The organism is Sphingomonas sanguinis (genome assembly GCF_019297835.1).
In the GTDB taxonomy this organism is placed as follows: domain Bacteria; phylum Pseudomonadota; class Alphaproteobacteria; order Sphingomonadales; family Sphingomonadaceae; genus Sphingomonas; species Sphingomonas sanguinis_D.
This window is the reverse complement of the sequence record NZ_CP079203.1, coordinates 3,861,444-3,919,114: the sequence shown is the minus strand read 5'-3', so window position 1 is coordinate 3,919,114 and position 57,671 is coordinate 3,861,444. Positions and strand designations below refer to the sequence as shown.

Annotated in this window: 49 protein-coding genes and 1 tRNA gene (2 of these 50 cut by a window edge); 33 read left to right on the top strand and 17 right to left on the bottom strand. The window is 66.6% G+C overall.

Annotation, left to right across the window (positions count from 1 at the left end):
- The 3 genes from KV697_RS18165 to KV697_RS18155 all read left to right on the top strand — a co-directional run.
- Positions 1-228: the final stretch of a phosphocholine-specific phospholipase C gene (locus tag KV697_RS18165; RefSeq protein ID WP_219019375.1), read on the top strand. It extends 1,821 nt beyond the left edge of the window; 228 of the gene's 2,049 nt are visible here — the last part of the coding sequence; its start codon lies beyond the left edge, outside the window; it ends in the stop codon at positions 226-228.
- A gap of 154 nt (positions 229-382) precedes the next feature.
- Positions 383-2,740, top strand: coding sequence for a glycoside hydrolase family 31 protein (locus KV697_RS18160; protein ID WP_219019374.1), 2,358 nt, complete (start codon positions 383-385; stop codon positions 2,738-2,740).
- A gap of 109 nt (positions 2,741-2,849) precedes the next feature.
- Positions 2,850-3,428 (top strand): hypothetical protein, encoded by a 579-nt coding sequence (locus KV697_RS18155; RefSeq protein ID WP_257575431.1) that lies wholly within the window; start codon positions 2,850-2,852, stop codon positions 3,426-3,428.
- A gap of 245 nt (positions 3,429-3,673) precedes the next feature.
- Here the strand turns inward: KV697_RS18155 and KV697_RS18150 are convergent, their stop codons facing one another.
- Complete coding sequence (locus KV697_RS18150; RefSeq protein ID WP_219021493.1) at positions 3,674-7,129, bottom strand: TonB-dependent receptor; 3,456 nt, start codon at positions 7,127-7,129, stop codon at positions 3,674-3,676.
- 254 nt (positions 7,130-7,383) lie between these two features.
- Between KV697_RS18150 and KV697_RS18145 the strand changes: the two genes are divergently transcribed.
- From KV697_RS18145 to KV697_RS18125, 5 genes are all read left to right on the top strand, one after another.
- Positions 7,384-8,901 (top strand): tryptophan halogenase family protein, encoded by a 1,518-nt coding sequence (locus KV697_RS18145; protein ID WP_219019373.1) that lies wholly within the window; start codon positions 7,384-7,386, stop codon positions 8,899-8,901.
- The gene (locus KV697_RS18140) at positions 8,898-10,367 is read left to right on the top strand and encodes a tryptophan 7-halogenase (protein WP_219019372.1); all 1,470 of its coding nucleotides are present in this window, start codon (positions 8,898-8,900) and stop codon (positions 10,365-10,367) included. The genes KV697_RS18145 and KV697_RS18140 overlap by 4 nt, the downstream gene beginning before the upstream one ends.
- Positions 10,364-11,977 (top strand): tryptophan halogenase family protein, encoded by a 1,614-nt coding sequence (locus KV697_RS18135; RefSeq protein ID WP_219019371.1) that lies wholly within the window; start codon positions 10,364-10,366, stop codon positions 11,975-11,977. The genes KV697_RS18140 and KV697_RS18135 overlap by 4 nt, the downstream gene beginning before the upstream one ends.
- Positions 11,978-11,982: 5 nt before the next feature.
- Entirely contained in the window at positions 11,983-13,776 is a 1,794-nt protein-coding gene (locus KV697_RS18130; protein ID WP_257575430.1) for a glycoside hydrolase family 9 protein, read from the top strand.
- Between the two features lie 61 nt (positions 13,777-13,837).
- Positions 13,838-15,283, top strand: coding sequence for a GH1 family beta-glucosidase (locus tag KV697_RS18125; protein WP_219019369.1), 1,446 nt, complete (start codon positions 13,838-13,840; stop codon positions 15,281-15,283).
- Positions 15,284-15,616: 333 nt separating this feature from the next.
- Here the strand turns inward: KV697_RS18125 and KV697_RS18120 are convergent, their stop codons facing one another.
- Together KV697_RS18120 and KV697_RS18115 are read right to left on the bottom strand one after the other, a co-directional pair.
- On the bottom strand, positions 15,617-18,526 hold the full coding sequence (locus KV697_RS18120) for a TonB-dependent receptor (protein ID WP_219019368.1): 2,910 nt from the start codon (positions 18,524-18,526) through the stop codon (positions 15,617-15,619).
- A 346-nt stretch (positions 18,527-18,872) separates the two neighbouring features.
- Positions 18,873-19,922, bottom strand: coding sequence for an arabinan endo-1,5-alpha-L-arabinosidase (locus KV697_RS18115; RefSeq protein ID WP_219019367.1), 1,050 nt, complete (start codon positions 19,920-19,922; stop codon positions 18,873-18,875).
- A 512-nt stretch (positions 19,923-20,434) separates the two neighbouring features.
- Between KV697_RS18115 and KV697_RS18110 the strand changes: the two genes are divergently transcribed.
- Positions 20,435-23,344, top strand: a complete 2,910-nt coding sequence (locus KV697_RS18110; RefSeq protein WP_257575429.1) for a TonB-dependent receptor plug domain-containing protein — start codon at positions 20,435-20,437, stop codon at positions 23,342-23,344.
- A gap of 207 nt (positions 23,345-23,551) precedes the next feature.
- On the opposite strand, the gene KV697_RS18105 is transcribed toward KV697_RS18110, so the two are convergent.
- A tRNA-Leu gene (locus KV697_RS18105) sits at positions 23,552-23,636 on the bottom strand.
- A 352-nt stretch (positions 23,637-23,988) separates the two neighbouring features.
- Complete coding sequence (locus tag KV697_RS18100) at positions 23,989-25,503, bottom strand: YifB family Mg chelatase-like AAA ATPase (protein ID WP_219019366.1); 1,515 nt, start codon at positions 25,501-25,503, stop codon at positions 23,989-23,991.
- Between the two features lie 197 nt (positions 25,504-25,700).
- Here KV697_RS18100 and rpmH point away from each other — a divergent pair, with 197 nt between their 5' ends.
- The 6 genes from rpmH to KV697_RS18070 all read left to right on the top strand — a co-directional run bounded on the left by rpmH (position 25,701) and on the right by KV697_RS18070 (position 29,645).
- Positions 25,701-25,835, top strand: coding sequence for a 50S ribosomal protein L34 (gene rpmH / locus KV697_RS18095; protein WP_042490346.1), 135 nt, complete (start codon positions 25,701-25,703; stop codon positions 25,833-25,835).
- Between the two features lie 59 nt (positions 25,836-25,894).
- A complete protein-coding gene (rnpA, locus tag KV697_RS18090) occupies positions 25,895-26,281 on the top strand; it encodes a ribonuclease P protein component (protein WP_374011416.1) in 387 nt (128 codons plus the stop codon).
- A 2-nt stretch (positions 26,282-26,283) separates the two neighbouring features.
- A complete protein-coding gene (gene yidD / locus KV697_RS18085; protein WP_042490341.1) occupies positions 26,284-26,496 on the top strand; it encodes a membrane protein insertion efficiency factor YidD in 213 nt (70 codons plus the stop codon).
- 18 nt (positions 26,497-26,514) lie between these two features.
- Positions 26,515-28,212, top strand: coding sequence for a membrane protein insertase YidC (gene yidC, locus KV697_RS18080; RefSeq protein ID WP_219019365.1), 1,698 nt, complete (start codon positions 26,515-26,517; stop codon positions 28,210-28,212).
- Positions 28,213-28,217: 5 nt separating this feature from the next.
- Complete coding sequence (gene yihA, locus KV697_RS18075) at positions 28,218-28,883, top strand: ribosome biogenesis GTP-binding protein YihA/YsxC (RefSeq protein ID WP_257575888.1); 666 nt, start codon at positions 28,218-28,220, stop codon at positions 28,881-28,883.
- A 99-nt stretch (positions 28,884-28,982) separates the two neighbouring features.
- Positions 28,983-29,645 (top strand): glutathione S-transferase, encoded by a 663-nt coding sequence (locus KV697_RS18070; RefSeq protein ID WP_219019364.1) that lies wholly within the window; start codon positions 28,983-28,985, stop codon positions 29,643-29,645.
- A gap of 115 nt (positions 29,646-29,760) precedes the next feature.
- Here the strand turns inward: KV697_RS18070 and KV697_RS18065 are convergent, their stop codons facing one another.
- Positions 29,761-29,931, bottom strand: a complete 171-nt coding sequence (locus KV697_RS18065) for a hypothetical protein (RefSeq protein ID WP_219019363.1) — start codon at positions 29,929-29,931, stop codon at positions 29,761-29,763.
- A 111-nt stretch (positions 29,932-30,042) separates the two neighbouring features.
- Here KV697_RS18065 and dapE point away from each other — a divergent pair, with 111 nt between their 5' ends.
- Positions 30,043-31,158: a succinyl-diaminopimelate desuccinylase gene (gene dapE / locus KV697_RS18060; protein WP_219019362.1), complete on the top strand. Its 1,116-nt coding sequence runs from the start codon at positions 30,043-30,045 to the stop codon at positions 31,156-31,158.
- Here the strand turns inward: dapE and KV697_RS18055 are convergent.
- From KV697_RS18055 to KV697_RS18045, 3 genes are read right to left on the bottom strand one after another with little or no spacing between them, the layout of a single operon-like run.
- A complete protein-coding gene (locus KV697_RS18055) occupies positions 31,136-31,663 on the bottom strand; it encodes a Smr/MutS family protein (RefSeq protein WP_056429900.1) in 528 nt (175 codons plus the stop codon). The two genes, dapE and KV697_RS18055, sit on opposite strands and share 23 nt — an antisense overlap.
- Before the next feature lie 25 nt (positions 31,664-31,688).
- Positions 31,689-33,047: a murein transglycosylase A gene (locus KV697_RS18050; protein ID WP_257575428.1), complete on the bottom strand. Its 1,359-nt coding sequence runs from the start codon at positions 33,045-33,047 to the stop codon at positions 31,689-31,691.
- A gap of 26 nt (positions 33,048-33,073) precedes the next feature.
- Positions 33,074-33,697, bottom strand: a complete 624-nt coding sequence (locus tag KV697_RS18045) for a Tim44/TimA family putative adaptor protein (RefSeq protein ID WP_257575886.1) — start codon at positions 33,695-33,697, stop codon at positions 33,074-33,076.
- Between the two features lie 488 nt (positions 33,698-34,185).
- On the opposite strand from KV697_RS18045, the gene secB reads away from it, so the two are divergent.
- From secB to KV697_RS18025, 4 genes are read left to right on the top strand one after another with little or no spacing between them, the layout of a single operon-like run.
- Positions 34,186-34,692, top strand: coding sequence for a protein-export chaperone SecB (secB, locus tag KV697_RS18040; protein ID WP_219019360.1), 507 nt, complete (start codon positions 34,186-34,188; stop codon positions 34,690-34,692).
- 13 nt (positions 34,693-34,705) lie between these two features.
- The gene (gene murJ / locus KV697_RS18035) at positions 34,706-36,283 is read left to right on the top strand and encodes a murein biosynthesis integral membrane protein MurJ (RefSeq protein ID WP_219019359.1); all 1,578 of its coding nucleotides are present in this window, start codon (positions 34,706-34,708) and stop codon (positions 36,281-36,283) included.
- Positions 36,284-36,291: 8 nt separating this feature from the next.
- Entirely contained in the window at positions 36,292-37,299 is a 1,008-nt protein-coding gene (gene trpS, locus KV697_RS18030) for a tryptophan--tRNA ligase (RefSeq protein WP_219019358.1), read from the top strand.
- The gene (locus KV697_RS18025; RefSeq protein ID WP_219019357.1) at positions 37,299-37,877 is read left to right on the top strand and encodes a hypothetical protein; all 579 of its coding nucleotides are present in this window, start codon (positions 37,299-37,301) and stop codon (positions 37,875-37,877) included. The genes trpS and KV697_RS18025 overlap by 1 nt, the downstream gene beginning before the upstream one ends.
- An 87-nt stretch (positions 37,878-37,964) precedes the next feature.
- Here the strand turns inward: KV697_RS18025 and dnaA are convergent, their stop codons facing one another.
- The 3 genes from dnaA to mutM all read right to left on the bottom strand — a co-directional run bounded on the left by dnaA (position 37,965) and on the right by mutM (position 41,150).
- Entirely contained in the window at positions 37,965-39,506 is a 1,542-nt protein-coding gene (gene dnaA, locus KV697_RS18020) for a chromosomal replication initiator protein DnaA (RefSeq protein WP_219019356.1), read from the bottom strand.
- 477 nt (positions 39,507-39,983) lie between these two features.
- Positions 39,984-40,247, bottom strand: coding sequence for a 30S ribosomal protein S20 (gene rpsT, locus KV697_RS18015; protein WP_219019355.1), 264 nt, complete (start codon positions 40,245-40,247; stop codon positions 39,984-39,986).
- A gap of 87 nt (positions 40,248-40,334) precedes the next feature.
- Positions 40,335-41,150: a bifunctional DNA-formamidopyrimidine glycosylase/DNA-(apurinic or apyrimidinic site) lyase gene (mutM, locus tag KV697_RS18010; RefSeq protein WP_219019354.1), complete on the bottom strand. Its 816-nt coding sequence runs from the start codon at positions 41,148-41,150 to the stop codon at positions 40,335-40,337.
- A 79-nt stretch (positions 41,151-41,229) separates the two neighbouring features.
- Here mutM and KV697_RS18005 point away from each other — a divergent pair, with 79 nt between their 5' ends.
- The 8 genes from KV697_RS18005 to KV697_RS17970 are packed head-to-tail and all read left to right on the top strand — an operon-like array spanning position 41,230 to position 47,834.
- On the top strand, positions 41,230-41,961 hold the full coding sequence (locus tag KV697_RS18005) for a class I SAM-dependent methyltransferase (RefSeq protein ID WP_219019353.1): 732 nt from the start codon (positions 41,230-41,232) through the stop codon (positions 41,959-41,961).
- Positions 41,962-41,989: 28 nt separating this feature from the next.
- Complete coding sequence (gene ubiB, locus KV697_RS18000; protein ID WP_219019352.1) at positions 41,990-43,525, top strand: 2-polyprenylphenol 6-hydroxylase; 1,536 nt, start codon at positions 41,990-41,992, stop codon at positions 43,523-43,525.
- A gap of 15 nt (positions 43,526-43,540) precedes the next feature.
- A complete protein-coding gene (locus KV697_RS17995) occupies positions 43,541-44,647 on the top strand; it encodes a hypothetical protein (RefSeq protein WP_219019351.1) in 1,107 nt (368 codons plus the stop codon).
- The gene (gene coaBC, locus KV697_RS17990; RefSeq protein ID WP_219019350.1) at positions 44,644-45,831 is read left to right on the top strand and encodes a bifunctional phosphopantothenoylcysteine decarboxylase/phosphopantothenate--cysteine ligase CoaBC; all 1,188 of its coding nucleotides are present in this window, start codon (positions 44,644-44,646) and stop codon (positions 45,829-45,831) included. Before KV697_RS17995 ends, coaBC begins: the two co-directional genes overlap by 4 nt.
- On the top strand, positions 45,828-46,277 hold the full coding sequence (gene dut / locus KV697_RS17985) for a dUTP diphosphatase (RefSeq protein WP_219019349.1): 450 nt from the start codon (positions 45,828-45,830) through the stop codon (positions 46,275-46,277). Before coaBC ends, dut begins: the two co-directional genes overlap by 4 nt.
- Positions 46,274-46,717 carry a hypothetical protein gene (locus tag KV697_RS17980; protein WP_219019348.1) on the top strand — a complete coding sequence of 148 codons (444 nt, stop codon included), beginning with the start codon at positions 46,274-46,276 and terminating at the stop codon, positions 46,715-46,717. The genes dut and KV697_RS17980 overlap by 4 nt, the downstream gene beginning before the upstream one ends.
- Positions 46,714-47,481 carry a HesA/MoeB/ThiF family protein gene (locus KV697_RS17975; protein WP_219019347.1) on the top strand — a complete coding sequence of 256 codons (768 nt, stop codon included), beginning with the start codon at positions 46,714-46,716 and terminating at the stop codon, positions 47,479-47,481. The genes KV697_RS17980 and KV697_RS17975 overlap by 4 nt, the downstream gene beginning before the upstream one ends.
- A complete protein-coding gene (locus KV697_RS17970; RefSeq protein ID WP_219019346.1) occupies positions 47,478-47,834 on the top strand; it encodes a hypothetical protein in 357 nt (118 codons plus the stop codon). Before KV697_RS17975 ends, KV697_RS17970 begins: the two co-directional genes overlap by 4 nt.
- Positions 47,835-48,033: 199 nt before the next feature.
- Here KV697_RS17970 and galU read toward each other — a convergent pair whose 3' ends face one another.
- The gene (galU, locus tag KV697_RS17965; RefSeq protein ID WP_219019345.1) at positions 48,034-48,894 is read right to left on the bottom strand and encodes a UTP--glucose-1-phosphate uridylyltransferase GalU; all 861 of its coding nucleotides are present in this window, start codon (positions 48,892-48,894) and stop codon (positions 48,034-48,036) included.
- A gap of 112 nt (positions 48,895-49,006) precedes the next feature.
- Here galU and wecB point away from each other — a divergent pair, with 112 nt between their 5' ends.
- The 4 genes from wecB to KV697_RS17945 all read left to right on the top strand — a co-directional run bounded on the left by wecB (position 49,007) and on the right by KV697_RS17945 (position 52,647).
- Positions 49,007-50,137: a non-hydrolyzing UDP-N-acetylglucosamine 2-epimerase gene (wecB, locus tag KV697_RS17960; RefSeq protein WP_219019344.1), complete on the top strand. Its 1,131-nt coding sequence runs from the start codon at positions 49,007-49,009 to the stop codon at positions 50,135-50,137.
- Positions 50,121-51,383: a UDP-N-acetyl-D-mannosamine dehydrogenase gene (gene wecC / locus KV697_RS17955; RefSeq protein WP_219019343.1), complete on the top strand. Its 1,263-nt coding sequence runs from the start codon at positions 50,121-50,123 to the stop codon at positions 51,381-51,383. The genes wecB and wecC overlap by 17 nt, the downstream gene beginning before the upstream one ends.
- Positions 51,384-51,508: 125 nt before the next feature.
- Entirely contained in the window at positions 51,509-52,213 is a 705-nt protein-coding gene (locus KV697_RS17950; RefSeq protein WP_257575427.1) for a metallophosphoesterase family protein, read from the top strand.
- 194 nt (positions 52,214-52,407) lie between these two features.
- Positions 52,408-52,647, top strand: coding sequence for a hypothetical protein (locus tag KV697_RS17945; protein WP_219019341.1), 240 nt, complete (start codon positions 52,408-52,410; stop codon positions 52,645-52,647).
- Positions 52,648-53,287: 640 nt separating this feature from the next.
- Here KV697_RS17945 and KV697_RS17940 read toward each other — a convergent pair.
- Both KV697_RS17940 and rpsU read right to left on the bottom strand, forming a co-directional pair.
- On the bottom strand, positions 53,288-53,860 hold the full coding sequence (locus KV697_RS17940) for an FKBP-type peptidyl-prolyl cis-trans isomerase (protein ID WP_219019340.1): 573 nt from the start codon (positions 53,858-53,860) through the stop codon (positions 53,288-53,290).
- Positions 53,861-54,007: 147 nt separating this feature from the next.
- Positions 54,008-54,214 carry a 30S ribosomal protein S21 gene (rpsU, locus tag KV697_RS17935; RefSeq protein ID WP_007404630.1) on the bottom strand — a complete coding sequence of 69 codons (207 nt, stop codon included), beginning with the start codon at positions 54,212-54,214 and terminating at the stop codon, positions 54,008-54,010.
- 387 nt (positions 54,215-54,601) lie between these two features.
- Here rpsU and cysS point away from each other — a divergent pair, with 387 nt between their 5' ends.
- Positions 54,602-56,047, top strand: a complete 1,446-nt coding sequence (cysS, locus tag KV697_RS17930) for a cysteine--tRNA ligase (protein ID WP_219021488.1) — start codon at positions 54,602-54,604, stop codon at positions 56,045-56,047.
- Positions 56,048-56,200: 153 nt separating this feature from the next.
- Here cysS and KV697_RS17925 read toward each other — a convergent pair whose 3' ends face one another.
- Positions 56,201-56,515 carry a hypothetical protein gene (locus KV697_RS17925; protein ID WP_219019339.1) on the bottom strand — a complete coding sequence of 105 codons (315 nt, stop codon included), beginning with the start codon at positions 56,513-56,515 and terminating at the stop codon, positions 56,201-56,203.
- 123 nt (positions 56,516-56,638) lie between these two features.
- On the bottom strand, positions 56,639-57,671 hold the 3' portion of the coding sequence (locus KV697_RS17920) for a methyl-accepting chemotaxis protein (RefSeq protein WP_219019338.1). The gene runs 692 nt beyond the window's last position; 1,033 of the gene's 1,725 nt are visible here — the last part of the coding sequence; its start codon lies off the right edge, out of view; the stop codon is at positions 56,639-56,641.

Below are 57,671 nucleotides of genomic sequence, written 5' to 3'. Positions count from 1 at the left end.
GTCCCGCCCGGCCTGATCGACCTGTCGGTCATCCGCCTCGAACCCGGCAAGACCGCGCCGCCACCCATGGCGCTGAAGCCCGGCCGCCACCGCTGGTCGCTCGACAAGGACCTCGGTTGGTATGACGTGACGCTGACCCGCGCGGGCGATCCACACTACCGCCTGCGGCTGGCGGGGCGGCATGACCGGCCCGGCCGCGCGACTGTGAGCGATCCGTTCCGCGCCTGACCTGAAACAAGACAGCATTGGATCAAGTTGCGCCGAGCCCCTCCCCTTCAGGGGAGGGGTACGAAATCGGGCTCCATTTCCTCTTCCCCACCCGTCAGCGCAGCGATAGGGTAGCGATCACACAAATAATTTTCGTTATTGGGGGGGATGTTTCATGCGGGGCAAAGCGCGCGCCACGGTGTCCGGTCGTCACTGGCGGTGGGCCTGCGCCGCATCCGCCCTGCTTGCGGGCGTCGCCCCTCTCGCCCTGTCGGCCGATCCGATCGCGACCGTCGAGCGTAACGGCGCGCTCGTCTCGGTCGAGCCCTATGCCCCCGGCATCGTCCGCGTCACCATCGCCACCGACCGCGCCGAGGCGGAGGCCAAGCCCGGCTATGGCCTGATCGCGAAGAGTGACGCGACGGGCTGGTCGCACCGCGCCGATACCAGCGGCGACGTCTTCGCCTCACCCGGCATGACCGTGACGATCGCCGCACAACCCTGGCCCAAGCCGCCCAGCCAGATGGAGCGTTATTTCGCCCCTTCACTGCCCCCCGTCTCGATCAGCTTCGCGGGGGCGGACGGCAAGCCCCTGACCCGCATGAACGGCTGGGAAAAAGCGCCACATACCGTCTCGGACGAAAAGACCTTCCGCGTCGGGGCCAGCTTCGCCGACACGCCCGATACCCATTATTACGGGCTGGGCCAATACCAGGACGGCGTGCTCGACCTGCGGGGCCGGACCATCGATTGCCGCCACGATTATGACCGCCCCGGCGGCGAGTCGGTCTGCGTGCCGTTCATGGTGACGGACAAGGGCTATGCGATCCTATGGGACAATCCGTCCGCCACGACCGTCTCGCCGGGGCTGCTGAACGCCACGAAGTTCGCCTCCAATGTCGGCGAGCGGGTGTCCTTCTTCGTAATCGCAGGGCGCACCACCGACGAGCTGTATGCCGGTTACGCCCGCCTGACCGGTGCGACGCCGCTGCCGCCCAAGGCCGCCTTCGGCCTGATCCAGAGCAAGGCGCGCTATGAGACGCAAGGCCAGCTGACCGAGATCGCCGATGGCTATCGCAAGCGCGGCCTGCCGCTCGACATCATGGTGCTCGACTGGTTCTACTGGACGCGGATGGGCCAGTTGGACATCGACCGCACCGCCTTTCCCGATCCGGCGGGCATGAACGCGCATCTCAAGTCGATGGGGATGCAGAGCATCATCAGCATCTGGCCGCGTTTCGAGCGCGAGAGCCGCTACTTCGACACGCTCGCCGCCAAGGGCTGGCTGATGAAGGACAAGGACGGTAATCCGGTCGACGGCCTGCCGATCCGCTCCGACCGCGCGGGCGCGCTGATCGACAGCACCGATCCCGACGCACGCGCCTGGTTCTGGGGCAAGATCCGCGACAACATCTTTTCGCAAGGCTTCGACTATGCCTGGCTGGACGAGACCGAGCCCGATCTGGTGCCGGAGGGGCATTTCTATGCCATCGGCTCCGGCGATCGCTATCGCAACGTCTATCCGCTGCTTCACACCTCCAGCGTCGCCGAAGGATCGGCGCGCGACCGGCCGGACAAGCGCAACATGATCCTATGCCGCGCCGCTTATCTGGGCACGCAGGCCAATGGCTGCCTGTTCTGGTCGTCGGACGTGCAGTCCAACTGGGAAGCGCTGCGTCGGCAGGTGCCCGCAGGCTTGGGCATGACGGCCAGCGGCATCGCATACTGGTCGAGCGATACGGGCGGCTGGCAATGGCCCAACGGGCCGGAGGCGCGAGCGCAGGTGCTGGTCGACCCGGCGGGCGCGACCGCCATGGCGCCGTCCTACCGCGATTACCCGGAGCTGTTCGTCCGCTGGTTCCAGTATAACGCCTTCACCCCGACGCTGCGTATCCATGGCCAGCGGCCGGGCACCGCGCTGTGGGACTATGGCACCGCCGCCGAGCCAATCCTGGCGAACATCCTGCGCCTGCGTTACGCGCTGATGCCCTATCTCTATGCGCTGGGACGACAGACCAGCCAGACCGGTGCGCCCTTCATGCGCGCGCTGTTCATGGACTTCCCCAATGATCCGGCGGTCAAGGATCTGGGCGACGAATATATGTTCGGCCCCGCCTTCCTGGTCGCGCCGGTCACCGAACAGGGGCAGACTGCGCGCCGCGTGTACCTGCCCGCTGGTACCGACTGGTATGACTGGTGGACCGACAAGCGCTACACCGGCGGCCAATGGATCGAGGCCGCCGCACCGATCGACCATATCCCGCTGTTCGTGCGCGCCGGATCGATCGTGCCGATGGGCACGGCTGTGCCCAGCACCGCGACCGCGCAAAACCTGGAGAGCATCCGCGTCTATCCGGGCCGCGATGCCAGCTTCACGCTCTACGACGATGACGGCACCTCCAACGCCTGGCGCAAGACGGGCGGGCGCAGCGCGACGCTGCGCTGGGACGACACCGCGCGCCGCCTGACCGCCAGCGGCCGCCTGCCGACCGGCCAGTCGGTCGAACCGCTGGTCAAGATCGTCGGCCAGTAAGATCGGGCCCGGCTTCCCAGGGGAAGCCGGGCTTTTCTTAACCCACCGAATACAATCGTTTTTTGCGAACGGACCGGACACACCGGCCGAAAAGAGGAGGAGAAGGATCATGATCGGAATTGTGGCCCTGCTGATCGCGGCCCTGCCAGCGGGAGCGGCCGACCAGGCGGCGCCCAGCGCGGCGGCCCAGCCCAGCATCTTCGACAAGGCGGTCAACGCCCCCGGCATCGGCTGGGCCCCCTATGGCCCCAACCAGACCGCCAAGCAGGTCCCCGCTCCCGACGTGCCCGGCGGCAACGCCGTGCAGATCAAGGTCAGCAAGGCGGGCGCCAATCCGTGGGACAGCGGGGCGGCCTATCCGACGATCAAGCCGATCGCGGCCGGTGACACGATGCTGGTCATGGTCTTCCTGCGCGCGCCGGGTGCCACCGACGCGGCACCGGTGACGATCCCCGTCGGCGCAGGCGGTTCTGAGCCGCCCTATACCCCGATCGCCACCGAGCCCGTGCAGGTCGGCCCAAGCTGGAAGCGCTATTATGTCTCGGGCGTCGCCACCCAGGCCTATGCGGCGGGCAAGGCGAACATCACCGTGCAGCTCGCGGGCGCCAAGCAGGTGATCGAGGTCGGCCCCGCGTTCCTGATCGATCTGGGGCCGGGGTTCGACCGGTCGAAGCTGCCGCGTAACTGATCGGGTAGTCGGGGCTGTGATTGCCCCGACCACTTGCAATCCCACACTCCGTTCGCACTGAGCGAAGTCGAAGTGCGCGTCCCAGGCCCGCCTCTTGGCGGAGGTTCTCCCTTGGCCTTCGACTTCGCTCAGGCTGAACGGGTGAAGGGTTTTTCAAATAAAGAACCGCCCGCCTCCCTCACGGAAGCGGGCGGTTTTTTGTCGGCCACCGGCCGAGCCCCGAAGGACCCGGCCGGTAAACCCGATCAGAACGTGCCGCGAAGCGCGAACGAGAAGCGGCGGTCGTTGACGATGTACGAGCGCGGCGCGGTCGCGGTCGAGCCGCTGATATAGGCCTGCTCGGTCTTGATGACCTGATTGGCCAGGTTCACGCCCTGTACGCCGATCTTCAGGTACTTGTTCAGGTTGATGAACGCCGACGCGTCCAGCTGCCCGCCTGCATCCTGATAGATGGAGGTGTACGGGAAGATCACGTCCGCCGGGGTCAGCAGATACTTGGAACGCCAGTTATACGCCGCACGCAGCGAGACCGGACCCTTTTCGTAGAACAGGGCCGCGTTGACCGTGTGCCGCGACAGACCCTCAAGCGGAATGTTGCCCGGCTTGATGTTCGACGTATTGGCCGGAGCGCCACCGTTCAGGAACGAGTTGGGCAGGCCCGAGCTGTCGATATAGGTATAGCTGCCGCTGGCGCCGAAGCCGCTGAGCAGACCCGGCAGGAAGTCGAAGGTCTGCTGATACGCAGCCTCGAAGCCCTTGATCTTGCCGGTGCCCTCGTAGTTGGCCGGGCCACGGACCAGCACCGACTGGGTGATGCCGTTGCTGGTGATCGAGCGGTTGGTCAGCGACTGGTAGAAGAAGTTCTGCACCGACTTGTAGAAGACGTCGAACGACAGCTGGCCGACACGGGCGAAATACCATTCGACGGTCGCATCGAACTGCCACGCGGTCGCGGGCTTCAGATACGGATTGCCCGCCGTCGCCGTGATCTGACCGCTGTTGGTGTCGAAACCAAGCTGGAGGAAGTTGCGGATGTTCGCAAAGTCCGGCCGGGTCATGACCTTCGACGCCGCCAGACGCAGCACCACGTCGCGCCCGATGCCGAACTTCAGGTTCGCGCTGGGCAGGAAGTAATGATACTGGCTGCGCGCCGTGTCCGGCGTGGTGATGCCAGTCGAGAACTGCTGGATCGCATTGTATCCGGCCTGGCCGAGCTGACAGATGCCTGCCGGAACGGCGACGAGCGGAACGCCGTTCTGCAGAACGGGCTGGCCGTTCTGAGTCACGGGCTGCGGTGCGCAGCGGGTGGCGAACGCATCGGTCGTGCCCGTCTGCTGCTGCGTCGGCGCACCGATCGAACCGGCCGAGACCACGTCGGTCAGGACATAACGCACGCCGACATTGCCGCTCATCCGCACATTGCCGAACAGATTGCCCGGCGTCGCGAAGTTCAGCTGCGCATAGGCGTTCTTGTCCTGCTGCTTCACCAGCTGGATTTCGGACGGCAGGTACGGCGTACCCGCGACGACGCCCGCGCGCTGCGCCAGCGGCGACCAGGTCGTCGCGGTCGACCCGTTGGCGGTCTTCCACAGATTGCCGATCGACTGGAAATAGGCCGCCGACTGCTGATAATTCCCGGTCATGTCACCGGTATAGTAGTAAGCAGAGGGCGAACCGTTGGTCGCGCCACGGAAGAAGTTCGGGAAGGTGTAGAGCTCGGTCTGGCCGGGGGCCTGCGCGAACGACACCGGGTTCGTGCCCGACCAGACTTCCGACAGCGCACCCCAGTTATAGGTGGTGTAGCGCACTTCCGACGAACGGTCGGCATAACGCGCGCCGAACTTCACATGCGTGAAGAAGCTGCCATCGTCGAACTTATAGTCGGCATCCGCCTTGAACGCATATTCGCGGCCCACGCTCTCTTCGAGATGGTCCATCGCCGCGCGCCAGAACTGGACGTTGCGGTTGGCGAAATACTGGGCGTCCGTCTGCTGGTTCAGCGTCGGGTTGGGCGTTGCCCAGCTCGCCTGAAGCGTCGACGGCTTGTGCGGGATCACGACCGGCAGGTTGCCGGTCAGGTCCAGCTCCGAGTCGGCGAAGGTCGAGCCGAACACGCGCAGGTCGGTGCTGGTCTTCTTCGCACGGGTATAGTCGCCGTCCAGATTGATCGACAGATGGTCGTCCAGCTGGGTCTTCAGGTTCAGGCCGAAGTCGGTGACGGTGTTCTCGTCACGCGTCATGCCGCGCGCCAGCGACTGCTGCGTGCCGCCGGTGGGAACCCAGCAGGTCGCCTGACCACTGCACGAAGCACGATAGCCGTTGCCCGGCGCGGTGATGTAACCCGACTGGAACAGGCCGCCCGCGTCATAGACGTAGTTCTTCGTCGAGCCGGTGGGGCACTGCGCGATCGTCGAGTTGGCAGGTCCAGCATTGTTCTGGAGACAGCCGACCGGATAGGTGCTGTATTCCGACAGATCGGGCGCGGTCTCGAAGGTGCGCTCCGAGGTGTTGTTGACCGTGTGGGTGCGCAGGAACTGCGCGGTCAGGACGGTCCGCTCGTCGGTGCTCTGCCACTGACCTGCCAGCGCGACGCCGTCACGCTTGCGGTCGAATTCCTGCGTCGCGAACTGGCCACCGATCGGGGCGTAGCGCAGCGATGCCGGATCGAGATAACCATCCGCGCCGGGGGTGCTCGCCGCACCGCACGCGAAGCCGGTCGCGCCGCCGACGGGCAGCGTCGTCTGGTCGACCGTGCCGGGCAGCGGGTTGCGGCAGTTCTGCGCGGTGGTCGAGTTGGCCGCCAGCGCCAGCGTGTTGTCGCGGGTCTGGATGTTGGTGATGCGGATGCTGTCCGCGCGGCTGCGGACGCGCGAATAGGAGACGTTGCCGAGCAGGCCGAAGCGGCCGATGCCCGTGTCCCAGGTGTTGCTGACCAGCAGCGAGCCGGTCGGCGACCACTTCTTCTTGAAATCGCCGTAATTGCCCTCGGCAGTGAAGCCCAGGTGGAAGCCCTTGTTGTCGAAGGGCTTGCGGGTGTTCAGGTTGACCGTACCGGCCAGGCCGCCCTCGATCAGCTCGGCGGTGGCGTTCTTGTACACCTCGACCGAGCCGAGCAGTTCGGCGGGGACGTCGGAGAAGTTGATCGCCTGGCCGCCGATACCGGCCGAGAAGGTGTCGCGACCGTTGAACTCGGACCGAACGAAGGTCAGGCCGCGCACCGCGACGCCCGAGCCTTCGACCGAGAAGTGGTCGGGGTCGTTGGCGGCAGCAAAGCGGCTGATCGACACGCCCGGGACGCGCTGAAGCGCTTCGGTGACCGAACGGTCGGGCAGCGCGCCGATGTCGGACGCGGTGATCGCGTCGACGACGGTGTCGGAGTTGCGCTTGATCGTCTGCGCATTCGCCAGACTCTGGCGGATGCCGGTGACGACGATGTCCTTGCCGGCATCGGCTTCATCGCCTGCAGGCGGCTGCGCACCGGCGGCCTGCACGCTGGCGCTGGTGCGCGGCGTGGTCGAGCCGGCCGTGCCCTGGCCCGCGACCGCGCCGGTCGGCGAGCTGGCGCTCTGGTCGGGATCGGTGGTCGTCTGCGCGAGGGCAGGCGTGGTCAGCGCGGCGATGCACAGGGCACCGGCGGACGCGCCGAGCAGGAGCCGATTAAAACGATTGGCATTGGCAGTGAGCGGCGCAGCGCTGCGCATGATGGTCATCCCCCCCTTGGCGCGCGCCCCATTGGCGTCGCGTGGTTCGGTCGCGATCGTGCCTTTCGACACGTTTCACAGACTCGTGATTGCGCTACCAGCAACATTTCGACAAGATGTTTAACTTAAAGAACGTCCGATCCGGGACAAGGTGCGACATTCCTGCCACGCTCCCCCTGTCGGTGGATTGCGGCAGGACCCGACGCACGGCATGAAATGAGAAATTGGCCCGGGAATCACCGGGTCGGGGGTGGATGACGAAAGTGACAAACGACGTGGTGCGGGTCGTCATTGTGGGCGGCGGTACGGCGGGCTGGATGGCCGGCGCGGCCCTGACTCGTCTTCTTTCGGGACAATGCACGGTCCGCCTGATCGAGTCCGAGGCGATCGGTGTCGTCGGCGTCGGCGAGGCGACTCTGCCCCATATCCGCTCCTTCAACGAACGCCTGGGAATCCCCGAGGCGGAGTTCATGGCGCGCACCCGGGCCACCTTCAAACTGGGCATCGAGTTTCGCGATTGGGGCCGGATCGGCGACAGCTATATCCACCCGTTCGGCACGTTCGGACGCGGCGCGGGGGCGATCGATTTCCACCATTACTGGTCGCGGCTGGCGCGCGAGGGACAGGATCTGCCGCCGCTGGACCAGCTATCCTATGCCTGTACCCTGGCGCGCGAGGCGCGGTTCGAGCATCCCGATCAGGGCCGGGGCGGCCTGAGTTCCACTTTCGGCTATGCCTATCAATTCGATGCGCTGCTGTTCGCCCCCTATCTGCGAAGCCTGGCGGAGGAAGCGGGTGCGGTGCGCACCGAGGGCATGGTCGTCGATGTCGAGCGTGACGGCGAGAGCGGGCTGATCCGTTCGGTCACGCTGGCCGATGGCGAACGGGTCGAGGGCGACCTGTTCATCGACTGCTCGGGTTTCCGCTCGCTGCTGCTGGGCCAGACGCTGGACGAACCGTTCGAGGACTGGTCGAAATGGCTGCCGACCGACCGCGCCGTCGCCATGCCGTGCCGGACCGAGACCGCCGTCACCCCCTATACCAGCGCGATCGCCATGCCCGCCGGATGGCGCTGGCGCATCCCGCTCCAGCATCGCACCGGCAATGGCTATGTCTATGCCAGCGACTTCATCAGCGACGGCGATGCCGCCCGCGCGCTGGAAGAGGCCGTGGAGGGCGAGAAGCTGGCCGAGCCGCGCCTGCTGCGCTTCAAGGCGGGGCGGCGGCGGCGAAGCTGGGTCGGCAATTGCGTCGCCATCGGGCTGGCTAGCGGTTTCCTGGAGCCGCTCGAATCGACCAGCATCTATCTGGTGCAACAGGCGATCACCGCGCTGATCGAGCTGTTCCCCGGCCGCCGGATGGAAGCGTCCGACCGCGACGAATTCAACCGGGTCATCGATCTGGAATATGACCGGATCCGGGACTTCCTGATCCTGCATTACCACGCCACGTCGCGCGACGATTCGCCCTTCTGGAACTATGTCCGCACCATGGCGATTCCCGACAGCTTGGGCGAAAAGCTGGAGCTATGGCGCCGTCGCGGCCGGGTGGTGAAGTATCGCGAGGGCGTGTTCCTGGATGCCAGCTGGATCGCGGTGTATCTGGGCCAGGGCATCGTCCCCGAAGGCTGGGACCCGCGTGCCGATGTGGCGGGGACCGGCGATCTGGTTCAGGCCGTTCAATCGCTTCGCAGCGAGATCGCTGCCGAAGTCGCCATGCGGCCCGACCACCGCGCCTTTCTGGAACGCTATTGCCCGATGGTGGCGGCATGAGCGCCCCCATTCGCCATGTGCTGGCCGTGGGCAGCGGCCTGACCGGCTGGAGCGCCGCCGCCGCGCTGAAGCGCCGCGCACCGTTCCTGGACGTCACGCTGCTCGCCACCCCGCCCGCCCATGACGCACTCGCCGATCGGATCGCCTGCACCCTGCCCTCGCTGCCCGGTTTCCATGCCGATCTGGGCATCGGCGAGGATGACGGGGTGACGCGGACCGGCGCGGGCTATCGGCTGGGCACGCGCTTCTCCGGCTGGGCGGAGGGGCTGCCCGACTATGTCCATGCCTATGACGGCTACGGTCATGCGATCGGCCCGGCGGCGTTTCACCTCCATTGGGTTCGCGCCGCGCGCGACGGCCGCGCGGCGCCGTTCGACGCCTATTGCCCGGCGGCACAGTTGGCGCGGGCGGGTGGCTTCGTGCCCCCGTCGCCGGGCACACCCTTTGCCGGGCATGACTATGGCCTGACGCTCGACCTCCCCCGCCAGGTCGCGATGATGCGGGCCTTCGCCCTGCATGTCGGGGTCCGCGAGGTCACGGATTCGATCGCTCAGGTCCAGGTCGATGCGACCGGCCATGTGACCGCTATCGCAGTGCAGCATGGCGCACCTTTGACCGCGCATCTCTATATCGATGCGACCGGCCCCGCCGCGCTGCTGCGGGGCAGCATCGACGATGCGTGGCAGGACTGGCGCGACTGGTTGCCCTGCGACCGGGTGCTGCTGGGCACGCAGATGGCGGGCGAGGGTGCGCCGGTGCTGACGCCCGTCACCGCCCATGCGGCGGGCTGGCTCTGGTCGAGCGGCGAGCAGGTCGGCATGGCCTATGGCAGCGCCCATCTGTCCGATGCCGAGGCCGCTGCGATGCTGGCCCGCGACGGCGCCGTGGTCGACGCCCCCATCGTCATCCGCCCCGGCACCCGGCCCCAGCCATGGCGCGGCAACTGTATCGCGATCGGTGACGCGGCGACGCAGGTCGAACCACTGGAATGGTGCAACCTGCATCTGGCGCTGAGCGCGATCGACCGGCTGATCACCATGCTGCCCGACAGCGCCATGGCCGAGGTCGAGGCCGCCGACTTCAATCGCCAGACCCTGACCGAGGCAGAGCGGGTGCGCGATTTCCTGGCCGCGCATTACCGCACCGCCCGCCGCCCCGAACCGATGTGGCAGGCGGTGGCGAAGGCCGAACTCCCTGCGTCGCTGGCCCATACGCTCGGCCAGTTCGGCGAGCGGGGTCGCCTGCCCTTTTACGAGGAAGAGACCTTCACCCGCGACAGCTGGGCCGCAATCCTGCTCGGGCAAGGATATCTTCCCCGTCGCATCGACCCGCTGGTCCACGGCGTCCCTGCGCCGCAAGTGAATACCGCCATGGCGCGGATGACCGACGCGATCGCCGCCGCCCTTCCCCATGTTCCGGCCCATGCGCAGTGGCGCGCGGCCCAGATGAGGCGCCTTGCCCGATGACTCCCCATTCCGACCATTTGATCCGCCGGGTCGTCATCGTCGGCGGCGGCACCGCCGGATGGATGGCCGCCGCCGCCTTCGCCCGGCTGCTCAACAATGGCTATACCCATGTCACGCTGGTCGAGTCCGAGGAGATCGGCACGGTCGGTGTCGGCGAGGCGACGATCCCGCCGATCATCACCTTCAACCAGATGCTCGGGCTGGACGAGAACGACTTCCTCGCCAAGACCGGCGGCACCTTCAAGCTGGGCATCGAGTTCGTCGACTGGGGCGACAAGGGCGAACGATACGTCCACCCGTTCGGCCGCCATGCCCAGGATTTGCAGGGCGTGCATTTCCACCAGCTCTATTTGCGCGAACGCAGCCGCCGCGCGCTGCCCGACATTGCCGAATGGTCGATGAGCGCGGTCGCGGCGAAGGCCGGCAAGTTCGGTCGCGCCAAGCCCGATGCGCGCTCGCCGATCCGCGAGCTGTTCTACGCCTTCCATTTCGACGCCTCGCTCTATGCGCGCTATCTGCGCGGCTATGCCGAGCGCGGCGGGGTGACGCGGGTCGAGGGGCGGATCGACGCGGTCAACCTGCGGCCCGAGGATGGCTATGTCGAGGCGATAACGCTGGCCGATGGACGGCGGATCGAGGGCGATCTGTTCATCGACTGCTCGGGCTTTCGCGGGCTGCTGATCGAGGAGGCGCTGGAAACCGGCTATGAAAGCTATGCGCAGTGGCTGCCCTGCGACCGCGCGGTCGCCGCCCCGTGCGCATTGCCCAACCCGGTCGAGCCCGATCCCTTCACCCGCGCCACCGCGCGTGACGCCGGGTGGCAATGGCGCATTCCGCTGCAACACCGGATGGGCAACGGCCTGGTCTATTGCAGCGATTATCTGGATGCCGAGGCGGCCGAGGCGCAATTGCTCGGCAGCCTGGAGGGCGAGTTGCTGGGCGATCCCCGCCATCTGCGCTTCACCGCCGGGCGGCGGCGGCAGAGCTGGAACCGCAATGTCGTGGCGCTGGGCCTGTCGAGCGGTTTTCTGGAGCCGCTGGAATCGACCAGCATCCATCTGGTCCAGGCCGCGATCCAGCGTCTGACCGCGCTGTTCCCCGACAAACGCTTCGACCCCGCCGAGCGCGACGAGTTCAACCGCCAGATGCATGACCTGTATGAGGATGTGCGCGACTTCATCATCCTGCATTACAAGGCGACGCGGCGCGACGACACGCCCTTCTGGAACCGGGTGCGCACCATGGAGGTGCCCGATAGTCTCGCGCGCAAGATTGCGCTGTGGTCGGGGAAGGGGCGGCTGTTCCGCGAAGGCTATGACCTGTTCAGCAACCCCAGCTGGGTCGCAGTCTGCCTGGGCCAGGGGCTGGTGCCCGAAAGCTGGGAACCCGCCGCCGATGCGCTGGACGAGGATCTGGTCGCGCAGGCGCTGGCACAGATGCACGCCGGTTATGCCGACACCGCCGCGCGGATGCCCAGCCATGGCGATTTCCTGCGCATGACCGCCCCCTCCCCGCTCGCCCCCGCCATGACGGCGGCGCGCGGCGGACAGGACGGGTTCGACTTCGCGCGGACAAGCGGCACGGTGCAGGCCAAGGGCCCGCTGCTGTGACGCGCGTGATCCTTCCGCTGCTGGCGCTGGCGGCGACCGGCGCGGGAGAAGCGCCGGGGCCGCATCTCAACCAGATCGGCTTCCGCCCCGACACCGCCAAGCGCGCGATCGTCGCGAAGGACGGCGCGCCCTTGCCTTGGGAGCTGCTCGACGAAAAGGGCCGCACGGTCGCGCGCGGGCAGGCGACGGTCTTCGGCCCCGACGCCGCCTCGGGCGATACGGTGCAGCAGATCGACTTCGGCACGTTCCGCACGCCTGGCACCTATCGCCTGAAGGTCGATGGCCGCACCAGCCACCCCTTCACCATCGCGGCCGATGTCTATCGTCCGCTGTCGCACGCCTCGCTCAATTTCTTCTACCAACAGCGTGCCGGGGTGGCGATCGACGCGCGCTTCGCGGGCGGTCCGCAATGGGCGCGGGCGGCGGGGCACGCGAAAGAGGTCGTGACCTGCTTCAAGGGGCTCGATCAGGCGGGCACCGACTGGCCGGGCTGTCCCTATACGCTGGACGTGACCGGCGGCTGGTATGATGCGGGCGATCAGGGCAAATATGTCGTCAATGGCGGCATCGCGCTGTGGATGCTGCAAAATCTCTATGAGGTGGATGCGGCCTCGCCCCCCTTCTCCGATGGCAGCGCCGCACTGCCCGAGGCGGGGAACGGCATCAACGACCTGCTCGACGAGACGCGTTTCGAAATGCGCTTCCTGTTGGCGATGCAGGTGCCCGACGGCAAGACCATGGAACTGCCGCTCGGGCGGCAGGGTCGCGGGCCGTTGCGGCTGACGCCGGTCGATGCGTCGGGCATGGCGCACCACAAGATCGCCGATCGCCACTGGACCAAGCTGCCCACCGCCCCCGCAGACGATCAGGAGGAGCGCCTGCTCTTCCCGCCCAGCACGGCCGCGACGCTGAACCTCGCCGCGACCGCCGCGCAATGTTCGCGCATCTGGCGGGGGATCGACGACGAATTCGCCCGGCGCTGCCTGGTCGCGGCGGGCAAGGCGTACCGGGCGGCGCTGCGCAACCCCGACGTCTATGCCGCACAAGCGTTCGACGGCAGCGGCGGTTATGGCGATGGCGAGCTGTCCGACGAACTCTATTGGGCGACCGCCGAGCTTTATGCCGCGACCGGCATGCCCGAACTGGCCGAATCGCTACGCAAGATGCCGCTCCATGCCGCCCCGCTGACCGGCGAGCCGAGCTGGGGCAGCACCGCCGCGCTGGGCACGATCACGCTGGCGACCGCGACCGGCGTCAGCCCCGCCGAACGCGCGGCGGCGCGGGCCAAGCTGATCGCGCTGGCCGACCGGTTCCTCGCCGAGGAAACCCGGTCGGGCTATCACATCCCCTATGCCTCGACCGCCTATCACTGGGGATCGAACAGCGGGATATTGGGGCGCGGGCAGATACTCGCGCTGGCGGCGCGCTTCACCGGCGAGGCGCGCTACCGCGACGGGGCGGTCGATGCGATGGACTATGTGCTGGGCCGCAATCCGCTCGACCAGAGCTATGTCAGCGGTTTCGGATGGAAGCCGATGCAGAACCCGCATCATCGTTTCTGGGCGCATCAGTTCGACACCAGGCTGCCCGGCCCGCCGCCGGGCGTGCTGAGCGGCGGGGCGAACAGCACCGTCTTTCCCGAACCGGCCTCCGCACCGTTGAAGGGTAAGTGCATGGGCACACGCTGCTGGATCGACGACGCGCGCGCCTATGCGCACAACGAGGTCGCGATCAACTGGAATGCGCCGCTCGTCTGGCTGGCCACCGATCTGACCCGACCCCTGCCCACCCGCCCCTGACGGCGGCGACAGCATCCATTCACCCGAACATCGTTACAAAAGTTACAGAAGAGGACAGAATATGGACCGTCGTAATTTCATGAAGACCGGCATGGCGATGGGCGGTGCCGCTCTCGCCACCGGCGGCGGCACGCTGGCCGCCACCCGCGCGGCAGCCGCCACGGCGTCGGACCTGAGCTTTCCCAAGGATTTCCTCTGGGGTTGCGCCACCGCCTCCTATCAGATCGAAGGCGCGGTGAAGGAAGACGGGCGCGGCCTGACCAACTGGGACGTGTTCTCGCACACGCCGGGCAAGGTCGCGAACAACGACACCGGCGACGTCGCCTGCGACAGCTATCACCGCTATAACGAGGACATCGCGCTTCTGAAGAATCTCGGCGTGAAGGCCTATCGCATGTCGATCGCCTGGTCGCGCATCTTCCCCGAGGGTCGCGGCAAGTTCAACCAGAAGGGCCTGGACTATTATAACCGCGTGATCGACGCGCTGCTGGCCGCGGGCATCCAGCCAAATGTCACCATGTTCCACTGGGACCTGCCGCAGGCGCTGCCCGGCGGCTGGCAGAATCGCGACACGGCCAAGGCGTTCGCCGACTATGCGGGCTTCATGGCGGGCAAGCTGTCCGACCGCGTCCACCGCTTCATGACGGTCAACGAGCTGCGCTGCTTCACCGACCTCGGCCACATGGTCGGCATCCATGCGCCGGGCCTGAAGCTGCCCCAGGGCCAGGTGAACCAGGTCCGCCACCATGGCTGCCTGGCGCACGGCCTGGGCGTGCAGGCGATCCGCGCCAATGCCAAGGCGGGTACCGAAGTCGGCATTGCCGACAACGCCAGCATCTTCGTCCCCGTCATCGAGACGCCCGAGCATATCGATGCGACGAAGAAGGCGATGCGCGAAGAGAACGCCATGTTCCTGACCGCCGTGATGGAGGGCAAATATACCGACGCCTATCTGAAGAGCGCCGGGGCCGATGCGCCCAAGGTGCAGGCGGGCGACATGGCGGCGATCGCCAGCCCGCTCGATTTCGTGGCGCTGAACATCTACACGCCGACCTTCGTGAAGGCGAACCCGGAGGATCCGCGCGGCTATACCCCGCTGCCGCATCTGCCCAATTCGCCGCGCATGGCCTCGCCCTGGCTCTATGTCGGGCCCGAGGCCGCCTATTGGGGCGTCCGTGCGGTCAGCGAAATGTGGAACCCGAAGGCGATCTACATCTCGGAGAACGGCACCTCGGCCGACGACAAGCTGAACGACAAGGGGCTGGTCGATGACGGCGACCGGATCATGTATCTGCGCAACTATCTGGGCCAGTTCCGCCGTGCCGCCGTCGAGGGTTACCCGCTCAAGGGCTATTTCCTCTGGAGCCTGATGGACAATTTCGAATGGGCAGATGGCTATGGCCTGCGCTTCGGCCTGCACCATGTCGATTACGCCACCCAGAAGCGTACGCCCAAGCTGAGCGCGCAGTGGTATAAGGAACTGATCCGCCGCAACGCGCTGGTCTGATCCCGACAGCCTGATGAATGACGAACCCCGCCGGTCGCAGGGTCGGCGGGGTTTTTCGTGCGCATTCCAAGGCCGATCAGCATTCGCCCATATTATTCTTCCCTCGCCCCTCACAGAGGGGAGAGGGTTGCGCAGACTTGGTCTTTGCGTGAGCAAAGGCTTAGTCGGAGCTGGGTGAGGGGTGGCAAGCTCCGCTAACCCTCTCCCCTGTCCCGGGGAGAGGGAAAAGGGGCGTGTCGCGAATGTCGAAAAGGGCAGAGACGGCGTGCTGCCGTCCCTGCCCTGCAAGGCTCTTTCGGATATTGGGGGTGGGCCAAAACCCACCCCGAACGATCAGAAGCGGAAGCGCACTCCCATACCGTAGTACCGCCCTTCGTCACGCACGTCGCGCGGATAGGACAGGCCGTTGCCATAGCTGCGATAATTGTTGAACGGCTTGGCCAGCAGGTTAGCCGCGTCGAAGGCGATCGTGATTTCCTTGGTGATGTTATAGTTGAAGCCGAAGTCGAGCCGCTGGAGACGGGTCGTGCCCTCGCCATTGTAGAAGCCGTCGCCGTTGATGAAGTTGCCGTTCAGGAACGCATCGCGGTTGTTGAACGACAGGCGGGTCGACACATCGCCCTTCTCATAGAAAAGTGCGATATTGTACGTCCACCTCGACAGGTTCGTGATCGGCACGAACGGCGGTTCGGTCGTGCCGCCGGACGCGGCGAACAGATTGGCCGGGTAACGCTGCTTGCCTTCCAGATAAGTCACGTTCGCCTGCACGCCGAAGCCGCTCCACAGGCCCGGCAGGAAGTCGAAGAAGGTCTGGCCGCCGACTTCCACGCCCTTGATCCGGCCCTTGCCCGCATTTTCGGGACGGTTGATCTCGATCAGGCCGTAGAAGGGATCGATGGTTCGGTTGACGTAATTGCTGATGAAGCCGTCGAGATCGCGATAGAACACGGCGGCGGTCAGCGAGGCGGTCGGCGAGAAATAATATTCGACCGTCGCGTCATAGTTGGTCGAGGTCAGCGGGCGCAGGTCCGGGTTGCCGCCGCTGCCATAGGCATTGGGCCGCGTGTTCAGGCCCGCCGGGAAGCGCGGATCGAGCGGCTGGTTGGGGATGACCGCTTGGGTGTTCTGCTCGATGTTCAGCGCCGGGTTCAGCTGGCCGAACTCGGGCTTGGTCCGCGTCTTGGTGAAGCCGAAGCGGATCTGCAGCTTGTCGTCGGGCCGGATGCGCAGCGAGGCGTTGGGCAGGATGTCGACATAGTTGGCGCGGGTGGTGCGAACCTCGCTGCGACGAACGCCGTCGAACAGCACCGTCGAGATACCGCGATACTCGCCCACCGTGTTGACCACGCGGGTACCGAGCATACCGTCGAACCGGACCGAGCCGATGTTGAACTCATACTTGGCCTGCCCGTAAAAGGCATAGGTCTGTTCGGTCGCATAGAAGGCGGCCAACGGGTCAAGCTGGACATTGGGGGTCGAGAAGCGGTTCAGCGCGTCGCGATAACCCTGATCGGCCGGATTGGCCGCGACCAGCCGCTGGAGCGCGTTGAACGCATAGTCGCGAAGCTGCGGCGCATTGCCCGCAATGCCGTCACGCGACGGCATCAGCCAGCTGGTGAAGCCCTGATTGCCGCGGAACGCATTCTGCGTCAGCCCCAGCTGGCCCGCCGGTACGTCGGCCAGCGGGATCGCGAGCGGCTCGGTATAGGCATAGCGGTTGCCACGCTTCAGCGACGCGTCGCGATCGGTCCAGCGGAAACCCATTTGCAGCTTGGGGAACAGCGACAGGTCGGTTTCCAGGTCCAGATCGGTGCGCCATTGCCACCCCTTGCCCTGCACGCGGTAGGTCGCTTCGTAATAGCCGCGCCAGATATAATTGGCGGGATTGGTATTGTCGAAGCCGGGCAGATCGAACGACACGCCGTTATCGACGAAGAAATTGACGTTGGCGACCGGCACCTTGGAAAAGGCCGTGTCGAAGCTCCATTCGTCCGAGCCATATTCCGAGTTGGTATAGGCCAGATCGGTCGACAGATGCGCGCGACCCACATCCCATTTGGCGCCGCCCGCCGCCTGATAGGTGTTGGTGTAGCCCTTCGCCGTGCTGCGATAGGCCTCGGGACGATAGCCGCCGGTCTTGGTCAGGCTCTGCACCTGAAGCGGCTGGCCGGGGCGTAGCACGACGTCGCTGAGCGTCGGGTTGTTGTCGAGCAGCGGAACGCGGAACCAGTCGTTCGCGATATCGCCGCGATAGCCCTGATAGAGGAAGTCGTAATAGAGTTCGAGATTGTGCGCTGGGCGCCACTGGACGCTGGCATTGACCGCCGGGCGCCAGCGCTTGCCGCTGTCGTTATAGACGCCGACCGCGGTCGGGATCTGGAAATTGCGACCAACCGAGGTCGGCAGCACCGTCGTCCCCTCCGTCGGCGAATTGGTGTTGCCCTCGCCCCAACGGACGGCGTTGCGATACTGCGCCTGGGTATAGGAGGCGTTGATGAGCCAGCCGATCTCGCCGATCGTGGTGTCGGCGCGCTGGCTGATGAGCAGGTTGCCTTGCGGGTCGAACTTCTTCGACTGGTCGTTATAGGTGCCGCGGATGCCGCCCGCGACGGTGAAGCCCTTCTCGAAGTCGAACGGACGACGCGAACGCACGTTGATGAGGCCCGCAAGGCCGGGCTCCAGCAGGTCCGCGGTCCCGGACTTGTAGACTTCCAGGCCCGCCAGCGCGCCCGCCGGGAAATCCTGGAGCGCGACGCGGCGTCCCTCGGCGGTGAAGATGTCGCGACCGTTGAAGGTCGTCGCCACGTCGGGCAGGCCGCGGACCAGCACCTGGTTCACTTCGTCGCTATAGCGGCTGACCTGGACGCCGGTGACGCGGGCGAGCGATTCCGCCGCCGTATTGTCGGGCAACTTGCCGATGTCCTGCGCAACGATCGCGTCGAGGATCGCATCCGAATTGCGCTTGATCGCCTGCGCCGAACCCAGGCTGGCGCGGTAGCCGGTGACGACGATGTCGCGCGGATCGGTCTCCGCCTCAGGCAGGCCGGTGGTCGAGGCCTGGACCGGGCTGCGGTCCGGTACTTCGCTCACATCCTGGCGGATTCCGGTGGCCGTCTGGGTCTCGATGGGAGGGTTGGCGTCCGTGCTTCCGGCCTGTTGCGGCGTGGTCGTCGACTGGGCCATGGCGGGCGCGGCCAGCAACGCCCATGGCGTGACCGACAGCAAAAGGATGTGGCGCTTCATCAGTTTTCCCCTCCAAACGGCCCGAGTTTTCGGTGCCTGTGACGGGGGCATTTGTCTGACTATGACGAAACGGCGTCAAGATAGAGATAACAAAAATGTTAAGCGGCTGTCAGGTCGTGGATTTTAGGTCACACCAGACGTTTACCCGGCGTTACGGATGGTAGCGCTAATAATATGTCATTCCGGTTATAATTCAGAGGGCAAGCCGATGCGGCGGCCCTTGTGAAGGGGCCTCGCACTTGTCCGTCTTTTTCAACCGACAAAATACCAGTAAAATCATTTTCTTGGCACGGTTGGGGTCGGAGGACGATCCGGGACAAGGTCCGACCGATCGATGCATGCCGAATCACCGTCGGGCTTCGTCCGGCTCGACGAATGGCCAGCCCGCCTCATTCCAATGCAGCCGCGCGACCCGCAAGGTCGCGGCGCCTCCGGCGGCGGCGTCATAGGCGTGGTAGATCAGATAGTCGCGTCCATCGCGGTCGTGCAGCACGCCCGCATGACCCGGCCCGCGAAACCGGTCGCGCCCCGCCGCATCGGCCTGGAGCAGCACCGTCCCGCCGCCCGCGCGCATCGCCCGGCCCGCACGGTCCACATAGGGCCCCTCGATTGACCGCGCGCGACCGATGCGCAGATGGTAATTGCTTTTGGCGCCGCGACAGCAATAGTCGAACGACACGATCAGCCAATACCAGCCGCCATGATCGATGATGAAGGGCGCCTCGATCGCATCGGCCTTGTCCTCCGCGCCGCGCCTGGCGATCATCACCGGCCTGGCCCCGGCGGCAGGCTTGCCGCTTCGCGGGTCAAGCCGAACCAGCTGGATACCGCCCCAGAAGCTGCCAAATGCCAGCCACTCGCCCCCCTGCCGATCGCGGGCAAAGGCCGGATCGATCGCATTATAGGGATCGCCTTTGCGCGACGCGATCACCAGCCCCTCGTCGTGCCAGCCATGGCCGGGCGCATCGGGGTCCAGCGTCGTCGCGGTCGCCAGCCCGATCGCCGAATGCTGCGAGCCGAAGCGGGAAACCGAATAATAGAGCCGATAGCGTCCACCGACCCGCGCAATGTCGGGCGCCCACATCTCGCGCGCACCGGGCACCGCCGCCTTCGCCCAGTCGGGGAGATCGGGCAAGGGCGAGGGCAACGGGCTCCAGTGTCGCAGATTGCGCGAGGTTCGCGCCACCAACGGTCGCCGGTCGCGCTGGCCGGTCGAAAAGGCGTAATAGCGGTCGCCTTCGCGGATCAGCACCGGGTCATGCGCGGGCATGACATCACCCGACAGGACCATCTCATCCGGCGCCAACCCCAGCGCCGCGAGGGCCAGCCATAGCGTTGCGCCCAGCAACATCACGCGCAGAGCATAGAGGCTCCGCGATCGGCCCAATTGGCGCATGGTCGGTGCATCCCCGCTTCGCGGCCGGATCATGACGACGCCCAGCCTTTTGATAAGACGGGACTATAGTCGGACATAACATGGCGCAAGCCGCTTCGCCGCGATCGGCCATGGCCGTCGCCTGCCATCCTACCGGACCGCAACCCGCGCAGAGACCGGGAAAATCGCGTGCCGATTCGACTGATCGACCGCAGGGCCGACCCACCGCACCCGCCCGGTGAAATATGGTCGGTTTATGAACAGATTTTCAAAATCTTCCCCTGCCGAGCGATGTCATCCCTCCAAATCGCCTAGTGTGGAAGCTGATTTTCGCCGGACGACAGAGGTCACAAATTTTCGCCGAACATGATGGCGATTTCATATTCCGTGTCCGCCACGCAACATTGGTAAACCATTCCCATCATGAAATATTGTCGTCATTTACAGCAGGAATAGGCGATCGATAACTCGCCCCACCAATAGTTTATTTCCGCGGCCGCCCGGATCGCGGAAAAAGGGTGGAGTATCGAGTTATGACCAGTGTGTCCGTCATCCGCGCGGCCTTGTTGCGGGGAACCTCCGCGCCCGCCATCCTGCCCGCCGCGCTGATCGGCGGCCTTCTGGTAGCCAGCCCCGCCATGGCGCAGGACAACGGCACCCCCGCGCAAAGCACGACGAGTGCGCCTGCCACGACCGACGCCCCGGCCCAGGCCGCCACGCCCGGCAAGGACATCGTCGTCACCGGCACGCTGTTCCGCCGTACCAACACCGAGACCCCCTCGCCCGTCACCGTGCTGACGGCCGACTCGCTGCGAAAAGCGGGCATCAATAACGTCTCGGACGCAGTCCGCTCGATCTCGGCGGACAGCAGCGGCTCGATCCCGACCGCCTTCGCCAATGGCTTCGGCGCGGGTTCGTCGGCGGTGTCGCTGCGCGGCCTGACTGTCAATTCCACCCTCACCCTGATCGACGGCATGCGCACCGCCAATTACCCGCTGTCGGATGACGGCCAGCGCTCCTTCGTCGACCTGAACACCATTCCCGACGCGATCGTCGAGCGGGTCGACGTGCTGAAGGACGGCGCCTCGGCGAACTACGGCGCGGACGCGATCGGCGGTGTCGTCAACATCATCATGAAGAAGGAAATCACCGGCGTTGCGGGCACGCTGGAAGGCGGCGTGACCCAGCGCGGCGACGGCGGCGAGCAGCGCGCGACCCTGACGCTGGGCACCGGCAAGCTCAGCGAGAAGGGCTTCAACGTCTATATCAGCGGCGAATACCAGCATGACGACCCCATCTGGTCGCGCAATCGCGGCTTTCCGTACAACACCGCCGACCTGACCCGGATCGGGGGCGACAACAACCAGGCCGGTTCGGTCGTGCCGGGCTCGACCACCAGCGCGCTGGTCGCCCCGACCACGCAGCTGACGCCGGGCAACATCCTGTCGGGTTCGGGCATCGCCACCGGGCCGTTCCAGGTGCTGAACCCCAATGGCTGCACCGGCACCACCTCGCCGGTCAGCGGCGCGCTGGGCAATGGCTGCACCCAGAACACCGTCGCCGATTACGGCCAGATCGCGCCCGAACAGACCCGCTTCGGCGTGACCGGTCATGCGACGGTTCAGGTCAACGAGCGGACCCAGGCCTATCTGATGGCCTCCTATTACCAGAACGAGGTTCTGGCGGCGGGCGGCCCGGCGAACATCCGGTCGATCAACCCGATCAACACCCAGAACATCATCCTGCCCGCCATCCTCGCCAACGGACAGCTCAACCCCAACAACCCCTATGCCGCGTCGGGTCAGCCCGCCGCGATCCGTTATCTGTTCGGCGACATCCCCGCCTCGTCGGACTACAAGAACCATGTCCTGCGCGCCGCCGCCGGAATCGACGGTGCGTTCGGGGACGGCTGGACCTATTCGGTGTCGGGCACGATCGCCCATAGCTGGCTGGACATGACCCAGAACGGCTATCTGAACCTCGCCGCGCTGACCAATGCCATCAACAACGGCACCTACAACTTCGTCGACCCGACGCAGAACAGCGCCGCCGTCCGCGCCGCCCTGTCGCCGACCGTCCACACCCAGGCGACCACCGATCTGGACATGATCCAGGGCATCATCACCAAGGAGCTGTTCCAGCTGCCCGGCGGTCCGCTGCAACTCGGCGTGGGCGGTTCGTTCCGCTACGAGGCACAGAATGATCCCAATCAGAATCCGAACCTGACGACGCTGGGCCTCAACCAGTTCTCGGCAATCGGGCATCGCACGGTCGAATCCGGCTATTTCGAGATCAACGCGCCGATCCTGACCAGCCTGGAGATTGATGGCGCGGGCCGTTACGACCATTATCAGGAAGGCTATAACCGCTTCTCGCCCAAGATCGGCGTCAAGTTCACGCCGTTCAAGCAGCTCGCCCTGCGCGGCACCTTCTCCAAGGGCTTCCGCGCACCGAGCTTTGCCGAAACCTCGGGCACGGTCATCGGCTTCACGAGCGCCAAGGCTCCCTGCTCGATCCAGCTCCAGCACGGCGCGACCGCCTCGGGCAGCGGCTGCACCGGCGGCAGCGCATACAATCAGAGCTATGCGATCGGCTTCAACACGGTCGGCAATCCGAACATCAAGCCCGAATTGTCGCAGAGCTTCACCGCCGGGGCGGTCGTCCAGCCGACGCCGTGGCTGAGCTTCACCGCCGACTATTACAACATCAAGAAGACCGACGTGATCAGCGGCGGCCCCTTGTCCAACCAGGCGCTGGCGGCCTTCTACGGCAACGGCGCGATGCCCGCGGGCTATTCGGTGACGCCCGACGCGATCGACCCCGCCTTCCCCAACGCGCCGCTGCGCGCGCTGTTCGTCAACTCGCCCTTCGCCAATGCGGCGGCGCTCAAGACCTCGGGCATCGACGTATCGGCGCAGGTGCAGCTGCATCGTGACGACCTGCGCTTCACCAGCCGGGCCGAGGCGACCTATATCCTGCACTATCTGTTCAAGCCGAGCGCCGACCAGCCCTATACCGACTTCGTCGGCACCCAGTCGCCTTATGTGACCTCGTCGGGCGCGGGCACGCCGCAGTGGCGTGGCAATTGGCAGAACAGCGTCGACTATGGCCCCTACTCGCTGACCGCGACGACCTATTACGTGTCCGGTTACAAGGCGGTCGGGTTCGACCAGTTCGGCACGATGGATTGCAACGGCGGCAGCACCTATGGCGGCACCGATCCCAACTTCAACTGCCATGTCCGCCGCTTCATCGATGTCGACCTGACCGGCAGCGTGAAGGTCAATGACAAGTTCACTTTCTACATGAACGTCATCAACCTGACCGACGCGAAGGCACCGCTGAACGCGGGCAATTACGCCGCGACCAACTACAACCCGACCTATACGCAGATCGGCGCGGTCGGCCGGACCTTCCGCTTCGGCGCGAATTTCCGCTTCTAAATATCCGTACAGGCGGGTTCGGCCCCGGCCGGGCCCGCAAAATCAGGAAAGGCCAGTGTCGCGAAGATCGCGGCGCTGGCCTTTGCCGTTGGGGATGCAGGGGATCGCCAGCCTCAGGGGCGGGTGGCTAAAATGGGCGGCGGGGAAGGTGCGATGGCGCCGCGCAGCGATGCCGCGATGACCATGGTGCCCGGTCTTGACCGGAAATGGTGCCCCTGGCCGGACTCGAACCAGCATGCCTTGCGGCGTTCGATTTTGAGTCGAATGCGTCTACCAATTTCGCCACAGGGGCAGCGAAGTGGCGCTGCTAGACGAGGGTGACGCATCACGCAAGCGCCGATTGCCGGGATCAGGAGCAATCGTAGTGCGACCGCGTCGCTATGGCGCGCGGAGCCAGACCGTTTCTTTGGCCGACACGTCCAGAAGCGCCTCATCACCCAGCGACCTCCAATCGCTGTCATATTGGATCAGATGGTAGCGACGGCCACAGCTGCGCCAGCTTCTGCACGGACATTTGTTGGGCGACTCATCCCAGGGAAGCGCCGCCAGTCGGCGAAGCTCAGCCACCGCCTCACCCCTGCTAGCGTACTCGCCGATCGGCTCGGCATGCCATTCATCCTTAATTGCGAACATGTCCCTGCGCCTCAATTCACCGGCGGTCGCTGGCGATAGCTCAGCGCTTCGGCGACATGGATACGCCCGACATGAACCGCGCCCGCCAGATCGGCGATGGTCCGCGCGACCCGCAGGACACGGGTATAGCCCCGCGCGGTCAGGCGCATCCGCTCCGCCGCCTCGACCAGCAGGGCACGGCCCGGCTCGTCCGGGGTGGCGAAGCGTTCCAGCCACTGCCCGTCCGCCTCGGCATTGGTGCGCACCGTCACGGCGGCATCGCGATAGCGTTCGGTTTGCAGCACCCGCGCCGCCGCCACGCGTGCAGCGACCGTCGCGGACGATTCGGCGGCGGCGGGTGAGAAGAGATCGACCGCGCGAACCGGCTGCACCTCCACCGACAGATCGATCCGGTCGAGCAGCGGCCCGGAAATCTTCGCCTGATAGTCCGCCGCACAACGCGGCGCGCGGGCACAGGCGAGCGCGGCGTCGCCCAGATGACCGCAGCGGCACGGGTTCATCGCCGCGACCAGCTGCACCCGCGCCGGGAAGGTCACATGCGCATTGGCCCGCGCGATGCTGACCGTGCCCGTCTCCAGCGGCTGGCGCAGCGAATCGAGTACGGCGCGCTGGAATTCGGGCAATTCGTCGAGGAACAGGACGCCCAGATGCGCCAGACTCACCTCGCCCGGCTTGGCCTTCAGCCCGCCGCCGGTCAGCGCCGCCATCGAGGCCGAGTGATGCGGCGCGCGGAACGGCCGGGTTCTGGTCAGCCGTCCCCCGGCCAGGGTCCCGGCAACGGACTGGACCATCGAGACTTCCAGCGCCTCGGCCGCGTCGAGCGGGGGCAGAATTCCGGGAAGGCAGGCCGCCATCAGCGACTTGCCCGATCCCGGAGGCCCGCTCATCAACAGGTTATGCCCGCCCGCCGCCGCGATCTCCAACGCGCGGCGGGCATTTTCCTGGCCCTTGACCTGGGACAGGTCGGGGCCGGGGACGCCCTCCTCGACCAGCCCGGCTTCGGACGGGGGCAGCACCGAATGGCCCTTCAAATGGTTGATGAGCGAGAGCAGGTCGGGCGCGGCGATCACCGCGCCGCCGCCCGCCCAGCTCGCCTCGGCGCCTTGCGCGGCGGGACAGATCAGCCCCTTGTCGACCGATCCGGCATGGATCGCCGCCAGCAGCACGCCCGGTGACGGCCCGATCCGCCCGTCCAAGGCCAGTTCGCCGACGACGACATGATCGGCTAGCAACTCGGCATCGACCACGCCCATCGCCGCCAGCAGCGCGAGCGCGATGGGCAGGTCGAAATGCGATCCCTCCTTAGGCAGGTCGGCGGGCGACAAGTTCACGGCGATCCGCTTGGGTGGCAAGGCCAGGCCCATCGCGGCGATCGCGGCGCGCACCCGTTCCCTGCTCTCGCCCACCGCCTTGTCCGCCAGCCCGACCAGATTGAAGGCCGGCAGCCCGGCGATCAGCTGGACCTGCACCTCGACGGCACGCGCCTCCAGCCCCAGATAGGCCACCGTGGACACGATCGTCGCCATACAATACCCCCTGTGCAGGCTCTCCCCTGCCCGCCGATGCTTCCTGCAAAGGATGTCGCCCGGCCGCAAGGGGCGATAAGGCATATGGCCGACGCGTAGAGCGGATTGACTTGGAAGCCCGCTTTGCGTAAGCGACTTGCCACCAAGGCCGTCCTCGTGGCGGCCGTTTTTATTCAGACGTATCCAAGGAATGAACGATGAAGCGTACCTTTCAGCCGAGCAATCTGGTGCGCGCTCGCCGTCACGGCTTCCGTTCGCGGATGGCCACGCCGGGCGGCCGTGCCGTGATCCGCGCGCGTCGTGCACGCGGCCGCAAGAAGCTGTCGGCGTAATCACGACGCTGACCCGCCGCCGCGATTTCCTCGCGGCCAATGGCGGGCGACGCGTGGCGATGCCCGGCTTCGTGCTGCAGGTTCGCCCGCGGGATGACGGTGATGCGGCGATTCGCGTCGGCTTCACCGTCACCAAGAAGATCGGAAACGCGGTCGTTCGCAACCGGATGAAACGCCGGTTGCGGGCGCTCGCGCGCGATCTGTTGCCGGAAAAGGGCATAGCGGGCGCCGATCATGTCCTGATCGGACGGCAAGGTGGGATTGAGCGCGACTATCAGGCGCTCACCGCCGAGCTGGCCAAGGCGCTGACCCGCGCCGCCTCGCCCGATACCGGTGGCCATGACCGTCCCCGCGAACCGCGCGTGCATCATGGCCGTGGCAAGGGGCGCAGCCCGCGCGGCGGCGCGCACCGCCAGCCCACACCATCGACCCAAGAGCCCGCGTGACCCTGTTCGCGCGGGCCTTGATCCTGATCGCGCGGGGCTGGCAACTCGGCCCTTCGCTGATCCTGCCGCCCACTTGTCGCTATCAACCCTCCTGTTCGGCCTATGCAATACAGGCCATTGGCCGCTATGGCGCGGTAAAAGGGGGCTGGTTGGCGCTCAAGCGCATTGCGCGGTGCCATCCCTGGGGCGGGCACGGACCCGACCCGGTCCCCTGACACTAACGGGGTTTCCACGTGAACCAAGACCGCAAGAATTTCGTCGTGTTCGCGGTGATCGCGGCGCTGATCCTGTTCGGATGGCCGCTCATCCAGAGCAAGTTCTTCCCGAGCAATCCGCCCGCGACCAAGATCGAGGGCGGCAAGCAGGTGCCGGTGGTTAACTCCACCGCCAACCCGACCGCCACGACGCCCACCGCGATTCGCGACCGTAAGGTCGTGCTGGCCGAAACCCCGCGCGTGGCGATCGACACGCCGCGCCTGAAGGGCTCGATCAATCTGAAGGGCGCGCGGATCGACGATCTCGTCCTGCTCGACTATAAGCAGACGGTCGACAAGAATTCGCCGCCGATCCGCCTGCTGTCGCCTGCCGGAACCGAGGGCGCGTATTTCGCAGGCTTCGGCTGGCGCACCGACGGGCTGACCCCGCCCGCCGCCGACGCCGTCTGGACTGCCAGCGCCCCCGTGCTGCGCCCAGGCCAGCCGGTCACGCTGACCGCCGCCAACGCCACCGGCCAGCAGTTCCGCATCGTCCTCTCGGTCGACAAGGATTACATGTTCACCGTCCAGCAGACGGTGGCGAACGGCGGCAACGCGGCCGTGCCGGTCGCGGCTTACGGCTATGTCAATCGCGGCATCTCGGCCGATCCGGACACCTGGACGATCCATGTCGGCCCGATGTCGGTCAATAACGGCTCGGCCAATTACGGCCCGAACTGGAAGGACGTGGACAAGACGCCGACCCGCTTCACGACCACCGGCGGCTGGCTGGGCTTCACCGACAAATACTGGCTGACCGCGCTGATCCCCGATCAGGCCAAGGCGTTCGACGGCCAGTTCCGTGCGGGCGCGGGCCAGACCTATCAGGCCGACGACACGGTGCAGCCGCAAACGCTGGCACCGGGCAAGCAGCTGACCCAGACCACCCGCTTCTTCGCGGGCGCCAAGGAAGTGGCGCTGCTCGACCGTTATACCGACAAGGAAGGCGCGACGAAGCTCGATTACGCGCTGGACTGGGGTTATCTGCGCGTCCTCGAAAAGCCGATCTTCTATTATCTCGACTGGCTGTTCCGCCTGGTCGGCAATTTCGGCGTCGCGATCATCCTGCTGACCGTCACGATCCGCGCGCTGATGTTCCCGATCGCGCAGCGCCAATTCGCCTCGATGGCGGCGATGCGCGCGGTGCAGCCCAAGATGAAGGCGCTGCAGGAACGCTATAAGGACGACAAGGTCCGGATGCAGCAGGAGGTCATGGCCCTCTACAAGCAGGAGAAGGTCAATCCGCTGGCGGGCTGCCTGCCGACCCTGATCCAGATCCCGATCTTCTATTCGCTCTACAAGGTGCTGATGCTGACGATCGAAATGCGTCACCAGCATTTCGTGCTGTGGATCAAGGATCTGTCCGCGCCCGATCCGCTGACCCCGGTCAACCTGTTCGGCCTGCTGCCCTTCGTCCCGCCGCACTTCATCGCGATCGGCGTCGTGCCGATCCTGCTGGGCATCTCGATGTACTTCCAGTTCAAGATGAACCCGCAGCCGATGGACGATGCGCAGAAGCAGGTCTTTGCGATCCTGCCCTGGGTGCTGATGTTCGTGATGGCCCCGTTCGCGGTCGGCCTGCAGGTCTACTGGATCACGACCAACTGCATCTCGATCCTCCAGCAGCGCCTGCTCTACGCCCGTCATCCGGGCCTGAAGCAGCCGGTCGCCAAGTGAGCGAGTTGCCCATCCCTGCCCCCTCCGAGACGCCGAAAGGCTTCTCGGAGGAGCTGGTCGAGTCGGCGCGCAAGCTGTTTGCCGGGCCGGTCACCTTCCTGAAGTCCGCGCCCGCGCTGAAATTCCTGCCCGATCCGATCGTGCCGGAAGTCGCGGTGGCGGGGCGGTCGAACGTCGGCAAGTCGTCGCTGCTCAATGCGCTGACCAACCGCAACAATCTGGCGCGCACCTCGAACACCCCGGGGCGGACACAGGAGCTGAACTTCTTCGACGTCGGCACGCCACCGACGCTGCGCCTCGTCGACATGCCGGGCTATGGTTTTGCCAAGGCGCCCAAGGACATGGTCAAGCAGTGGCGTTTCCTGGTGAACGACTTCCTGCGCGGACGGCAGGCGCTGAAGCGCGCGCTGGTGCTGATCGACTCGCGCCACGGGATCAAGGAAGTGGATCGTGAGATCCTGGAGATGCTGGACCGCGCGGCGGTCAGCTATCGTATCGTCCTGACCAAGGCGGACAAGGTGAAGGCGACCGAACTGGCCGATGTCGTCGCGCGCACCGAGATCGAGGCGCGCAAGCGCGCCGCTGCCCATCCCGACATTCTCGCCACGTCGAGCGAAGGCGGCATGGGCATCCCCGAACTGCGCGCAGCGGTGCTCGAAGCCATCGGCTGAGCGGTTGCGACGGCGATCGGGAAAGGCCCGTCCGGTTCCCCGGACGGGCCTTTTTTTGTTAGGTTGCGGCGGCCGGACGGGGCCGTTACCCCTTGGCCCATGAAGCTCATCATCGGCAACAAGGCCTATTCCTCCTGGTCGCTGCGCGGCTGGCTCGCATGTCGCCAATCCGGCCTGCCGTTCGAAGAGGTGGTCGTCCCGCTCTACGACGCGGACTGGGACAAGCGGCGCGAGGGGGCCGAATTCGCGCCGTCGTCGGGCAAGGTGCCGATCCTGTGGGACGGCGAAGCGGTGGTCTGGGACAGCCTGGCGATCATCGACTTCCTGGCGGACAAGGTCGGGCGCGACCGCTTCTGGCCCGCCGACGAGGCCGCGCGGGCCATGGCCCGGTCGATGGCGGCGGAGATGCATTCCAGCTTCGTAGCGCTTCGCCGCAAGCACAGCATGAACATCCGCCAGGTCTATCCCGCCCAGACGCCCGATGACGATGTGATCGTCGACCTGAAGCGGATGATGGAGTTGTGGGCGCAGGCACGGGCGCGCTTCGGCGGTGGCGGCGATTTCCTGTTCGGCGCGTTCGGCGCGGCGGACATCATGTTCGCGCCGGTGGTGACGCGGATCGTGACCTACCAGCTGCCCGTCGCGCGCTTTGCCGTGCCCTATATGGACGCGGTGCTGCGCCATCCCTTCATGCAGGACTGGATCGCCGCCGCGCAGGAAGAGGAATGGGTGATCGAACGGTTCGAGCAGCCGGTGGGGTAAGGGTCTCAGCGTGGCCTTCGACTTCGCTCAGGCTGAACGGCGTTAGGGAGATTACCCTCTACAACCTCCGTTCAGCCTGAGCGAAGTCGAAGGCCACGCCCCGCCCCCGCCCGCGTTACCGAGCAGCCGGGGGAACGTCGTTCAACGGCGCCCGCTGGTCGGCCGCCGGTTCCGCGACCCGCGACGTGAAGGTGTAGAGCAGCACCCCCGCAATCCCCAGCGCGATCAGCAACCAGAGCAGCAGCCGCTTTCCGGCCTTGTGGCCATTATGATCGGGATCGTTCATCGCATCGCTCCTGTTACTCTTGGGCAGGAACGATGTCGCAACGCATCGGCTCCGTAAGCGTCGTCAATCGCATGATTGCCGTCCGCGCGCGCGCTGCCTATGCCGCGCGGCATGACCGACGCCCTCCCCCTTGCCCAGGCCCTGATCCGGGCAGACAGCGTCACGCCCGCGCGTGGCTCCGTGTTCGACGTGCTGGAGGCCGCGCTGGTGCCGCTGGGCTTCGCCGTGGATCGCTTCACGGTCGGCGAGGAGCCTGACGGTCCGGTCGAGAATTTGTTGGCCACGCGCGGCGGAACGGGCACGCATCTGGCCTTTGCGGGCCATGTCGATGTCGTGCCCGCCGGTGACGGCTGGCAGGGTTCGCCCTTTTCCGGTGAGGTGCGCGACGGTCTGCTCTTCGGGCGCGGCGCGGTGGACATGAAGGGCGCGGTCGCCGCCTTCGTCGCCGCGATCCCTGCCGAGCCGACCATCCCCCTGTCGCTCATCATCACCGGCGACGAGGAAGGCCCCGCGATCTACGGCACCCGTGCACTGATCGACCGGATGGCGGAACTTGGGGTGGCCCCCGACCTCTGTCTGGTCGGCGAGCCGACCTCGGCGCAGCGGCTGGGCGACATGATGAAGATCGGGCGGCGCGGCTCGGTCAACATCTGGATCACCGTCCCGGGGCGGCAGGGGCATGTCGCCTATCCGCATCTGGCCGACAATCCGATCACCCCGCTGATCGCGATGCTGGCCGACATCGAAGGCGTGACGCTCGACACTGGCAATGCCTGGTTCCAGCCGTCCAATATCGAGGTTACCGACCTGCATGTCGGCAACCCCGCGACCAACGTCATTCCGGGCGCAGCGCAGGCGCGCCTGTCGATCCGCTTCAACGACGAACAGAGCGGCGCGGCGCTGGTCGAGCGGATCACAGCCATCGCGCAGAGCCACGCCCCCGCCGCCCAGGTCACTGGCCGCATCTCGGGCGAGGCGTTCCTGACGCAGCCGGGCCCCTTCTCCGCCATGATCGCCGACGCCATTCGCGCCGAGACGGGGATCGAGCCGGAGCTGTCGACCACCGGCGGCACCTCGGACGCGCGTTTCCTGTCGAAGCTGTGCCCGACCGTCGAGTTCGGGTTGCTCAACGCTACGATGCACAAGGTCGACGAGGCGGTCGCGGTCGAGGACCTCCACGCGCTGACCCGCATCTATGCCGGCGTCATCGCTCGCGCGGGCGCCTGAAGACGATATAGAGCGCGCCCTGCCCGCCATGCCGCGGATGGGCACCCCGGATCGCCGCGATCGAATCGGCATGGCGCGAGGCGCCCAGCCAGTCGCTGATCGCCGCACGGATCGCACCGCGCGCATGGGGACGCTCGCTTTCGGGACGCGGCGGCTTGCCCGTCACCAGCAGCAACACCCGGTCGCCGCGCGCGATCGCCCGGCCCAGCCCCTGGTCGAGCAACGCATGTGCCGACGCCAGCGTATGGCCATGCAGGTCGAGCGAACTGTCGGGCATGACGCTGCCCCGCGACAGGCGCTTGTCCCAGCCGCCATCCAGCGTCTCGCCCGGCCCCTTCTTCGGCGCAGGCGGAGGCGCTGCGGGCTGGCGCAACGGCGGCACGCGGCCCTTCACCCGTACCTTGGGCGCGCCGGGCGTTTCCTGGAACACCGCCTCCATGGTCGGCGGCGGCGGCGCGGGTCGGGCGGGCACGATGGCGGCGCGTAAGGGACGCACCGTTTCCATCACCCGCGCCCAGAGATGCGCCTCGTCAGGGTTGAGGGATCGCACCGACCGTCCCGACAGGAGCCGTAATCCCGGCGCGTGCCAGCGTCCCGACCGGCAGCAGCAGGAAGGCCGTGCCCCGTGCCGACATGCCGCCCGCAACCGCTCGCGCCGTATCGCCCGCGCCCCAGAAGGTATCGAAGCGGTTCGATCCCTTGATCGCGCCGCCCGTATCCTGCGCCACCCACAGGCCAGTCGCATCCTGCCGGTCCATCGACAGGAACACCGGCGCGCCCAGCGGCACGAATTTGGGGTCCGCGGCCGCGCTGACCTGCCCCGTCACCGCATAGCCCATCGCCCCCTGCGGCGCGCCGTTCAATTCGCGGAAAAAGACGAAGCTTTTATTCTCGCGCATGATCGCGCGGCCTTCCTCGGGGTGGTCGTGCAGCCAGGCGACGATCCCTTGCATCGAGGTCTGGCCCGGCCCCAGCAGCCCGCGCGCCTTCATCAGCGCGCCGATGCCGGTATAGTCGCGGCCATTCTGCGTATCATAGCCGATCCGCATGATCTCGCCATCGGGCAGCCTCAGCCGCCCCGAACCCTGAATCTGAAGGAAGAATACCTCGACCGGGTCCGCCCCCCAGGCGAGAATCGGCGCACGCCCCTCCAGCGATCCCTGCTCGATCGCGGTCCGGTCGTCATAGGGGACGAGGTTGGTGCCCTGCACCTTGCCGCGTATTTTCTTGCCCTTCAGGTCGGTCGTGAAGGCACCCAGATCGACATCGATCAGGTCGCGCGGCCGGGCATAGATCGGCACCTCATAGCCCGAGCGCCGGTCGCGCGAACCCGCAATCTCGGGCTCGTAATAGCCGGTCGCGAGCGAGCGGCCGTCGCCGACCTGCACCGCCTCGAAATAGCGGGCGAAGAAGTCGCGGGCGCCGCCACGGGGTACGCTGGCGGCGGCCTGGCAAGCGGATTGCCAGTCGGCGCCCTGGGTCAGCCCGCTGGCATCGGTGCGCCGCATCAGGCCGGGGCAGGACAGGAGGAATGCGGCCCGCGCGGCTTCCGCCTGCGGCTCGGTGATCGGCAGCGAGGCGACCGGCGGACCGGCCAGCACACCGGCCTGCGCCGCCGTCACCGCACCGGGAACGGTCACGACGGGGGTGGCGGGCAGCGGCGTGGCGGCGATGATCCGCACCGGACCATCGGGCACGCGCGAAACGCTGGGGCCGCTCGGCTGCACCGAGGAACCGCCCGGCCGGGGGCGCGGTTGCGGTCTGGGCTGGGGCTGCGCTTCGCCGCGCGACGGATAGGGCGCCGACGTGCCCGGCGGAACGATCCGCCCGGCGCAGGCCGACAGGCTGACCGAAAGCGCGACCATGGCCGCGACGCGATACCCCCTCATCGCAGACACTCCCCCGTCAGACCGGATCAGGCTTCGTCAGTGTCGACGAGCTTCCAGTTCGGATCGCCACTCTTCAGCGTTCGGGCGAAGGTCCAGACATCGTGCGTCTCGACCGCATCGCTCAGCGAACCGGCGATCACATGGCCCTCGGCATCGCGCGTCACGGCGGCGATGTCGGCGTCGAAGCGCACGGTGATGCGCGCCTCGCGACCCTCGACCTGCGCATCGACGATCTTCGCGCTCTCGACCCGGATCAGGCGGTTGTCGAGCGTCTGGCCCGCCTCGCGCCGCTGCTCGATCGCCTCGGCAAAGGCGGCCAGCACATCGCGCTCGACCAGATCGGCGAGCGCGTCCTCGTCACCCTTCCAAAAGGCTTCCAGCGTCATGCGATAGGCGGCCTGTGCGCCGTTCAGGAACTGCGCCACGTCGAAACCGGACTCGCCCGCGATCACCGCGCGCAGGCCCTGCTCGGCGCGCGGATCGATGTTGCGGTTGGCGACGGGCGCGGACGCCTGCGCCGCCTCGGTCGCGCGGGGCAGCGTGACGGGCAGCGACCGGTCGTCGGCGCTGCGCGCCAGCGGCTGTTGTTCATGGCCGGTGCGCTTGCCCAGCACGCTATAGAGCCGCAGTGCGAGGAAGAGCGCGACCATCGCGAGAAGAACGACGTAGAATAACAACACAGGCGCCTTTCACTATCGTGACCGATATAGGCGCAGCAGCCGACAATGAAAACCCGGCCTCCCGACGAAGAGGGCAAGGTTGAAACCATGCCGACCCGCTGCTACGCGCAACGGCCATATGGCCGAACGCGTGAACATGCCGTTTCGGTCCCTTAAGGGTCTATACTCAATCAGGACGGGGTCGTGACGGAGCCGATTTTGGTTCAGGGCAAGAAGCGAGGAGCGGAGCGATGCAATCGCATCGTGACCGACGAGCGACGTCGCCCTGGGCCAAAATCGGCCCGCCGCTTTGGCGGTCGCCCGCTGGAAGGCGCTGGTCGGCGTCGCTTGCTTGCAGGTAGCGCTGCTACCTGCCGCGCCGCGCTCCTTGCCAGCGCCTCCCAGCGGGCGATCACGATCCCCGTCCTGATTGGGTATAGACCCTACCCCCTTTGATCTTACGCAAGAAGGTAGCGACGATGGACGAACAGGGTTTGCCGCAGGGCTTTGAAGCGCCGAACGGCGACGATGCCGGCCCCGCCGCCGGTATGATCTCGCAATATGTGAAGGACCTGTCGTTCGAGAACCCGAACGCGCCCGCCATCTATCAGGCGCAGACCGCGCCCGGCATCGACGTGCAGTTCAACATCTCGGCGGCGCAGGTCGGCGAGGAAGTCCATGAGCTGACGCTGAAGATCGAGGTTCGCGCCGAGTCCGAGGGCAAGACCGCCTTCATCGTCGACCTCAGCTATGCCGGTCTCTTTGGCTTCCGCAACGTGCCCGCCGATCAGATCCAGCCCTTCATGCTGGGTGAAGCGCCACGCCTGCTCTTCCCCTTCGCCCGCCGCGTGCTGGCCGATGCGGTGCGCGACGGCGGCTTCCCGCCCCTGATGCTGGAGCCGATCGACTTCGCACAGCTGTACCTGCAGCAGGCGGATGCGCAAGGAGGTGCGCAGCCGAACACCCCGGAAACCGGCCACGCCTGATCCGGACTGACAGATGAACCTGACCAAGGCGCTGGGCTCGGTCGGCGGGCTGACTCTGGCCAGCCGCGTGCTTGGTCTGGTTCGCGACTCGCTGTTCTTCCGCTTCGTGGGCGCGAACTTCGCCTCCGACGCGTTCCAGATCGCGTTTCGCCTGCCCAACATGTTCCGCGCCCTCTTCGCGGAGGGCGCCTTTTCCGCCGCCTTCATCCCGATGTTCAACCGCAAGGTGGCAGAGGGGGACAAGGCGGCGGAGGGCTCGGGCTTGGCGCATGGCCTGGCCTTTGCCGAGAATGCGCTCTCGGTCCTGCTGCCCGTGCTGATCGTCATGACCGCGATCGTCGAGCTGGCCGCCTGGCCCGTCACCTGGGTCCAGACCTTCGGTTACGGCAAGGGCACGCCTGCGCAGTTCGACTATATCGTCCTGCTCAACCGGCTGACCTTTCCCTATCTGCTGTTCATCAGCCTGGTGTCGCTCTTGGGCGGCATCCTCAATTCGCTGCACCGCTTCTGGGTGAATGCGGCCGCGCCGATCCTGCTCAACCTGACGCTGATCGTAGCCCTTCTGTTCTTCCACTCGCACGAACCGATGGCGACCGCCCGCAACCAGGCGATCGCGGTGACGGTGGCAGGCATCCTGCAATTCGTCTGGCTGTGGTGGGCGTGCCGCCGCGCTGGCGTCCGGTTGCGGCTGAAGCGGCCGGTCATCAACGACGACGTCAAGCGCCTGATGAAGCTGATCCTGCCCGCCGCCGCCGGGGCGGGCGCGGTGCAGATCAACCTCGTCATCTCGACCGCCCTCGCCGCCCGCTTCCTGCCCGAAGGCTCGGTGTCCTATATCTATGCCGCCGACCGGCTGAACCAGCTGCCGCTGGGGCTGATCGGCATTGGCCTCGGCACCGTCCTCCTCCCCACCGTCTCGCGCCTGCTGGGGGCGGGCAAGGAGGTGGAGGCGATGGAGATGCAGAACCGGGGCATGGAGCTGGCGCTGCTGCTCACCCTGCCCGCCACCGTCGCGCTGGTCGTCTGCGGCCAGCCCATCGTTGCGGCACTGTTCCAGCATGGCAAGTTCAACGCGACCAACAGCTATTATACCGCGCAGGCGCTGGCCGCCTTTTCGATCGGGCTGCCCAGCTACATCCTCGTGAAGGTGCTGACGCCGGGCTATTATGCCCGCACCGACACGCGGACGCCGGTGCGCTATGCGACCTGGTCGATGCTGGTCAATCTGGTGCTGAACCTGATCTTTATCTGGTGGCTGGGCCATATGGGGCCGCCGCTGGCGACCGCCATCGCGTCCACGGTCAATGTCGTGCTGCTCTATCGCACGCTGGCGCGGCGCGGGCATTTCGTGGCCGATGCACAGCTGCGCCGCCGCAGCTGGCGGATGCTGCTCGCCGCGATCCTGATGGGCGGGGCGATGGCGCTGCTCAATGCGCGGTTCCAGCCCTATGTAACGGGCACCAACCTCGAGCGCTGGGGCGCGCTCATCATACTGGTCGCGACGGGGATGCTGGTCTATGCGGTCGCCACCTTCGCGACGGGCGCCTTCCGTCTCGGAGACATCAAGCGGCTCGTTCGCCGCAACAGTTGAGGACCATCATGCGCGTCGTTTCCGGCATCAAGCCCACGGGCAACCTTCATCTCGGCAATTATCTGGGCGCCGTGAAGCAGTGGGTGGCGATGCAGGACGACATCCAGGCGAAAGGCGGCGAGACGATGTACTTCATCGCCGACCTGCACGGCCTGACCGAATGGATCGCGCCCGAGGCGATGGCGGCCAACACCATCGAGATGACCGCAACGCTGATCGCGGCCGGGATCGATCCCGAACGCTCGATCCTGTTCAATCAGACCCGCGTGCCGCAGCATAGCGAGCTGAGCTGGCTGCTGAACAATGTCGCGCGCGTCGGCTGGCTGAACCGCATGACCCAGTTCAAGGACAAGGCGGGCAAGAACCGCGAGGGCGCCAGCGTCGGGCTGTACGACTATCCCGTGCTGATGGCCGCCGACGTGCTGCTCTACAACGCCACGCATGTGCCGGTCGGAGAGGACCAGAAGCAGCATCTGGAACTGGCGCGCGACATCGCGACCAAATTCAACAACGACTATGGCCGCGAGCTCTTCACCCTGCCCGAGCCGTTCATCAGCAAGGCGGCACCGCGGATCATGAGCTTGCGCGACGGTGCGTCGAAGATGTCCAAGTCCAATCCGTCGGAAATGTCGCTGGTCAAGCTGATAGACTCCGATGACCAGATCGCCGAGAAATTCCGCAAGGCCAAGACCGACGCGGACGTCCTGCCCGACACGATGGAGGGGCTGGAAGGCCGGGCCGAGGCGCGCAACCTCATCACCATCTACGCCGCGCTGTCCGATCGCGATCCGGCCGAGGTGCTGACACAGTTCGCAGGCCAGGGCTTCGGTGCGTTCAAGCCCGAGCTGGCCGATCTGGCGGTCGCCAAGCTGGGTCCAATCCGCGAGCGGCTGACCCAGCTGCTCGACGATCGCGGCGAAGTCGGTCGTATCCTGGAGCGCGGTGCGGAAAAGGCCCGCGATCTGGCCGCCCCGCTGCTGCTCGACGTGCAGCGGACCATGGGGTTGCAGATCTGATGATCCCCCACCCCGTCACCAAGGTCCCCAGCCGGATCATGGTGATGGGGCCACCGGGCAGCGGCAAGTCGACCCTGGCCCGTATGCTGGGCGAGCAGTTGGATTTGCCCGTGTGGCACGCCGATGCTCTGTTCCATGGCCCCGGCTGGGCCGCTCGCCCGCGCGAAGACTTCATCGCCGACATGGCCGCCCTCGCTGCCCGGCCCGCCTGGGTGATCGACGGCAATTATTCCAGCGCGCATTACGGCCCCGCAATCACCGACCGGCTCGCCCGTGCCGAATGGATCATCCTTCTCGACCTACCCCGCCGCATCACGATCCCGCGCGTCCTGCGGCGCGTGGCCCGCTACCATGGGCAGCAGCGCCCCGACAGTGCACCGGGATGCCCGGAACAGCTGGACCGAGAGTTCTTGCTTTATTGCTGGCACTGGCGACGGGCGGTGCGGCCGGGGATATTGCGGGTGCTGGCGGAGGTGGAGGATCGGGTAATCCGCTATGATCGGACACTGCCGCTCACGCGGGTGATGGCGGATTTGGGCCGAACGGATTCCCTTGGCCTTCGACTTCGCTCAGGCTGAACGGGGTTTCGGATAGAACCCCATTCCCTCCCGCCGTTCAGCCTGAGCGAAGTCGAAGGCCACGCCCCGACCTCACCCAAACGAACCTCAGCCTTCCAGTTCCTTCATCAACACCCGCACCGCATTGTCGATATCGCGGTCGGTATCGCGCAGTTCCTCGATCTTGCGCACCGCATAGATCACCGTCGAGTGATCGCGCCCACCGAACTTGCGGCCGATCTCGGGCAGCGAGCGGGTGGTCAGGCGCTTGGCGAGGTACATGGCGATCTGGCGCGGGCGGGCAATCGCGCGCGCCCGGCGGGCCGAAACCAGGTCGAGCGGCTTCAGCTCGAAATGGCGGCTGACCAGCTTCTGGATTTCGTCGATGGTGATCCGACGTTGCGCGCCCCGCAGCACCTCGCCCAGCGTGGCGACGGCGAATTCCATGTCGATCTTGTCGCCGGTCAGCTGCGCATAGGCGACGACTCGGTTCAGCGCGCCTTCCAACTCGCGGATATTGCCGCGAATCCGTGACGCCAGCAGATCCAGCACATCGGTCGGCACCTGGATCTCGGGGAGATCGGCGACCTTGCGGTTCAGGATCGTGCGGCGCAGCGTCAGGTCGGGCGCCTTGATGTCGGCGACCAGACCCGCGCCCAGACGGCCGATGATGCGCGGCTCGACACCGTCCAGCGACTGGGGCGAACGGTCGGCCGAGATGACAAGCCGCTTGCCCGCTCCGACCAGCTCGTTGACCGTATGGAAGAATTCTTCCTGGGTCGAATCCTTGCCCGCGATGAACTGAAGATCGTCAATCAGCAGCAGATCGGCGGAGCGCAGCCGCGACTTGAAGCTGTGCGTATCCCGCGCACGCATCGCGGCCACGAAATCGAACATGAACCGCTCGGCCGACATGCACAGCACGATCGCCTCCGGGTGCGACTCGAGAAAGGCATGCGCGATGGCGTGCATCAGGTGGGTCTTGCCCTGCCCCGTGCCGCCATGGAGGAACAGCGGGCTGAAGCGCGGCGGCCCCGGCTCGGCAAGCGAGAGCGCGGCGTTGAACGCGACGCGGTTCGACGAGTCTACCACGAAGCGATCGAAGGTCAGGCGCGGGTCGAGCGGCGGCCGATCGGCGGGCACGCGCAGCGCGGCGGCCGGGGCGGCGGCGACAGGCGCAGGAGCCGCGGCCTTGGCCCGCGATGCCGGGCGCGGGGTCGCGGCGGGGGCCGGGGCCGGGACCCCGAACAGCGAGGGCTGATCGTCCTGCTCGACCGGCTGCGACTCGACCGCACGAGGCGCGGCCGCCACGGGACGCGGGGCGGGCGCAGCGTCGAGCGTCTCGACGCTGGTCAGCCGCGCGACCTTGCTCGGCGCGCGGGTCTCGATGACGACCGAGCGGATCTCGGGCAGCACAGCCTTGAATTCCAGGTGCAGGCGGTCGGCATAATGGCTGCGCACCCAGTTGGTCGCAAAGGCCGAGGGCAGCGCCAGACGGACCGTGTCGGGCTCGTCACCCTCGATCAGCTCCATGGGCTTGAGCCACTGGTCGAACAGGCGGGCACCGGCCGATTCGCGCAGGTTCGCGCGGACGCGCGCCCAGGCACGAGCCTGGTCCGTCGTCGGTCGCGTTGCCTGCCAATTCGTCACCCACGCACTCCACTTTTGCCGACCCCCATCATGGGCGGTCGGGCCCCTGTTCCACTCGGCGACACGTAGCCCATCGGCGAATCAAACGGATTCGGCCCGGTCTGTCACTTCGCTATGTCCATGACGCGGGGCACGAAGCACCGCCGCTGGGAAACCGATTATGAGCGATGACGGGGTCCGATCAAGACCATGTCCGGCCATAAATCTGAAATAAACCGGATTGACAGGCAAAAGCCCGCAGAAACCCGTCCAACTATCTCACAACCCGTTGAAATCGTTAGATATTAACCAAGACGCGCGACAGCCGCCCGAAACCCGAATCACTCGAATCGCGGATAAAGCTGGCGTTGCGCGAAACGCGGGATTGTTCCCACGGATCACGTTCCGCAAAGCGTTAATGAATGAATGAAAGGCGCACGAAAAAACCCGCCGGGGGACCGCCCCCGGCGGGTTTCATTCGTCGCGAAACCGAGAGGCTTAGGCCAGTGCGGCGATACGCTTCGTCAGGCGCGAGAACTTGCGCGCGACGGTGTTCTTGTGCAGCACGCCCTTGGCGACGCCACGGGCCATTTCCGGCTGCGCCGCGGCCAGAGCGACCGTCGCGCTTTCCTTGTCACCGGCGGCCAGGGCGGCTTCGACCTTCTTCACGAAGGTACGGATGCGGCTGACGCGGTTGCCGTTGATGACGGCGCGACGCTCGTTGCGACGGATACGCTTTTTGGCCTGCGGCGTGTTCGCCATGAAAACCTCTAAATCTCGATCAAAAGGGATAGCGGCGCGACGCACCAGCTTTGAAGCCGCCGCCCTTACCGACTGGCGGGCATCCCGTCAACTGCGCTGGCAGGTCGCACACCAGAAAGTCGAGCGCCCCGAATCGGTTCGCCGCCGGACGATCGCGCCGCATTCGCAGGCGTCGCCCTCTCGGCCATAGACCCGCCACTCCTTCGAGAAATAGCCCAATTCGCCGTCCGGCCGCACATAATCGCGCAGGGACGAGCCGCCCGCCAGGATCGCGGCCTCCAGCACGGCCCGGATCGCCTCGACCAGCCGGACGAGTCGCGCCTTGGATATCTGCCCGCCCGCGCGGCCCGGCGCGATCCGGGCCATGTGCAGCGCCTCGCACACATAGATATTGCCCAGGCCCGCCACGATCCGCTGGTCGAGCAGCATCGCCTTGATGGGCGCCGCCCGCCCCTCCAGCGCCTGGGCCAGATAGTCGGCGGTGAAATCCGGTCCTAAAGGCTCCGGTCCCATCGCCAGGAACGGCGGATAGCTGGCCAGTTCGGCGGTCGGCCACAGGTCGACAAAGCCGAATCGCCGGGGATCGTTCAGCGCCAGCCGCCGTTCCGCATCGGTTTCCAGCAGCAGATGGTCGTGGCGCTGCGGCTCGCCCGGATCGATCCGCCAGCGCCCCGACATGCCGAGGTGAAAGACCATGGTGTCGCCGCGATCGGTGTCGATCAGGCCATATTTGGCGCGGCGGCCGAGCGACGTCACCGTCGCCCCCGTCATCCGCTGGCGCAGGTCCGCAGGAAAGGGATGGCGCAGGTCGGGGCGGCGCGGCTCGACCAGCGTCAGCCGCGCCTCCGCCAGCACCGGGGTCAGGCCGCGGACCGTGGTTTCGACCTCGGGAAGTTCGGGCATCGGTTCTCTGTCTGGGTTTCCTTAGGCAAACAGCTAGGTAGCGTTTGCCCCGCCAGCAAGGTCGGGCTAGGGCAAGCCGATGAGCGATACCGTCTCCTTCGGCTATGAAGATGTGCCCCGCGACGAAAAGGTCGCCCGTGTCGGCAGCGTGTTTACCAACGTCGCCGCCAAATATGACCTGATGAACGACGCCATGTCGGGCGGCATGCACCGGCTGTGGAAGGACCGCTTCGTGCGCCGGGTGAAGCCGCGTAGCTCCGACCAGATCCTCGACATGGCGGGCGGCACCGGCGACATCGCCTTCCGCCTGGCCGAGTCGGGCGCGAGCATCACGGTGGCCGACATCAATCCGGCGATGCTGGAGGTCGGCATGAAGCGCGCGGCGGAGCGCGGGCTCGACGGGCTGGTCTGGACCGAGGCCAATGCCGAGCAGCTGACCTTCCCCGACAAGTTCTTCGACGCCTATACGATCGCGTTCGGCATCCGGAACGTCACCGATATCCCGGCGGCGCTCAAGGAAGCGCACCGGGTGCTGCGGCGCGGCGGGCGGTTCTTCTGCCTGGAATTCTCGACCACCGTCTGGCCGGGCTTTTCGGAAGTGTACGACGCCTATTCGCACAAGCTGGTGCCCAAGCTGGGCCAGATGCTGGCGGGCGATGCCGACAGCTATCGCTATCTGATCGAATCGATCCGCCGCTTCCCCGACATGCCGACCTTCGAGGGGATGATCCGCGAAGCAGGTTTCGTCGAGACTAAGGTCGAGCCGATCATGGGCGGCCTGGTCGCGATCCATTCGGGCTGGAAGATTTGATGCGAGGACGTCTGGGCGGGTTCGCCCTGTGACGCAGCCGGTGGTGCATCTCTGGCGTCTGCTCAAATGGGGGCGGACGCTGGCGCGGCATGGCGCGCTCCAGGGGATCGAGCGCGATCCCAACACGCCCGCGCCCGTGCGGCGGCTGGCGCGTGTCGCCCGCTTCGGCGCGCGCGTGCCCGCCAAGCCTGCCTATGCGGATGCGTTCCAGGCGATCGGCCCGGCGGCGATCAAGCTGGGCCAGACGCTGGCGACTCGGCCTGATCTGGTCGGCGACGATGCCGCGCACGACCTGTTGCGACTTCAGGACCAGCTGCCCCCCGTCCCCTTCGCGACGATCTGCGCCGCGATGGAAGCGAGCATGGGTCGCCCGCCCTCGCACTTCTTTTCTTCGATCGAGGAGGTGCCGGTCGGTGCCGCGTCCATCGCGCAGGTCCACCGTGCGATCACGACCGATGGCCGCACCGTCGCGGTCAAGGTGCTGCGCCCCGGCGTCGAGGAGGACTTCGCCCGCGCCATCGACACCTATCAATGGGCCGCCGCCCAGGTCGAGGGGATGAGCGGCGAGGCCGCGCGCCTGCGCCCGCGCCTGACGGTCGAGAATTTCCGCCGCTGGACCCTGCGCGAGCTGAACTTCCGGCGCGAGGCGGCGAGCGCCTCCGAACTGGCCGAGGCGATGACCGCCGAGCCCGATTTCGTCGTGCCGCAGATCGACTGGCAGCGCTCGACGGCCAAGGTGCTGACGGTCGAGTGGATCGACGGGATCAAGCTGTCCAACCGACAGGCGCTGGTCGAGGCGGGCTATGACCTGCCGCATCTGGCGCAGACGCTGGTGCGGGCTTTCCTGCGCCAGGCGATCGCCGAGGGCTTCTTCCACGCCGACATGCACCAGGGCAATCTGTTCGCCTTGCCCGGCAACAAGATCGCCGCGATCGACTTCGGCATCATGGGCCGGATCGACCGGCGCGCGCGGGTGTGGCTGGCCGAGATCCTCTATGGCCTGATCACCGGCAACTATAAGCGCGTCGCCGAGATCCATTTCGAGGCGGGCTATGTGCCCGCCCACCACAATGTCGCGGAGTTCGCGACCGCGCTGCGGGCGGTGGGCGAGCCGATGCGGGGGCTTCCCGTCAAGGACATGTCGATCGGCATGATGCTCGACGGCCTGTTCTCGATCACTCGAGACTTCGACATGGTGACGCAGCCGCATCTGCTGCTGCTGCAAAAGACCATGGTGATGGTCGAGGGCGTGGCGACCAGCCTGGACCCCGACATCAACCTGTGGGACTCGGCCGCGCCCTTCGTTCGCGAGTGGATCAGGACCGAACTCGGCCCCGAGGCCAAGATCGCCGACCGTCTGATCGAGGATGTGCAGACGCTCGCCCGCCTGCCCGAATTGGTCCGCCGGATCGAGGCGCGCTACCCCGCGCCGGGTGGCGAACCGCCCGCCCCGCCGCTCAAGCAGATCGAGGTCGTGCGGATCGGCGGCGGCTGGCGCTATGCGCTGATCTCGATGCTGTCGGCGGCCGCCGGGGTCGCGGCCACCTTCGCCGTGCTTCGGTAGGATGCTGGGGTAGGCATGCCGGGCAGCGCGCCCTCCCTACCCTCGCGCCGCACGTCGCGGCCGCTCTGGCTGAGCCAGCCGGGGCGGTTGTCGGGCATGGCGCCGCCCGTCGCGATCGGGGTGCTGGCGATGCTGATCGTGCTGATCGCGGCTATGCTATTGACCGGCGGCGAGCCCGATGCCGTTTCGGACCGCCTGCCCCCGGTTTCGGCCGCGATCCTCGACCATGTGCGGCACGGGCAGGATTTCTATTCGGCCGCGATCGATGCGCTGCGTGAGAATGGACGACCGCTGCGCCCCGTCCTGCTGGCGGTGCCATTGCCCGCGCTTCCCGTGACGCTTTCCCTGTTGCCGCCGCCGGTCGACCATGTGTTGCTCGTCCTGCTGGGCCTCGCCGTGGTCGCGGGCTGGGCGCGGCGCTGCTGGCCACTGTTCGAGGGACGGGGTCCCCGCGCCTTGGCGATCGTCCTGCTGGTCGCCGGGCTTTATCCCGCGCTCGACCGGGCGATGGTATCGGTGCCCGAGGTCTGGGCCGCGCTACTGATCGCGCTATCGCTGGTGCAGCGGCGGCCCGATGCCATGCCGACCGCGGTCGCGCTGGGGCTGGCGGCGATGATCCTCAGCCCCGTGGCGCTTCTCCATGCGCTGCTGATGGGGTTTCTCGCCTGGCGCGCGGGGGCCGAGCGCGAGGCGACCGGGTGGATCGGTGCGACCGCGCTTGCAATGATCCTCTACGCGGCGCACGCCCACCGACTGAACGCGATGGTCGGCCCGATCGACCCCGCGATCGCCTCGCCGATCGCGTTCCAGTCGCCGGGCGAATGGCTGGCGGTCATCGCCTCGGCCAGCGGAGTCGGGGTGTTGCCGGTCGTGATCGCCATACCATTGGGGCTGCTCGCGGCGCTGGGCTGGGCGCATTGGCGGCAACCCGTGGCGCGCCGGGCGGGGATCACGCTCGCCGCCTATGCGCTGTTCGGCCTCATCACCGGCGGACTCGCCTTTGCGCTGGTGGTGGCCCCGCTATTGTTCCTCGGCGTCGTTTTCGCCCCCGATGCGGTTCGCGAGCTGATCGCCGCCGCGCGCGACCGGCGACGCATCACCGTGACGCGAGTCGTGCGATGAGCCATGTCCTGTTGATCGTCGGGGGCGGGATCGCCGCCTATAAGAGCTGCGAGCTGATCCGCCTGCTCCGCAAGGCCGGGCATAGCGTCCGCTGCGTCCTGACCGAGGGGGGCAGCCATTTCGTCACGCCGATGACGCTCGCCGCGCTCTCGGAAAATCAGGTCTTCACCACGCTCTGGGACCTGAAGGACGAAGCGGAGATGGGGCATATCCAGCTCAGCCGCGAGGCCGATCTGGTCGTAGTCGCGCCGGGCACTGCCGACCTGATCGCGCGCATGGCGAACGGCCATGCCGATGATCTGGCGACGACCCTGTTGCTCGCCACCGATACGCCGGTGCTGGTCGCGCCCGCAATGAACGTCCGCATGTGGCTGCATCCCGCCACCCAGCGCAACGTGGCGCAGCTGCGCGCCGATGGCGTCGAAGTGATGGATCCCGAAGAAGGCGCGATGGCGTGCGGCGAGTTCGGTCCCGGCCGCCTGCCCGAGCCGCCCGCGATCCTGGCGGCGATCAAGGCGAAGCTCGCCCCCGGCCATCGCCCGCTGGCGGGACGGCATGTGCTGGTGACGGCGGGTCCGACCCATGAGCCGATCGATCCGGTCCGCTACATCGCCAACCGCTCCTCGGGGCGACAGGGTTTTGCAGTCGCGGGCGCGCTGGCGGCCTTGGGCGCGCGGGTGACGCTGGTCGCCGGGCCGGTGACGCTGCCAACCCCGGCGGGCGTTACCCGCGTAAATGTCGAAACCGCACGCGACATGGCCCAGGCGGTCACCGGGTCGCTGCCCGCCGATGCCGCCGTGATGGTCGCCGCCGTCGCCGACTGGCGGGTGGAGGCGGCGGAACAGAAGGTGAAGAAGGACGGCGGCGGCGCCCCTGCGCTGACGCTGGTCGAGAATCCCGACATCCTCGCCACCGTGGCTGCCGCGCCCGACCGCCCCGCGCTGGTCGTCGGCTTCGCGGCCGAGACCGAGCATGTCATCGATCATGCCGTTGCCAAGCGCCTGCGCAAGCGCGCCGACTGGATCGTCGCCAACGACGTATCGGGCGACGTGTTCGGCGGCGAGGCGAACCGCGTCCACCTCGTCACCGCCGATGGCGTCGAGAGCTGGGAACGGATGGGCAAGGACGCGGTGGCCAGGGGGCTCGCGCAACGTATCGCGGATGCGCTACAAGCACGGTCATGACGACCGCACCAATCTCCATTGCCATCAAATATTTGCCCCATGGCGAGGGTCTTCCCCTGCCCGCCTATGCCACCCCCGGCGCGGCGGGCATGGACGTGGTCGCCGCCGAGACGCTGACGCTGGAGCCCGGCAAACGCGCCGCTATCGCCACCGGCTTCGCCATCGCGATCCCGCCGGGTTATGAGGTGCAGGTGCGCCCGCGTTCCGGTCTGGCGCTGAAACACGGCATCACCTGCCTCAACACGCCCGGCACGATCGACGAGGATTATCGCGGCGAGGTGAAGGTGATCCTCGCCAATCTGGGCGACCAGCCGTTCGAGGTGGTACGCGGCGAGCGCATCGCCCAGCTCGTCCCCGCCCCCGTCCAGCGCGCCACCCTAACCGAAGTCGACGAACTCGACTCGACACAGCGGGGTGATGGCGGCTTCGGATCGACCGGGCGGTGATCGCGGCGCTGCTCCTCGCCGCCGCTGCGGCTCAGGCGATCGCGCCGGCATCGCCAGTGGCGCCGGTGCCCCCGCTGACCACCCCCGGCACGGCCGAGCCGCCGCATGACTGGTCGACGCTGGGCGTGCTCACCCTGCCGCCTGCCGGACCGGATATGGTCCGTTTCGTTCGTGACGAAGTGGCGGCGGGGCGTTGCACCCGCGCCCGGCAGGACGACGCGCAGATGGTGCTGGTCGTGCCGCTCGCCATCCGGATCAGCGCCGACGGCAACGCCGACAGCGTGGTGCCGCTGGCCATCGGCTGCCCGACGGTCGAACAGTTCAGCGCGGGCGCGGCACAGCGCATGGTGCGCCACCTGGCGCACCGCACCATGATCCCGGGCGATCGCTGGTATCGGGCGGTCATCACCTATACCTGGCCGGGTACGGGGCCGGGATGATCCTGAGCGACGACGAACTTGCCCGTTACGCCCGCCACATAGTCCTCCGCGAGTTCGGCGGCGGCGGGCAGCTGAAACTGAAACAGGCCAAGGTCGCGGTGATCGGCGCGGGCGGCATCGGCTCCCCCGCCATCCAGTATCTGGCGGCGGCGGGCATCGGATCGCTGGTGCTGATCGACGACGATGTGGTCGAGCCGTCCAACCTGCAACGCCAGACCATCTTCACCACCGACGATCGTGGCACGCCCAAGGTCGAGGCCGCCGCCGCCCATGTCGCGCGGCTGAACCCGCATGTCGCGGTCACGACGCACCGGACGCGCGTGACCCCGGACAATGCCGCCGCGCTGATCGAAGGCGCCGACGTTGTGCTGGACGGTTGCGACAATTTCACGACCCGGCTGGCGGTGGCCGATGCCGCGCTGGCACAGCGAGTGCCCCTCGTCTCGGCGGCGGTCGGGCAGTTCGAGGGGCAGTTGGCGGTTTATCGCGGCTGGGAAGCCGACAAACCCTGTTATCGCTGCTTCGTCGGCGATGCGGCCGACGAGGCCGGGCTGACCTGCGCCGATGACGGTGTGCTGGGGCCGGTGACGGGGGTGATGGGCAGCCTCGCCGCACTGGAAGCTCTACGCGCCGCCGCACCGTTCGGGCGGGACAGCGCGGGCAGCATCCTGATCGCGGACATGCTGACGATGCGTTTCCGTACGCTCGCCCTGCCCAAGGACCCCGGCTGTCGCTGCGCCCATGCGCGGACGGTGGCGGCATGAGCGCGCGACCGACGCCGCCGCCCGGCTGGTTCGACTGGACGGGAGACAAGGGCTGGATCGGGCAAGTCACCGGCCTGCCCGACAGCACGCTGCACGCCTATGCAGGGATGGCGATCCTGACCCTGTCGGCGCTGGTCATGCGGCGCAAGCCCTGGGACTGGCGGTGCTGGCTGACCGTGCTGGTCATCGAGTCGATCAACGAAGCCTATGACCTGCTCCAGCCCTTCTACGCCACGGATGAAGGCAATCTGCCCGCCAGCTGGTTCGACATCTGGAACACGATGCTGTGTCCGACGGTGATCCTGCTGACCTTCGGCTGGCTCGCGCGGCGGGGTGAGAAGCAGAAGCATTAATGCTCATTCCTCCCCTCGCAGGGAAGGTGGCAGGCCGAAGGCCTGACGGAGGGGTGTCGCGCTCGGTGAGAGCGGGTCTCACTCGCAACCGGCTACACCCCTCCACCAGCTTCGCTGGTTCCCCTCCCCTTGCAGGGGAGGAATAAAAAGGGGCGGTAGCCTTTCGGCCCCGCCCCTCTTCAACCACGTAGAAACCCTATCAGCCGAGCAGGTTCTTCGCGAACTCGCGCACCGCCGGGCCGATATCCTCGCGCGCCAGACCCAGCGCCAGGTTGGCGGTCAGCCAGCCTGCCTTGTCGCCGCAGTCGTAACGCTGCCCGTCGAAGGTGAAGCCGTGGAAGGGCTGGTTGCCGATCAGCTTGGCCATCGCATCGGTCAGCTGAATCTCGCCGCCCGCACCCGGCTCCTGCGCGTCGAGGATCTGCATGACCTCGGGCTGGAGGATGTAGCGGCCGGGGATCATCAGGTTCGACGGCGCCTTGCCCTTGGGCTTTTCGACCAGCGCGGTCACTTCGGTCAGGCGACCGTCCTGCTTGCCAGGCGAGATGATGCCGTATTTGTCGGTCTCGCTGTCGGGCACTTCCAGCGCGCCGATGACGTTGCCGCCGACCTGGTCATAGGCCTCGACCATCTGCTTCATGAAGCCGCCGACCATCAGTTCGTCGGGCAGCAGCACCGCGAAGGGCTCGTCGCCGACGATCTCACGCGCGCACCACACCGCATGGCCCAGGCCCAGCGGCTCCTGCTGGCGGACATAGACGGGGCTGCCCGGCTTCTGGCGAATGCCCTCGACCACCGCGAGGCTCTTGCCGCGCGCCTTCATCGTGGCTTCGAGTTCGTAGGAGATGTCGAAATGATCCTCCAGCGCACCCTTGCCGCGGCCGGTGACGAAGATGATCTGCTCGATCCCCGCTTCCAGCGCTTCCTCGACGGCATATTGGATCAGCGGCTTGTCGACGACGGTCAGCATTTCCTTCGGCATCGACTTGGTCGCGGGCAGAAAGCGCGTCCCCAGACCGGCCACCGGAAAAACAGCCTTGCGAACCTTCTTGATCGTCATGAAACCTCCCTGGATCGATATGCCTCTAGCCGGATCGCGCGGCGCAACATAGCCTTGCGCTGCCGGGATGCGATTAGGGTGTCCTTAAAAGCGACAGGTTACGAATCGCCCGATGACGCGCCCCCCCATCCTCATCATCTTCGGCACAAGGCCGGAGGCGATCAAACTGTTCCCTGTTATCAGGGCGTTGCGTAGCGCCAACGCGGCACCCGTGCGGGTGTGCGTGACCGCGCAGCATCGCGGGATGCTGGATCAGGTGCTCGCCATTGCCGACCTGACGCCGGATCACGATCTGGACCTGATGGAGCCAGGCCAGTCGCTCGACCGGCTGACCGCGCGGCTGCTGACCGGGCTGGGCGAGGTGATGGATACCGAGTGTCCGGCGATGGTGGTCGTGCAGGGCGACACCGCGACCGCCATGGCGGGAGCGCTGGCCGCTTACTATCGAAAGGTGCCGGTCGCGCATGTCGAGGCGGGCTTGCGTTCGGGCGACATCTATCAGCCTTGGCCCGAAGAGGTGAACCGGCGGATGATCGCGCCGATCGCCGCGCTCCACTTCGCCCCGACCGAAACCGCCGCCGCCGCGCTCCGCGCCGAGGGCATCGATCCGGCCAAGGTCCATGTCACCGGCAACAGCGTGATCGACGCGCTGCATTGGACGAAGGCGCGGATCGCGGCCGATCCGACGCTGGCGGCGGGTCTCGATCCCGTGTTGGCGCGGCTTGAGGGCAAGCGGATCGTCCTGGTCACGACCCATCGGCGCGAGAATTTCGGCGACGGCATGGCCGCGATCGCCCGCGCACTGCGTCGGATCGCCGAGCGCCCGGATGTCGGCATCCTCTTCCCCATGCACCCCAACCCCAATGTCGTGGCGGTGATGGACGAGGTGCTGGGCGACCACCCCGCCATCGCTCGGATCGCGCCGCTCGATTATCCGCAATTCGTCCGCGCGCTCGACGCCGCGCATATCGTGCTGACCGACTCGGGCGGCGTGCAGGAGGAAGCGCCCGCGCTCGGCAAGCCGGTGCTCGTCATGCGCGAGACGACCGAACGTCCAGAAGGCGTCGCGGCGGGCACCGCCCGGCTGATCGGTACCGACGAGGACCGGATCGCGGCGGAAGTCTTCGCGCTGCTCGACGATGCCGATCGCTACGCCGCCATGGCGCGCGCGCACAACCCGTTCGGCTCCGGCGATACCGCCGACCGGATCAACAGGATCATGACCCATGCCCTTGGACTCTGAACTCTCGGTCACGGTGATGGGGCTGGGCTATATCGGCCTGCCCACCGCCGCCGTCATCGCGCGGACCGGCGCGATGGTGACGGGCGTCGACGTCACCCCTTCTGTCGTCGAGACGATCAATTCGGGGCGCGTCCATATCGAGGAGGTCGACCTCGACGGCCTGGTGTCCGGCGTCGTTGCGCGCGGCAGCCTGAAGGCCTCGCTGACCGTCGCACCGGCCGATGTCTTCGTCATCGCGGTGCCCACCCCCTTCACCGACGATCGCCAGCCCGACATCACCTTCGTCCTCGACGCCGCGCGCGCGATCGCCCCGGCGCTCAAGAGCGGCGATACGGTGATCCTGGAATCGACCTCGCCCGTCGGCACGACCGAGCAGGTCCGCGACCTGATCGCGCGCGAACGCCGCGACCTGAAGCTGCCCGGCGCCACCCGACCGGGCGAGCAGGCCGACCTCGCCATCGCCTATTGCCCGGAGCGGGTGCTGCCCGGTCGTATCCTGGTCGAGCTGATCGACAATGACCGCGTCATCGGCGGCATCACCCCACGCTGTGCCCGCAAGGCACTGGCCTTTTACCGGCGCTTCGTGCGCGGGGCTTGCGTCACCACCACGGCGCGCGCCGCGGAAATGACCAAGCTGACCGAGAACGCATTTCGCGACGTCAACATCGCCTTCGCCAACGAACTCAGCCTGGTCGCGGACACGCTGGGCGTCGATGTGTGGGAGGTGATCCGGCTGGCCAACCGCCACCCGCGCGTCAACATCCTGTCGCCCGGTCCCGGCGTCGGCGGCCACTGCCTCGCGGTCGACCCGTGGTTCCTCGTCGCCGCCGACCCCGCCAACACCCCGCTGATCCGCACCGCGCGAGAGGTGAATGACGGCAAGACCGACCATATCATCGCGCGCGCCGCCGCGATGATTGAGGCGCAGGACGGGCCGGTCGCCTGTCTCGGCCTCGCCTTCAAGGCCAATATCGACGACTTCCGCGAAAGCCCCGCGCTGAAGGTCGCTGCCGCGCTTGCCGCCCGATTCGGCGAACGCGTCCATATCGTCGAGCCTTATGCCACCACCCTGCCCCGCGCTTTCGACGGAACGGGCGCGCGGCTGATCGACATCGACACCGCGCTGGAAACTTGCGGGGCGATGATCGTTCTGGTCGACCACGACATCTTCCGATCCGTTCCGCTCGACGAGCGTCGGGGCAAGACCGTTCTGGATACGCGCGGGCTGTGGCCCGACCAGAGCTGACGCCCCATCGCATTGCGCGCGCGCACGGTCGGGACTAAGGACAACCGCCTGTAGCGGATAACAAACCATCCATGCTTGCCAAGCTCCTGAATTTACGAAAGCGCGTTCCTGATTTCGTACCCGCCATGGTGCTCGGTCTGCGGGTCTATGCCGTCGGCGATATTCATGGTCGGCTGGACCTGCTCGATGCCATCCTGACCCGGATCGATGCCGACCATGCGGCGCGCCCTCCCGCCGAGCGGCACATCATCTTCCTGGGCGATCTGGTCGATCGTGGCCCCGATTCGGCCGGGGTGGTGGAGCGGATTCGCGGCCTCTGTGCGGGTGATTCGCAAATCCACTGCATCATGGGCAATCACGAAGAGATTTTCCTCCGCGCGATCGAAGGCGACGATAAGGCGCTGCGGCTGTTCTGCCGAATCGGCGGCCGCGAGACGATGCTGAGCTATGGCGTCGCGGCCGAAGACTATGAGCGCCTCGACTATGCGGAGGTTACGGAGCGGTTGAACGCCATCGTGCCGCCCGAACACCGCGCGTTCCTGGAGAATCTCAAGGAGATCATGGTCCTGGGCGATTATGCCTTCGTCCATGCGGGCGTCCGCCCCGGCATCCCGATCGCCGAGCAGAAGCTGGCCGAAACCCGCTGGATTCGTGATCCTTTCCTGGATCACCGCGCCCCGCTCGAAAAGATGGTGGTCCATGGCCATACCGTCGCGGAAGAGGCAGAAATCCTGCCGCACCGCATCGGCATCGACACCGGCGCCTATCACAGCGACCGCCTGACGGCGCTGATGCTGGAAGACCAGACGCGCACGATTTTTTCTACCTGACGCCTCTTTACCGAGCCGAAACGTTTGTCGGGCATTTCGTTTCGCGGCAAAGCAACGTATAGCCACAGAGCGGTAAAGTAATGTTGCATTGCCGCATCAGTGTGGGAGCATAACTGTCCCATACTCGTTGGTGGGGTTGCCTTGGGACGGTCTGCGTGCCATGGCTCCGCTGACAAATTTTAAGGGAGTTCGACATGCGTCTTGGGAAGTTTCTCGTCGCCGCTGCCGCCGTTTCGATGACCGTCGCCCCGGCGATGGCTGCGAACCCGGCTGCCAGCCTTTCGGTTTCGAAGTCGGTCCGCGCTTCGGCTCCGGCCGCCAAGAAGAACGGCCTGGCCGGCGGTGGCATCCTCGTCGCCGTCCTGGCGGCTGCTGCCGTCGTTGCTGGCATCGTCGTGGTCGCCGATTCGGACGACAACGCCGACAGCAACTAAGTTGCTTCAGCCATACGGCTGAAAGGAATAGCGGCCTTCGGGCCGCTATTTTTTTGTCTGGCGCAGATGGACATTCGGTGGCCGGAGGGGGCCATTGCAATCGAGAGGCGCGATCCGGCGCCACCCAGACCGATGACGCCCAAAACCGGATGGCCCCCCCCCTAACAGCCCCTCGCCAGCCAGACCCCATCACCCCCGGCCCGTAACCAGCAATATGGCATGTCCGGCGTGACAGGAAACTGTGCTCACTTAGCGTGGGCGGACAGTCGGTTCCTCGGAACTGTTACCGAGCCCTCCCCCAATCCATTACAGGGCCTGCCCCGCTCGCGGGCGGAAGCAGCAACCATCCCGCGAAAGCCCGTCCAATTGGAGCGGCCATGGCAGGGCAATCCGATCGTTGCACACCAGGCCCGACCTTCGCCGGGCCCCACATAGGATCGGGAAAGCTGCGCCTTCTTGTCACGGTAGGATAGAAACAGCGCGCTTAGAGGCACCTCTCGGCGCCAAAGCATGTTTGGGGCGGATCAGGCCAACCCCTACGTCACGCCCCCCTTCTTCCCCGCAACGCAAAATCGCCGGAAACCTATGGGGCTCCGGCGATCTCGATCCGAATCGGAAAGGCTTTGCGCGATGCGACGCCTTAGCGGGGCGACGGTGCGCCGGGGGCACCGCCGGGCATGGCGCCCGCACCCGCTCCGCCCATCATCGACTGCTGCGCCTGCATCTGCCGCAGGACCGATTCGGGGATGAAGTCGATCATATCGACATCGAACACCAGTTCCGAATTGGCCGGGATCGGGCCGTTCGCATGGTTGCCATAGCCAAGCTTGGCAGGCAGCCAGAAACGGTACTTCGACCCCTTGGGCATCAGCTTGAGCGCTTCGGCGAAGCCGGGCAGCACGCTCGACAGCGGCATCGGCGTCGGCTGCTTCGAGGCGTCGAAGACCGTGCCGTCGATCAGGCGGCCGGTATAGTTCACCAGCGCTACATCGGTCGCGGTCGGGAGAGCGCCACCCTGACCCGGCTCGATCACCTTGTACTGAAGGCCCGACGCGGTCGTCGTGACACCGGCACCGCGCGCCTCGCGCAGCAGTGCGGCGTCACCCTGACGCGCCAGCAGAGCGGCAACGACGACGGCCGCCACCACCGCAACCCATATCCAGACCAGATAGGAACGCCGGACGGGACGAAGGGGAACAGCGGTTACGGACATGCCTGTTTCTCGCTCTGTGCGTGGGCGTTCAGGAAAGGCGGCGCTCGAAGCGCGGGCCGAGTCACTTTGATGCGAATCGACCGGTGCCGGACCGCGCCGCTGCCCCTCGCATGATGCGAAGGAACGCGGCACCATCCGGCGATACGCTTACCGGGCGCCGTCGCGCTCGGCGCGCTTGCGCTCCAGCTTGCGGGCACGACGCACGGCCGCTGCACGCTCACGAGCGCGCTTTTCCGAGGGCTTCTCGTAATGGCGACGGAGCTTCATTTCGCGATACACGCCTTCCCGCTGCAGCTTCTTCTTGAGCGCGCGAAGGGCCTGATCCACATTGTTGTCGCGAACGATGATCTGCATAAAAACGAATTGCTCCGGCAAAACAGGATAAAGCGGCCGCAGAACAACTGTGGCCGCATCGTCGGGCGCTCCTAGCAGCGCGGTCGCCCGATTACAACCCGTCGGATCGCAAATCGCTCCGCCGCCCGGCGTGCTCGGTTCGTCGCCGATACCCCGATATGAACGCGCTTGTCATGTGGCGGCCATGCTGCGGTGATCCGCCGCCCCCTAGAAGCACCGATGTCCGGCTAACTCCCGTATGCCGGACACCCTGACATGTTCATGGGCCTTCCAGGTCCAGGAACGATCGACACGGTGCCTCCCCTGTCACCGCGTCAGCCCCGGCTCCGGTACCCGCCGGACCGGGGCCTCTTTCGGGCAAGAGCCGACATGGCTAAGGCATCCGCCATGACCGCACCCGCCACTCCGCTGATCCTGTACAACAGCCTGACCCGCGCGCCCGAGCCGTTCCGACCGATCGATCCGGCCAATGTGCGCGTCTATTCCTGCGGCCCAACCGTTTATAATTATGCGCATATCGGCAATCTGCGCGCCTATGTCTTTACCGACACGCTGTCGCGCGTGCTGCGCTGGAAGGGCTGGCCTCTCACCCATATCATCAACATCACCGATGTCGGCCATCTGACCTCCGACGCCGATGCGGGCGATGACAAGATGGAGGCCGCCGCCAAGAAGAGTGGCCAGGATATCTGGGCGATCGCCGCGCATTACACCGAAGCCTTCAAGCGCAACCTGAAGGATCTGGGCATTGCCGAGCCGACCCGCTTCCCGCTGGCGACCGAGCATGTCCCCCAGATGATCGACTTCGCCAGGGCGATCGAGGACAAGCACTGCTATAGGCTGCCCGACGGCCTGTATTTCGACGTGACGACCGTGCCCGATTATGGCCGCCTCGCCCGGCATCAGGACGACGAGGGCGAGAGCCGGATCGATCCCGTCGCGGGCAAGCGGCACCCGGCCGACTTCGCCATCTGGCGCGCCTCCGCGCCGGGCGAGAATCGACAGATGGAATGGGACAGCCCCTGGGGTCCGGGCGCGCCGGGCTGGCATCTGGAATGCTCGGTGATGAGCAAGCAGTATCTGGGTACGCAGTTCGACATCCATACCGGCGGCATCGACCACCGCGAGATCCATCACCCGAACGAGATCGCGCAGAATCAGGCGCATAGCTGCACCCCCGATAGCGGCGCCAATATTTGGATGCACAACAACTTCCTGGTCGACCGCACCGGCAAGATGTCCAAGTCGTCGGGCGAGTTCCTGACGCTCCAGGCGCTGATGGATCGCGGCTTCCACCCGCTCGCTTACCGCCTGATGTGCCTCCAGGCGCATTACCGCTCAGAAATGGAGTTCGGCTGGGATGGCCTCGCCGCTGCGCAGGTGCGCCTCAAGCGGCTGGTGCAGACGGTCGAGGGGCTTCGTGCCCGCGCCGATGCGCCGGAAAAGGGCGATGCGGCTCCCTATCGCGAACGGCTGGATGCCGCGCTGTCGGACGATCTGGCGACGCCGCGCGCGCTGCCCGTGCTGGACGAGATGCTGGGCGACAAGAAACTGTCGCCGGGCGTGCGACTCGCGGCACTCGCTGATTTCGATGCGACACTGGGGCTGCAACTGGCGACGCTGACCCGCGCCGACCTGCGCACCCGGCCGAAGAACGCCACGCTGGACGAAACAGCCATCGAGGCGCAGCTGGTCGAACGACGCGCGGCAAGGGCAGACAAGGATTTCGCCAAGAGCGACGCTATTCGCGACACGCTGCTCGCCGCCGGGGTAGAGGTGATGGACGGCGATCCGCTGGGCTGGGACTGGAAGCCGGTACTGCCGGAGGGTTGAGAATACCTATTCCTCCCCTGGCAGGGGAGGTGGCAGGCCGAAGGCCTGACGGAGGGGTGTCCCGCTCTCGATGGCGGGGACACCCCTCCACCATCTTGCGGATGGTCCCCCTCCCCTTATCCCCTGGCAGGGGAGGAATTGTAAAAATACCGCTCAACGCCGTCCGCGCGGGGATCGCATCCGCAGGCCGATGAACAATATGGTCGGCCAGAACATGGTGTTGGCGATGTCGCCCAGTGTATCGTCCCAACGCCACGATCCATAATGCAGCCGGTCGAGGATTTCGTTCCCCGCCTCGGCCAGCGCGACGCAGGCGAGCGGGATTGGGGTGGATAGCGATTTGCGGGTCAGGACGCGCGCCAGGAACAGCACCGCCATGCCCGCATGGACGTGCAACAGGCTGTCGGCCATGCCGGTGCCGTCGCCGATCCACTGGATGAAATCGGCATAGCGTTGGGGAATATCCATGTCCGCCGCTTGCCCCGGCAGGCCGCGACTTACAATCCCGCATGTCATAATGAAAAGGCCCGCAATCCGCCGGGGGGAGATTGCGGACCTTCGCGAAAGCCGTCCTGCGGGGTCAGGGCAGGATCAGAAGCTGCTCCAGTCGTCTTCGTCCTGCTTCATGGCGAGATTGCCCTGCACCGGGCTTGCCGCTCGCCGTGCCGGAGCGGGCGCGGGCGGGGCCGCGCGGCGCATCGGCACGGCGTGCGCGAAGGACGATGCCGCCGCCTCGTCGACGCGGAAGCGGTTGACCTGCTCCTCCAGCGCGCGGGTTTCGGTGGACAGGGCGCGGACGGCGGCGGTGACTTCCTCGACCATCGCGGCATTGGCCTGGGTCACGCCGTCCATATCGTTGATCGCCAGATTGACCTGCTGGATGCTGGTCGCCTGTTCGGACGCCCCGCCCGCGATCGATTCGACCAGTCCGGTGATGTCCTGCATGCCCGTCGCGATCAGGCGCAGCGACTCGTCGGTCTTGTTAGCCAGCTCCACGCCGCTGCGCACCCGGTCGACCGTGGTCGTGATCCGCGCGCTGATGTCGCGTGCCGCCTCGGCCGAGCGTTCGGCCAGCGCACGGACTTCGGAGGCGACGACCGCGAAGCCCTTGCCCGCATCACCCGCACGGGCCGCCTCGACACCGGCGTTCAGCGCCAGCAGGTTGGTCTGGAAGGATAGGCCGTCGATCACCGCGATGATCTCGGCAATCTCGTTGGACGAGCGTTCGATGTCGCCGATCGCCGACACGGTACGGCGGACGATCGCCTCGCTGTTGGCGACGTCGCTGCTCGCCTTGCGGACGATCGCCTCGGCCGACTGCGCCTTGGTCGCCGCGGCCGTCACCGACTGGGCGATCTCGTTCATCGCGGCCGAGGTTTCCTCGATGCTTGCCGCCTGCTGTTCGGCCCGGCGCGCCAAATCGTCGGCGGCCTCGTTCATTTCCACCGTGCCGCTGGTGATCCCGGCCGCGTTGACGCGCACCGCACCCAGCGAACCCGACAGCCGCAAGACCGCCGTGTTAAAGTCGCGCTCGATCGCCGCATAGGAAGGCGGGAAGCCAGAGAGCCGGGCGGTCAGGTCCGAGTCCGCCAACTGGCCCAGCGCGCCGCCGATGCGCTCGACC

Bases quoted from the DNA above. Each gene is read 5' to 3' on its own strand.
- cysS (WP_219021488.1), top strand. From the start codon at position 54,602: ATGACCGCACCCGCCACTCCGCTGATCCTGTACAACAGCCTGACCCGC.
- KV697_RS18115 (WP_219019367.1), bottom strand. From the start codon at position 19,922: ATGCGCCAATTGGGCCGATCGCGGAGCCTCTATGCTCTGCGCGTGATG.
- KV697_RS17945 (WP_219019341.1), top strand. From the start codon at position 52,408: ATGCGTCTTGGGAAGTTTCTCGTCGCCGCTGCCGCCGTTTCGATGACC.
- rnpA (WP_374011416.1), top strand. From the start codon at position 25,895: ATGCCCGGCTTCGTGCTGCAGGTTCGCCCGCGGGATGACGGTGATGCG.
- secB (WP_219019360.1), top strand. From the start codon at position 34,186: ATGGACGAACAGGGTTTGCCGCAGGGCTTTGAAGCGCCGAACGGCGAC.
- KV697_RS18070 (WP_219019364.1), top strand. From the start codon at position 28,983: ATGAAGCTCATCATCGGCAACAAGGCCTATTCCTCCTGGTCGCTGCGC.
- KV697_RS18050 (WP_257575428.1), bottom strand. From the start codon at position 33,047: ATGAGGGGGTATCGCGTCGCGGCCATGGTCGCGCTTTCGGTCAGCCTG.
- KV697_RS18135 (WP_219019371.1), top strand. From the start codon at position 10,364: ATGACTCCCCATTCCGACCATTTGATCCGCCGGGTCGTCATCGTCGGC.
- KV697_RS18155 (WP_257575431.1), top strand. From the start codon at position 2,850: ATGATCGGAATTGTGGCCCTGCTGATCGCGGCCCTGCCAGCGGGAGCG.
- galU (WP_219019345.1), bottom strand. From the start codon at position 48,894: ATGACGATCAAGAAGGTTCGCAAGGCTGTTTTTCCGGTGGCCGGTCTG.
- murJ (WP_219019359.1), top strand. From the start codon at position 34,706: ATGAACCTGACCAAGGCGCTGGGCTCGGTCGGCGGGCTGACTCTGGCC.
- KV697_RS18140 (WP_219019372.1), top strand. From the start codon at position 8,898: ATGAGCGCCCCCATTCGCCATGTGCTGGCCGTGGGCAGCGGCCTGACC.
- KV697_RS18005 (WP_219019353.1), top strand. From the start codon at position 41,230: ATGAGCGATACCGTCTCCTTCGGCTATGAAGATGTGCCCCGCGACGAA.
- KV697_RS18100 (WP_219019366.1), bottom strand. From the start codon at position 25,503: ATGGCGACGATCGTGTCCACGGTGGCCTATCTGGGGCTGGAGGCGCGT.
- dapE (WP_219019362.1), top strand. From the start codon at position 30,043: ATGACCGACGCCCTCCCCCTTGCCCAGGCCCTGATCCGGGCAGACAGC.
- KV697_RS17975 (WP_219019347.1), top strand. From the start codon at position 46,714: ATGATCCTGAGCGACGACGAACTTGCCCGTTACGCCCGCCACATAGTC.
- KV697_RS18065 (WP_219019363.1), bottom strand. From the start codon at position 29,931: ATGAACGATCCCGATCATAATGGCCACAAGGCCGGAAAGCGGCTGCTG.
- rpsT (WP_219019355.1), bottom strand. From the start codon at position 40,247: ATGGCGAACACGCCGCAGGCCAAAAAGCGTATCCGTCGCAACGAGCGT.
- KV697_RS17970 (WP_219019346.1), top strand. From the start codon at position 47,478: ATGAGCGCGCGACCGACGCCGCCGCCCGGCTGGTTCGACTGGACGGGA.
- KV697_RS17950 (WP_257575427.1), top strand. From the start codon at position 51,509: ATGGTGCTCGGTCTGCGGGTCTATGCCGTCGGCGATATTCATGGTCGG.
- KV697_RS18150 (WP_219021493.1), bottom strand. From the start codon at position 7,129: ATGCGCAGCGCTGCGCCGCTCACTGCCAATGCCAATCGTTTTAATCGG.
- trpS (WP_219019358.1), top strand. From the start codon at position 36,292: ATGCGCGTCGTTTCCGGCATCAAGCCCACGGGCAACCTTCATCTCGGC.
- KV697_RS17940 (WP_219019340.1), bottom strand. From the start codon at position 53,860: ATGTCCGTAACCGCTGTTCCCCTTCGTCCCGTCCGGCGTTCCTATCTG.
- mutM (WP_219019354.1), bottom strand. From the start codon at position 41,150: ATGCCCGAACTTCCCGAGGTCGAAACCACGGTCCGCGGCCTGACCCCG.
- KV697_RS17925 (WP_219019339.1), bottom strand. From the start codon at position 56,515: ATGGATATTCCCCAACGCTATGCCGATTTCATCCAGTGGATCGGCGAC.
- coaBC (WP_219019350.1), top strand. From the start codon at position 44,644: ATGAGCCATGTCCTGTTGATCGTCGGGGGCGGGATCGCCGCCTATAAG.
- wecB (WP_219019344.1), top strand. From the start codon at position 49,007: ATGACGCGCCCCCCCATCCTCATCATCTTCGGCACAAGGCCGGAGGCG.
- wecC (WP_219019343.1), top strand. From the start codon at position 50,121: ATGCCCTTGGACTCTGAACTCTCGGTCACGGTGATGGGGCTGGGCTAT.
- dut (WP_219019349.1), top strand. From the start codon at position 45,828: ATGACGACCGCACCAATCTCCATTGCCATCAAATATTTGCCCCATGGC.
- KV697_RS18160 (WP_219019374.1), top strand. From the start codon at position 383: ATGCGGGGCAAAGCGCGCGCCACGGTGTCCGGTCGTCACTGGCGGTGG.
- KV697_RS18110 (WP_257575429.1), top strand. From the start codon at position 20,435: ATGACCAGTGTGTCCGTCATCCGCGCGGCCTTGTTGCGGGGAACCTCC.
- KV697_RS18055 (WP_056429900.1), bottom strand. From the start codon at position 31,663: ATGGAAACGGTGCGTCCCTTACGCGCCGCCATCGTGCCCGCCCGACCC.
- KV697_RS18120 (WP_219019368.1), bottom strand. From the start codon at position 18,526: ATGAAGCGCCACATCCTTTTGCTGTCGGTCACGCCATGGGCGTTGCTG.
- rpsU (WP_007404630.1), bottom strand. From the start codon at position 54,214: ATGCAGATCATCGTTCGCGACAACAATGTGGATCAGGCCCTTCGCGCG.
- rpmH (WP_042490346.1), top strand. From the start codon at position 25,701: ATGAAGCGTACCTTTCAGCCGAGCAATCTGGTGCGCGCTCGCCGTCAC.
- KV697_RS18045 (WP_257575886.1), bottom strand. From the start codon at position 33,697: ATGGTCGCGCTCTTCCTCGCACTGCGGCTCTATAGCGTGCTGGGCAAG.
- KV697_RS18025 (WP_219019357.1), top strand. From the start codon at position 37,299: ATGATCCCCCACCCCGTCACCAAGGTCCCCAGCCGGATCATGGTGATG.
- KV697_RS18125 (WP_219019369.1), top strand. From the start codon at position 13,838: ATGGACCGTCGTAATTTCATGAAGACCGGCATGGCGATGGGCGGTGCC.
- KV697_RS18145 (WP_219019373.1), top strand. From the start codon at position 7,384: ATGACGAAAGTGACAAACGACGTGGTGCGGGTCGTCATTGTGGGCGGC.
- KV697_RS17995 (WP_219019351.1), top strand. From the start codon at position 43,541: ATGCCGGGCAGCGCGCCCTCCCTACCCTCGCGCCGCACGTCGCGGCCG.